The sequence below is a fragment of the Vibrio proteolyticus NBRC 13287 genome, from assembly GCF_000467125.1.
In the GTDB taxonomy this organism is placed as follows: domain Bacteria; phylum Pseudomonadota; class Gammaproteobacteria; order Enterobacterales; family Vibrionaceae; genus Vibrio; species Vibrio proteolyticus.
In genome coordinates, this window is the sequence record NZ_BATJ01000003.1 from 229,864 (window position 1) to 287,039 (window position 57,176).

The 57,176-nt window shown below is 52.0% G+C and carries 56 protein-coding genes and 2 tRNA genes (2 of these 58 only partly in view); 32 read left to right on the forward strand and 26 right to left on the reverse strand.

Annotated features, from left to right (window positions below):
* Positions 1 to 256, reverse strand: partial view of a 23S rRNA accumulation protein YceD gene (gene yceD / locus VPR01S_RS05360; protein WP_021704295.1) — the start only. It extends 269 nt beyond the left edge of the window; only the first 256 of its 525 coding nucleotides appear in the window; it begins with the start codon at positions 254 to 256; its stop codon lies beyond the left edge, outside the window.
* 148 nt (positions 257 to 404) lie between these two features.
* Between yceD and VPR01S_RS05365 the strand changes: the two genes are divergently transcribed.
* On the forward strand, positions 405 to 995 hold the full coding sequence (locus tag VPR01S_RS05365) for a Maf family protein (RefSeq protein WP_021704296.1): 591 nt from the start codon (positions 405 to 407) through the stop codon (positions 993 to 995).
* Between the two features lie 43 nt (positions 996 to 1,038).
* Here the strand turns inward: VPR01S_RS05365 and rluC are convergent, their stop codons facing one another.
* Positions 1,039 to 1,986: a 23S rRNA pseudouridine(955/2504/2580) synthase RluC gene (gene rluC, locus VPR01S_RS05370; protein ID WP_021704297.1), complete on the reverse strand. Its 948-nt coding sequence runs from the start codon at positions 1,984 to 1,986 to the stop codon at positions 1,039 to 1,041.
* 602 nt (positions 1,987 to 2,588) lie between these two features.
* Here rluC and rne point away from each other — a divergent pair.
* The 3 genes from rne (at position 2,589) to VPR01S_RS05385 (ending at position 8,412) form a co-directional block, all read left to right on the forward strand.
* Positions 2,589 to 5,639: a ribonuclease E gene (gene rne / locus VPR01S_RS05375; RefSeq protein WP_021704298.1), complete on the forward strand. Its 3,051-nt coding sequence runs from the start codon at positions 2,589 to 2,591 to the stop codon at positions 5,637 to 5,639.
* 226 nt (positions 5,640 to 5,865) lie between these two features.
* Positions 5,866 to 7,425 (forward strand): SulP family inorganic anion transporter, encoded by a 1,560-nt coding sequence (locus tag VPR01S_RS05380; protein ID WP_021704299.1) that lies wholly within the window; start codon positions 5,866 to 5,868, stop codon positions 7,423 to 7,425.
* Positions 7,426 to 7,536: 111 nt separating this feature from the next.
* A complete protein-coding gene (locus VPR01S_RS05385; protein ID WP_021704300.1) occupies positions 7,537 to 8,412 on the forward strand; it encodes an EamA family transporter in 876 nt (291 codons plus the stop codon).
* A gap of 87 nt (positions 8,413 to 8,499) precedes the next feature.
* Here VPR01S_RS05385 and adhE read toward each other — a convergent pair whose 3' ends face one another.
* Positions 8,500 to 11,202, reverse strand: a complete 2,703-nt coding sequence (gene adhE / locus VPR01S_RS05390) for a bifunctional acetaldehyde-CoA/alcohol dehydrogenase (RefSeq protein WP_021704301.1) — start codon at positions 11,200 to 11,202, stop codon at positions 8,500 to 8,502.
* A gap of 641 nt (positions 11,203 to 11,843) precedes the next feature.
* Here adhE and VPR01S_RS05395 point away from each other — a divergent pair.
* Positions 11,844 to 12,482: a YchE family NAAT transporter gene (locus VPR01S_RS05395; protein ID WP_021704302.1), complete on the forward strand. Its 639-nt coding sequence runs from the start codon at positions 11,844 to 11,846 to the stop codon at positions 12,480 to 12,482.
* A 51-nt stretch (positions 12,483 to 12,533) separates the two neighbouring features.
* On the forward strand, positions 12,534 to 13,379 hold the full coding sequence (locus VPR01S_RS05400; protein WP_021704303.1) for an ion transporter: 846 nt from the start codon (positions 12,534 to 12,536) through the stop codon (positions 13,377 to 13,379).
* A 60-nt stretch (positions 13,380 to 13,439) separates the two neighbouring features.
* On the opposite strand, the gene asd is transcribed toward VPR01S_RS05400, so the two are convergent.
* Positions 13,440 to 14,570, reverse strand: coding sequence for an aspartate-semialdehyde dehydrogenase (asd, locus tag VPR01S_RS05405; protein WP_040902280.1), 1,131 nt, complete (start codon positions 14,568 to 14,570; stop codon positions 13,440 to 13,442).
* 408 nt (positions 14,571 to 14,978) lie between these two features.
* On the opposite strand from asd, the gene nhaC reads away from it, so the two are divergent.
* Positions 14,979 to 16,412 (forward strand): Na+/H+ antiporter NhaC, encoded by a 1,434-nt coding sequence (nhaC, locus tag VPR01S_RS05410; protein ID WP_021704305.1) that lies wholly within the window; start codon positions 14,979 to 14,981, stop codon positions 16,410 to 16,412.
* 85 nt (positions 16,413 to 16,497) lie between these two features.
* On the opposite strand, the gene VPR01S_RS05415 is transcribed toward nhaC, so the two are convergent.
* The gene (locus VPR01S_RS05415; RefSeq protein WP_021704306.1) at positions 16,498 to 17,739 is read right to left on the reverse strand and encodes an Hpt domain-containing protein; all 1,242 of its coding nucleotides are present in this window, start codon (positions 17,737 to 17,739) and stop codon (positions 16,498 to 16,500) included.
* 148 nt (positions 17,740 to 17,887) lie between these two features.
* Positions 17,888 to 18,886: a nucleoid-associated protein YejK gene (gene yejK, locus VPR01S_RS05420; protein ID WP_021704307.1), complete on the reverse strand. Its 999-nt coding sequence runs from the start codon at positions 18,884 to 18,886 to the stop codon at positions 17,888 to 17,890.
* A gap of 84 nt (positions 18,887 to 18,970) precedes the next feature.
* On the opposite strand from yejK, the gene VPR01S_RS05425 reads away from it, so the two are divergent.
* The 4 genes from VPR01S_RS05425 (at position 18,971) to VPR01S_RS05440 (ending at position 21,516) form a co-directional block, all read left to right on the forward strand.
* Positions 18,971 to 19,195: a YejL family protein gene (locus VPR01S_RS05425; protein ID WP_021704308.1), complete on the forward strand. Its 225-nt coding sequence runs from the start codon at positions 18,971 to 18,973 to the stop codon at positions 19,193 to 19,195.
* A 26-nt stretch (positions 19,196 to 19,221) separates the two neighbouring features.
* Positions 19,222 to 21,018: a DUF3413 domain-containing protein gene (locus VPR01S_RS05430; protein WP_021704309.1), complete on the forward strand. Its 1,797-nt coding sequence runs from the start codon at positions 19,222 to 19,224 to the stop codon at positions 21,016 to 21,018.
* Positions 21,019 to 21,081: 63 nt separating this feature from the next.
* Positions 21,082 to 21,158 (forward strand) — tRNA-Pro (locus VPR01S_RS05435).
* 267 nt (positions 21,159 to 21,425) lie between these two features.
* A tRNA-Ser gene (locus VPR01S_RS05440) sits at positions 21,426 to 21,516 on the forward strand.
* A 102-nt stretch (positions 21,517 to 21,618) separates the two neighbouring features.
* On the opposite strand, the gene VPR01S_RS05445 is transcribed toward VPR01S_RS05440, so the two are convergent.
* From VPR01S_RS05445 to VPR01S_RS05465, 5 genes are all read right to left on the reverse strand, one after another.
* The gene (locus tag VPR01S_RS05445; RefSeq protein ID WP_021704310.1) at positions 21,619 to 22,098 is read right to left on the reverse strand and encodes an NUDIX domain-containing protein; all 480 of its coding nucleotides are present in this window, start codon (positions 22,096 to 22,098) and stop codon (positions 21,619 to 21,621) included.
* A 9-nt stretch (positions 22,099 to 22,107) separates the two neighbouring features.
* A complete protein-coding gene (locus tag VPR01S_RS05450) occupies positions 22,108 to 23,028 on the reverse strand; it encodes a histone deacetylase family protein (protein WP_021704311.1) in 921 nt (306 codons plus the stop codon).
* Between the two features lie 120 nt (positions 23,029 to 23,148).
* Positions 23,149 to 24,393 (reverse strand): NAD(P)/FAD-dependent oxidoreductase, encoded by a 1,245-nt coding sequence (locus VPR01S_RS05455; RefSeq protein ID WP_021704312.1) that lies wholly within the window; start codon positions 24,391 to 24,393, stop codon positions 23,149 to 23,151.
* 3 nt (positions 24,394 to 24,396) lie between these two features.
* Positions 24,397 to 25,470 carry a class I SAM-dependent methyltransferase gene (locus VPR01S_RS05460; RefSeq protein ID WP_021704313.1) on the reverse strand — a complete coding sequence of 358 codons (1,074 nt, stop codon included), beginning with the start codon at positions 25,468 to 25,470 and terminating at the stop codon, positions 24,397 to 24,399.
* A gap of 27 nt (positions 25,471 to 25,497) precedes the next feature.
* The gene (locus tag VPR01S_RS05465; protein ID WP_021704314.1) at positions 25,498 to 25,893 is read right to left on the reverse strand and encodes a hypothetical protein; all 396 of its coding nucleotides are present in this window, start codon (positions 25,891 to 25,893) and stop codon (positions 25,498 to 25,500) included.
* Positions 25,894 to 25,968: 75 nt separating this feature from the next.
* Between VPR01S_RS05465 and VPR01S_RS05470 the strand changes: the two genes are divergently transcribed.
* The 20 genes from VPR01S_RS05470 to VPR01S_RS05565 all read left to right on the forward strand — a co-directional run bounded on the left by VPR01S_RS05470 (position 25,969) and on the right by VPR01S_RS05565 (position 42,818).
* A complete protein-coding gene (locus tag VPR01S_RS05470; RefSeq protein ID WP_021704315.1) occupies positions 25,969 to 26,694 on the forward strand; it encodes a beta-ketoacyl synthase chain length factor in 726 nt (241 codons plus the stop codon).
* Entirely contained in the window at positions 26,691 to 27,455 is a 765-nt protein-coding gene (locus VPR01S_RS05475) for a lysophospholipid acyltransferase family protein (RefSeq protein ID WP_021704316.1), read from the forward strand. The genes VPR01S_RS05470 and VPR01S_RS05475 overlap by 4 nt, the downstream gene beginning before the upstream one ends.
* Positions 27,456 to 27,471: 16 nt before the next feature.
* Positions 27,472 to 27,732 (forward strand): phosphopantetheine-binding protein, encoded by a 261-nt coding sequence (locus VPR01S_RS05480; protein WP_021704317.1) that lies wholly within the window; start codon positions 27,472 to 27,474, stop codon positions 27,730 to 27,732.
* Between the two features lie 15 nt (positions 27,733 to 27,747).
* On the forward strand, positions 27,748 to 28,005 hold the full coding sequence (locus VPR01S_RS05485; protein ID WP_021704318.1) for an acyl carrier protein: 258 nt from the start codon (positions 27,748 to 27,750) through the stop codon (positions 28,003 to 28,005).
* A complete protein-coding gene (locus VPR01S_RS05490) occupies positions 28,005 to 28,574 on the forward strand; it encodes a COG4648 family protein (RefSeq protein WP_021704319.1) in 570 nt (189 codons plus the stop codon). The genes VPR01S_RS05485 and VPR01S_RS05490 overlap by 1 nt, the downstream gene beginning before the upstream one ends.
* Positions 28,571 to 29,944 carry an AMP-binding protein gene (locus VPR01S_RS05495; RefSeq protein ID WP_021704320.1) on the forward strand — a complete coding sequence of 458 codons (1,374 nt, stop codon included), beginning with the start codon at positions 28,571 to 28,573 and terminating at the stop codon, positions 29,942 to 29,944. Before VPR01S_RS05490 ends, VPR01S_RS05495 begins: the two co-directional genes overlap by 4 nt.
* A gap of 13 nt (positions 29,945 to 29,957) precedes the next feature.
* Positions 29,958 to 30,326, forward strand: coding sequence for an ApeI family dehydratase (locus VPR01S_RS05500; RefSeq protein WP_021704321.1), 369 nt, complete (start codon positions 29,958 to 29,960; stop codon positions 30,324 to 30,326).
* On the forward strand, positions 30,319 to 32,025 hold the full coding sequence (locus VPR01S_RS05505) for a glycosyltransferase family 2 protein (RefSeq protein ID WP_021704322.1): 1,707 nt from the start codon (positions 30,319 to 30,321) through the stop codon (positions 32,023 to 32,025). Before VPR01S_RS05500 ends, VPR01S_RS05505 begins: the two co-directional genes overlap by 8 nt.
* On the forward strand, positions 32,009 to 33,553 hold the full coding sequence (locus VPR01S_RS05510) for an HAL/PAL/TAL family ammonia-lyase (protein ID WP_021704323.1): 1,545 nt from the start codon (positions 32,009 to 32,011) through the stop codon (positions 33,551 to 33,553). Before VPR01S_RS05505 ends, VPR01S_RS05510 begins: the two co-directional genes overlap by 17 nt.
* 18 nt (positions 33,554 to 33,571) lie before the next feature.
* Positions 33,572 to 34,027: an acyl-CoA thioesterase gene (locus tag VPR01S_RS05515; protein ID WP_021704324.1), complete on the forward strand. Its 456-nt coding sequence runs from the start codon at positions 33,572 to 33,574 to the stop codon at positions 34,025 to 34,027.
* On the forward strand, positions 33,991 to 34,626 hold the full coding sequence (locus VPR01S_RS05520) for an outer membrane lipoprotein carrier protein LolA (protein ID WP_425585296.1): 636 nt from the start codon (positions 33,991 to 33,993) through the stop codon (positions 34,624 to 34,626). The genes VPR01S_RS05515 and VPR01S_RS05520 overlap by 37 nt, the downstream gene beginning before the upstream one ends.
* Positions 34,598 to 36,937, forward strand: coding sequence for an MMPL family transporter (locus VPR01S_RS05525; RefSeq protein ID WP_040902283.1), 2,340 nt, complete (start codon positions 34,598 to 34,600; stop codon positions 36,935 to 36,937). Before VPR01S_RS05520 ends, VPR01S_RS05525 begins: the two co-directional genes overlap by 29 nt.
* A complete protein-coding gene (locus VPR01S_RS05530; protein WP_021704327.1) occupies positions 36,934 to 37,557 on the forward strand; it encodes a DUF3261 domain-containing protein in 624 nt (207 codons plus the stop codon). The genes VPR01S_RS05525 and VPR01S_RS05530 overlap by 4 nt, the downstream gene beginning before the upstream one ends.
* A gap of 9 nt (positions 37,558 to 37,566) precedes the next feature.
* Positions 37,567 to 38,754 (forward strand): beta-ketoacyl-[acyl-carrier-protein] synthase family protein, encoded by a 1,188-nt coding sequence (locus VPR01S_RS05535; RefSeq protein ID WP_021704328.1) that lies wholly within the window; start codon positions 37,567 to 37,569, stop codon positions 38,752 to 38,754.
* Positions 38,747 to 39,211: a hotdog family protein gene (locus tag VPR01S_RS05540; RefSeq protein WP_021704329.1), complete on the forward strand. Its 465-nt coding sequence runs from the start codon at positions 38,747 to 38,749 to the stop codon at positions 39,209 to 39,211. The genes VPR01S_RS05535 and VPR01S_RS05540 overlap by 8 nt, the downstream gene beginning before the upstream one ends.
* Positions 39,208 to 39,933, forward strand: a complete 726-nt coding sequence (locus VPR01S_RS05545) for a 3-ketoacyl-ACP reductase FabG2 (RefSeq protein WP_021704330.1) — start codon at positions 39,208 to 39,210, stop codon at positions 39,931 to 39,933. Before VPR01S_RS05540 ends, VPR01S_RS05545 begins: the two co-directional genes overlap by 4 nt.
* Positions 39,930 to 41,159, forward strand: coding sequence for a beta-ketoacyl-ACP synthase (locus VPR01S_RS05550; protein ID WP_021704331.1), 1,230 nt, complete (start codon positions 39,930 to 39,932; stop codon positions 41,157 to 41,159). The genes VPR01S_RS05545 and VPR01S_RS05550 overlap by 4 nt, the downstream gene beginning before the upstream one ends.
* Positions 41,160 to 41,180: 21 nt before the next feature.
* Complete coding sequence (locus tag VPR01S_RS05555) at positions 41,181 to 41,648, forward strand: Sbal_3080 family lipoprotein (RefSeq protein WP_021704332.1); 468 nt, start codon at positions 41,181 to 41,183, stop codon at positions 41,646 to 41,648.
* A gap of 85 nt (positions 41,649 to 41,733) precedes the next feature.
* On the forward strand, positions 41,734 to 42,420 hold the full coding sequence (locus VPR01S_RS05560) for an SDR family oxidoreductase (RefSeq protein WP_021704333.1): 687 nt from the start codon (positions 41,734 to 41,736) through the stop codon (positions 42,418 to 42,420).
* 191 nt (positions 42,421 to 42,611) lie between these two features.
* The gene (locus VPR01S_RS05565; protein ID WP_021704334.1) at positions 42,612 to 42,818 is read left to right on the forward strand and encodes a hypothetical protein; all 207 of its coding nucleotides are present in this window, start codon (positions 42,612 to 42,614) and stop codon (positions 42,816 to 42,818) included.
* A 40-nt stretch (positions 42,819 to 42,858) separates the two neighbouring features.
* On the opposite strand, the gene VPR01S_RS05570 is transcribed toward VPR01S_RS05565, so the two are convergent.
* Both VPR01S_RS05570 and VPR01S_RS05575 read right to left on the reverse strand, forming a co-directional pair.
* On the reverse strand, positions 42,859 to 44,823 hold the full coding sequence (locus VPR01S_RS05570; RefSeq protein WP_021704335.1) for a DNA topoisomerase III: 1,965 nt from the start codon (positions 44,821 to 44,823) through the stop codon (positions 42,859 to 42,861).
* An 88-nt stretch (positions 44,824 to 44,911) separates the two neighbouring features.
* Entirely contained in the window at positions 44,912 to 45,250 is a 339-nt protein-coding gene (locus VPR01S_RS05575; protein WP_021704336.1) for a Grx4 family monothiol glutaredoxin, read from the reverse strand.
* A 268-nt stretch (positions 45,251 to 45,518) separates the two neighbouring features.
* Between VPR01S_RS05575 and sodB the strand changes: the two genes are divergently transcribed.
* On the forward strand, positions 45,519 to 46,103 hold the full coding sequence (gene sodB, locus VPR01S_RS05580) for a superoxide dismutase [Fe] (protein WP_021704337.1): 585 nt from the start codon (positions 45,519 to 45,521) through the stop codon (positions 46,101 to 46,103).
* Between the two features lie 121 nt (positions 46,104 to 46,224).
* On the opposite strand, the gene flhB is transcribed toward sodB, so the two are convergent.
* The 13 genes from flhB to fliG form a co-directional block, all read right to left on the reverse strand.
* Positions 46,225 to 47,355, reverse strand: coding sequence for a flagellar biosynthesis protein FlhB (flhB, locus tag VPR01S_RS05585; RefSeq protein WP_021704338.1), 1,131 nt, complete (start codon positions 47,353 to 47,355; stop codon positions 46,225 to 46,227).
* Between the two features lie 9 nt (positions 47,356 to 47,364).
* Positions 47,365 to 48,147, reverse strand: a complete 783-nt coding sequence (gene fliR, locus VPR01S_RS05590; protein WP_021704339.1) for a flagellar biosynthetic protein FliR — start codon at positions 48,145 to 48,147, stop codon at positions 47,365 to 47,367.
* A gap of 8 nt (positions 48,148 to 48,155) precedes the next feature.
* A complete protein-coding gene (fliQ, locus tag VPR01S_RS05595) occupies positions 48,156 to 48,425 on the reverse strand; it encodes a flagellar biosynthesis protein FliQ (protein ID WP_021704340.1) in 270 nt (89 codons plus the stop codon).
* Positions 48,426 to 48,437: 12 nt separating this feature from the next.
* Positions 48,438 to 49,310 carry a flagellar type III secretion system pore protein FliP gene (fliP, locus tag VPR01S_RS05600; RefSeq protein ID WP_021704341.1) on the reverse strand — a complete coding sequence of 291 codons (873 nt, stop codon included), beginning with the start codon at positions 49,308 to 49,310 and terminating at the stop codon, positions 48,438 to 48,440.
* Positions 49,297 to 49,695, reverse strand: a complete 399-nt coding sequence (fliO, locus tag VPR01S_RS05605) for a flagellar biosynthetic protein FliO (RefSeq protein ID WP_021704342.1) — start codon at positions 49,693 to 49,695, stop codon at positions 49,297 to 49,299. Before fliO ends, fliP begins: the two co-directional genes overlap by 14 nt.
* 3 nt (positions 49,696 to 49,698) lie before the next feature.
* Positions 49,699 to 50,109 (reverse strand): flagellar motor switch protein FliN, encoded by a 411-nt coding sequence (gene fliN / locus VPR01S_RS05610; protein ID WP_021704343.1) that lies wholly within the window; start codon positions 50,107 to 50,109, stop codon positions 49,699 to 49,701.
* Positions 50,110 to 50,124: 15 nt separating this feature from the next.
* Entirely contained in the window at positions 50,125 to 51,171 is a 1,047-nt protein-coding gene (fliM, locus tag VPR01S_RS05615) for a flagellar motor switch protein FliM (RefSeq protein WP_021704344.1), read from the reverse strand.
* A gap of 7 nt (positions 51,172 to 51,178) precedes the next feature.
* Positions 51,179 to 51,673, reverse strand: a complete 495-nt coding sequence (fliL, locus tag VPR01S_RS05620; protein ID WP_021704345.1) for a flagellar basal body-associated protein FliL — start codon at positions 51,671 to 51,673, stop codon at positions 51,179 to 51,181.
* A 30-nt stretch (positions 51,674 to 51,703) separates the two neighbouring features.
* Positions 51,704 to 53,476, reverse strand: coding sequence for a flagellar hook-length control protein FliK (locus tag VPR01S_RS05625; RefSeq protein WP_021704346.1), 1,773 nt, complete (start codon positions 53,474 to 53,476; stop codon positions 51,704 to 51,706).
* Between the two features lie 98 nt (positions 53,477 to 53,574).
* On the reverse strand, positions 53,575 to 54,018 hold the full coding sequence (gene fliJ / locus VPR01S_RS05630; RefSeq protein ID WP_021704347.1) for a flagellar export protein FliJ: 444 nt from the start codon (positions 54,016 to 54,018) through the stop codon (positions 53,575 to 53,577).
* Positions 54,019 to 54,024: 6 nt separating this feature from the next.
* Entirely contained in the window at positions 54,025 to 55,347 is a 1,323-nt protein-coding gene (fliI, locus tag VPR01S_RS05635) for a flagellar protein export ATPase FliI (RefSeq protein ID WP_021704348.1), read from the reverse strand.
* Complete coding sequence (gene fliH / locus VPR01S_RS05640; protein WP_021704349.1) at positions 55,348 to 56,148, reverse strand: flagellar assembly protein FliH; 801 nt, start codon at positions 56,146 to 56,148, stop codon at positions 55,348 to 55,350.
* Positions 56,149 to 56,179: 31 nt separating this feature from the next.
* On the reverse strand, positions 56,180 to 57,176 hold the 3' portion of the coding sequence (fliG, locus tag VPR01S_RS05645) for a flagellar motor switch protein FliG (protein ID WP_021704350.1). The gene runs 59 nt beyond the window's last position; the window shows 997 of its 1,056 coding nt (coding positions 60-1,056); its start codon lies beyond the right edge, outside the window; it ends in the stop codon at positions 56,180 to 56,182.

The following is a 57,176-nucleotide window of genomic DNA, read 5'->3' on the forward strand; positions in this document are numbered from 1 at the left end:
CTTCGCACTCATGTGCGAAAACCTCGTTACAGCGTTGACACTCTAAATCGACTTCGATGTTAGCTTTACCAGAGATAACAACGAGTCGCTGCTCATCCAACCCGAATGACAATGACACTTGAGCGTCGCGTTTAACGCCTTCGACCGATTCCTCTAAGCGCTTGAAAAGACTAGCCTGAATGATGCCATTGTAGTCCAATCTTTTCTGAGCCGCTTTCGCCGGATCAACCGTTCGCGGTATTTTTACCTTTTGCATAGGGCGCGAATATTATCTTCCAAAACGTGTTTAGTCAAAGAAAAAGGGGAAAAAGTTGTACTTTTTTTGCCTTTCAATAGAGAACTGGATTCAACACAAGTATTCTTTATCAATCAAGCATCAAACCCTGTCGGAATTGTAAAGTAAAATGCCGAAATACCAACTTGTTTTAGCCTCGACCTCCCCTTATCGTCAGCAAATTCTGACTAAACTGGATTTGCCTTTCATCACCGCGTCACCCGATTGCGATGAAACACCATTGGTAAATGAAGCACCTCAGGCACTGGTAGCTCGTCTTGCCGAAGCCAAAGCTCGTTCTTGCCGCCTATCGCGCCCCAGTTTAGTGATCGGCTCGGATCAGGTGTGTGTGATTGACGGTCAGATTGTCGGCAAACCTCACACCCGCGAGAAGGCGATCGCTCAATTAACCCGCCAGAGTGGCAAGACGATCACTTTCTATACCGGGCTGGCATTACACAACACGCATAGTGGGTACACCGAAGTCGCAGTGGAACCGTTTCATGTCCATTTCCGTTCACTGACTCAACAGCAAATTGAAGCTTATGTAGACAAAGAAATGCCACTGAACTGCGCAGGTAGCTTTAAAAGTGAAGGCTTGGGGATCGCGTTGTTTGACAGGCTCGAAGGACGCGATCCGAACACGCTGATCGGATTGCCGCTGATCACCCTGATCGACATGCTGGAACGGCAACACGTTCCGGTGTTTGGCGAAGGATAACAAGTGGCATCAAAAGCGGCAGCACACGCCTGCCGCTTGGTTGTTATTTGCTGTTACGCAGCCCAGTCAGCACTTTTTCAAGTTTTGGCTCCATTGGTGCGTTAATCTCCATCGCTTGTTCGGTTTTCGGATGAACAAAACGGATATTGGCCGCATGCAAGAACAAGCGATCCAGACCGAACTGACCGGTATACGCATCAAAACGGCGATCGCCATAGCGATCATCCCAGGCAATTGGATGTCCGGTATATTGGCTGTGCACCCGGATCTGGTGCGTTCGTCCGGTGATCGGGCTCGCCTGTACTAACGTGGCTTGCGCGAACTGCTCGAGAATCTTAAATCGCGTCTCTGAAGGCTTTCCATTCGGGTTCACCCGGACAATACTGTTAACGTCGTTTTTCAGCAGCGGGGCATTAACCACTTTGCAACTTTTCTTCCACTGCCCCATTACCAGTGCAAAATAATACTTCTGCACGGTTTTCTCACGAAACTGTGCCTGAAGATGGCGCAACGCGGAGCGCTTTTTGGCCACCAGCAAAATGCCTGAGGTGTCGCGGTCAATACGGTGGACCAGTTCCAAAAAACGCGCGTCCGGACGCAGGGCCCTCAGGGCTTCAATCGCACCGAACTTGAGTCCGCTGCCACCATGTACCGCAGTACCCGATGGTTTATTCAGGATCAGCATGTGTTCATCTTCATAAATCACGTGCTGCTCAAGCTCTGCCACCAAGTTGAGTTTGGTGCTCGGCAGATTGTCTTCCTGAGCCGCTTCTAAAGTGACAGGTGGAATTCGTACCACATCCCCGGCTTTCAGCTTATATTCAGCCTTGATGCGCTTTTTGTTCACCCGCACTTCACCCTTACGCACGATGCGATAAATCATGCTTTTCGGTAAGTTTTTTAATTGGTTGCGCAGAAAGTTATCGATGCGCTGACCCGCCATGTCGTCGTCAATATCGACCAACTGGACTTTTGTTCTGATTTCGCTCATTTCGCTATTGTATCACTCAAAGATGCTCAATTTCACATTTTCTATGAAATAAAAATTGCGGTTTAGCGGGCGCTTTTATGACGAACAACACAGTCATAGCTGGACTGTGGATAACAAAGCAGCAAACGGTTACGAAATATCGTTTTGTGGTGATAAATACCCAATTAAACAGCAAGTTAAACGTTAGCCTGAGGAGAAAACGTCGTTTTTTTTCGCCTGTTTATAACAAAGCAGATTGCTGTGTTCACCACGCGCTGCTATAGTTCACAGCTGTGAAAAGTGTTCCGGTTGTATTTTGTACATTAATCGTACACTTTTACTAAGTAATTGAGTAGATAGCTCGATGATGAGGTGCTGCATATGGCGTAAGACACCATCACGTTGAGCTCATCTTGCTGCCCTACTCATCGTCATTCATGCTGAGTATTTACCGCCACTGCGGATCACAGGCTCGCATTTTGAAGCTTGTGATGACTGACGTGCCCGAGAGCATCCCTCCAGCCGGGAGGCTGCACCGATAAAGCCATGGGATCCGGCACCATGAGAACGACTTCAGCGGCAAGAAAAAAATCAAAACGAAGAAAGACATAACGAGATTCACAATGAAAAGAATGTTAATTAACGGAACTCAGAAAGAAGAGTTGCGTGTCGCTTTGGTCGATGGCCAGCGACTGTTCGATTTAGATATCGAAAGTCCGGGTCACGAATCGAAAAAAGCGAATATCTACAAAGGACGTATCACCCGCATCGAACCAAGCCTGGAAGCAGCTTTTGTTGACTACGGTGCAGAGCGACACGGATTCCTCCCACTTAAAGAAATTGCCCGCGAATACTTCCCCGAAGGTTATACCTACCAAGGCCGTCCAAGCATAAAAGAAGTGCTGACAGAAGGTCAGGAAGTGATCGTTCAGGTAGAAAAAGAGGAACGCGGCAGCAAAGGTGCTGCGCTGACCACTTTTATTTCTCTGGCGGGCAGTTATCTGGTTCTGATGCCAAACAACCCTCGTGCTGGTGGGATTTCTCGCCGCATCGAAGGTGATGAGCGCACCGAACTGAAAGCAGCCCTCAGCACGCTTGAAGTCCCTCAGGGTATGGGCCTTATCGTCCGTACTGCCGGGGTTGGCAAAAGTGCCGAAGAGCTAGGGTGGGACTTGAATGTATTGCTTGATTACTGGCAAGCGGTCAAAGGCGTAGCCGACGGTCATCCGGCACCGGTTCTGATTCACCAGGAAACTGATGTTCTGTTCCGGGCGATTCGTGACTATTTGCGTCGCGATATCGGTGAAATCCTGATCGACAGCAATACCGTTTTTGAACGTGCGAAAGAGCACATCAAACGCGTTCGCCCTGATTTTGAAAATCGAGTTAAGAAGTACCCTGGTGAAGTACCGCTATTCAGTCATTACCAGATCGAAAGTCAAATCGAATCAGCGTTTCAACGCGAAGTACGCCTGCCATCCGGTGGTTCTATCGTTATCGACCCAACCGAAGCACTGACATCGATTGATATCAACTCCGCGCGTGCCACTAAAGGCGGTGATATCGAAGAAACAGCGCTGAATACCAACCTAGAAGCTGCGGATGAAATTGCTCGTCAATTGCGTCTGCGCGACTTGGGCGGCCTGGTGGTGATCGACTTTATCGATATGACCCCTGTCCGCCACCAGCGCGAAGTCGAAAACCGCCTGCGTGATGCCGTTCGTCTGGATCGAGCCCGAGTACAGATCGGTCGAATCTCACGCTTTGGTCTGTTAGAGATGTCACGCCAACGCCTGAGCCCTTCACTGGCAGAAGCCAGTCATCACATTTGTCCGCGTTGTAGCGGTACTGGTGTGGTGCGAGACAATGAATCTCTGGCACTGTCTGTGTTGCGTGAAATCGAAGAAGAAGCGCTGAAAGACAACACGTCTCAGGTTCTGGCTGTGGTACCAGTGCCGATCGCCTCTTACCTGCTCAACGAAAAACGCCGTTCAGTTAACCATATTGAACGTGCTCAGGAAGTAAAAATCACTGTAGTGCCGAATTCCGATATGGAAACGCCTCACTTTGAAGTGGTTCGAATTCGTGAAGGTGAAGAGCAGGATCTGCTGTCTTACCTGATTCCTAAGAGCATGGATGCCCTAAGAGAGGCGGAGTCGAAAGAAACTGGCAACACAGCAGCAAAACCAAAACGTATTGAAGAACCAGTACTGAAAGGGTTTGCTGCGCCAACGCAATCCACGCCAACACCCGCGCCGAAACCAGCACCAGTTGCCGAGAAGAAACCTCAACCAAAAGCGAAAGCGAAGCCGGAAGAGACACAGCAGCCAGGTGTGATCAGTCGTCTGTTTAAAGCACTGGGTAGTTTCCTGTTCGGTTCTTCACAACCAGAAGAAAAACCGGAAGAGAAACAAGAAGAGAAGAAAGACAACCGCAACAATCGTCAGCGTCGTAACCGCAGCGATCAGCGTCGTCGTAATAACCGCGACAACCGAGACAACCGAGACAATCGCGATAGCCGTGATGGTAACCGTGACAATCGTGACAACCGCGATAAGAACAAACGCAAGCCAAAACGTGAAGAGCAGGACAACATCGTCGAAGCGAAACCGGTTCAGGAACGCAAGAAAGACACGCGTAAACCGAAACAGGATCGCCGTAAACAACGTGATCGCGATGAAGCCAAACCAAACAAACTGGCGGAACAAGGTCAGAAGTTGGCAGCGGATGCGCAAGCCGAGAAAAAAGATCCTCGTTCTGAGCGTGCGGAAGAAAAGGCAGCCAAGGTCAAAGAGCGTCGTCAGCGTCGTAAACTGACCAAGCAGGTACGCGTTAAAGACCAGCAAGAGCAGGCGGAAACGGCTGAAGAAGTGAAACAGGTTCAAGCACAAGCAGTGGCTGAAGTGGCCGAACAAACGACCACGGAAACTGCGGCTGAAGAAGGTGAAGGTAAGCAACGTCGCAACCGTCGTTCTCCACGTCATCTGCGTGCCAGTGGCCAACGTCGTCGTCGTGGTCGTGACCGTCGCCCTAACCCATTCCGCCTGCGCAAAGGTGGGGTTGCCTCTCCAGAGATGGCTATGGGTAAAGTGATGCCACGCTACGATCTGGTGCAAAAACCAAAACGCGATGAGAAAGCGACGCCAAAAGCTGAGTCAATCACAACACCGGCATTGGGTGGCGTTGCCTGCCCAGAAATGGCGATGGGTAAAGTGATCGTCCGCCGAGTGGAAGAGTTCGCCCCAGTAGTCGAAGCGCCAGTTACAGCCAGCGTCGAAGCCGACGTGGCGCCGCAAGCTGCACCGGTCGTTGAAGCCCCGATTGTGGACACTGCGTCAGCCGTACCAAATGAAGCTCCGGCTGACGTTGTTGTAGAAACAGACGCGGCCACAGCACCGAAGGTGGCGGCTGTAGAACCAGAAGCGAGTGCTGATAAGGCTCCTGTTGTGACGGCAAAACCTATCGTCAACGAACCTGTCGCCAAGAAAGCAGCAACGGCTCTGGTTAAAGGGCACGCCGCGTCACCAATGGCTAAAGCGCCAGGTACCAGTGAATTGCGCGCCATCGACATTGTCGCTGCGCCACTGCGCAGCGAGCGTTATCAACCTCGGGGGGCCGGCAGTCAGGCGGCTCGCAACCAGGCTGGTGCCGTAATGACCAAGCCTCAGGTGTAATCACCTCCTCAAAGCCCGCTACACAGCGGGCTTTTTCATTCAATCGGGCCAAACAACGCGCCGGTTCTCCGGTTATTTATTGAACTCAATCACAGTTTTCGGTAGCATTCCCCGACTCACCGTGCCCGGCTCTGGCCAGCTGCTCTTTTAAGTGTTCACTTTTGCTCAGCGGCAGGAAGCCCTTCACGGTCAACATTCACCAATATGAGCAAAGAACTGAGCAAACATGTTCGAATTCCCACAATTTTCCAAGCACTCTGTCAAAAATGACGTTTTGTCGGGCCTGACTGTCGCGCTGGCACTGGTGCCAGAAGCTGTCGCGTTCGCCTTTGTTGCGGGCGTTGACCCGATGGTTGGTCTGTACGCAGCCTTTATTGTCGGCCTGGTTACCTCTGTTTTCGGTGGTCGTCCAGGCATGATCTCCGGCGCGACCGGAGCGATGGCCGTGGTCATGGTCAGCTTGGTGGCCACACATGGCGTCCAGTATTTGTTTGCCGCCATTCTGTTGGCTGGTGCCTTGCAGATCACCGCAGGTCTGTTCAAACTCGGCAAATTCATTCGCATGGTTCCCCATCCGGTAATGATAGGGTTCGTGAACGGGCTGGCAATCGTGATTTTCCTGGCGCAACTCGGTCAATTTAAAGCTCCGGATCTGAGCGGCGCTCTGACCTGGTTGCCAGGCGACCAAATGATGCTGATGCTCGGCTTGGTTGCACTCACTATGGCAATCATCCATTTCTTGCCAAAACTGACTACAGCGGTACCTTCATCACTGGTGGCCATCGTGTCTGTGACGTTGCTGGTGCAAGGTCTGGGACTGGAGACTCGCACCGTGGTTGACTTCCTGCGTACCATGTCTGGCGATGCGGCCGCTACACTGGCTGGCACACTACCAACGTTTGCGTTGCCGAGTGTACCGATGACACTGGAAACGCTGCAAATTATTCTGCCGTACGCCGTGATACTCGCCGCCATTGGTCTGATTGAATCGCTGCTTACTCTGACCGTACTGGACGAAATGACCAACACCCGTGGTCAGTCCAATCGCGAATGCGTTGGTCAGGGTCTGGCAAACGTCACCTGTTCAATGTTTGGTGCCATGGGTGGTTGTGCCATGATTGGCCAATCGATGATCAACGTGAACTCTGGCGGTCGTGGCCGCCTGTCAGGCATTGTTGCCGCCGTTATGTTGCTGGTGTTTATCCTGTTCGCATCGTCATTGATCGAAATGATCCCGCTGGCGGCACTGGTTGGGGTGATGTTCATGGTTGTCATCGGTACGTTTGAATGGGCAACCTTCAAGCTGGCACGCCGTGTACCAAAACAGGACTTCTTTGTTATCGTGCTGGTGACCGTCGTGACGGTCATGACTGACCTGGCCGTCGCGGTCGCGGTCGGGGTGATCGCCTCGGCGCTGATGTTTGCCTGGGAACATGCCAAACACATCTACGCCAGCAGTTGCATCAACGACGAAGGCTCTAAAGAATACCACATCAACGGCCCGATCTTTTTCGGTTCAGCCACCAACTTCCTGGAGCTGTTTGACGCGCAAAATGATCCACAGGATGTGATTGTCGACTTTGCCAACTCTCGCGTTACCGACCACTCAGCGATTGAAGCGATCGAAACCGTTGCAGAGCGTTACGCTGCTGTAGGTAAAACGCTGCACCTGCGCCATCTGAGTCAGGATTGCCGTGCGCTGCTTCACAAAGCTGGCAGCCTGGTCGAAATTAACGTCAAAGAGGACCCGAGCTATAAAGTCGCCACCGACATATTGGCCGGTTAACCCTCACCACCACGTTAAAAGCCTCCACATCGGAGGCTTTTTTATTTAACTTGCTGATTAGGCGACTCTTTCATAGCATGGTGGCTTATTGCTCACTGCGGATAGATAATCATGACATGGATTTTGTTTACGCTGCTGGCTGCTTTTATGCAGTCGTGGCGCAATGCCTTTCAAAGTCGCCTCTCTTCTGACGTTAAAACCACAGGTGTCACTCTGGCACGCTTTCTCTGGGCTGGCCCTATTGCCGCACTGTATCTGCTGGTTCTGTATCAGATCGAGCCGACAGCATGGCCGGAGTTCAATCTGCGTTTTAGCGGCTTTATTCTTGGCGCCGCGCTGATGCAAATTATTGCTACCGCGCTGATGGTCACACTATTCAAGTTCAACAACTATGCAGTCGGTGCGGGGCTGGCCAAAAGTGAAGCCCTGGTTGCTGCGATTCTCGGCATGCTGTTTTTCGGTACCCAACTGACCACGCTGGGCTGGCTTGGCGTGCTGATCGGCGGCGTTGGCGTCTTTTTGATGAGTTCTCAAGGTCACTATCGCCACATATCGCTGTCGACGGTACTGATTGGACTTGGCTGTGGCAGTGCGTTTGCATTGACGTCTCTGTGGGTTCGAGAAGCCAGCTTGGCATTAGGGCTGTCTTTTCCACACAGCGCCGCTTGGGTGCTATTGCTGGTGATTTCACTGCAAACGTTTGTGTTACTCGTATATTTATTGATGACCGACCCACCGACGCTCAAAGTATTGTGGTCAAAACCGCGTCTCACGCTACTCACCAGCGCCTGCAGTTGCATTGGTTCTATTGGCTGGTTCAGCGCGATGTCGTTACAGGCCGTGCCGTATGTAAAAACTCTGGGTCAGGTCGAGGTGTTCTTCACCATGTTGATCTCTATTTTCTGGCTGCGTCAGCGCGTACGAATTCGAGATGGGCTAGGACTGCTCCTGATCGCCTTGGCGGCGATTCTGGTCATGTGGGTATAAAAAAGCCCCGGCCAATCGGCCGGGGCTGAACTTTTCCCGATGTACTGAGATGATTCGCTCTAGCGAAAACCTATCTCAGGCAGCAAATTACGCGTTCGCTTTGGCTTTCTTCGCTTTAGGAGCGGCTTTCGCTGCTTCCTGATCCGCTTTTTTCTTGATAACTGTGGTGCCTTCGAAAGTGTCTCCTTCAACGAACGCTTTACCGTAGTAAGACGCTGTCAGTACATCTTTCAGCTCACTGATCAGTGGGTAGCGTGGGTTTGCACCGGTACATTGGTCATCAAACGCTTCAACCGCCAGCTCATCCAGTTTCGCCAGGAAGTCAGACTCCGCAACACCCGCCGCCTGAATTGACATTGGAATATCCAGATCCACTTTCAGTTCATCCAACCACGCCAGCAGACGCTCAATCTTCTGCGCAGTGCGGTCACCCGCCTGGCTCAGACCCAGATGGTCAGCCACTTCCGCGTAACGACGACGGGCTTGTGGGCGGTCATATTGCGAGAACGCAGTTTGCTTAGTTGGGTTGTCGTTGGCGTTGTAACGAACCACGTTAGAGATCAGCAACGCGTTGGCCAAACCGTGAGGCAGGTGGAACTCAGCGCCGATTTTGTGCGCCATGGAGTGGCACACACCTAGGAACGCGTTGGCAAATGCGATACCAGCAATGGTCGCAGCATTGTGCACTTTCTCACGTGCGATTGGGTCGTTAGCACCGTTCGCGTAACTTGATGGCAGGTACTCTTTAAGCATCTTCAGAGCTTGCAGTGCCTGACCATCTGAGTATTCGTTCGCCAGAACCGACACGTAAGCTTCCAGAGCGTGAGTAACCGCATCGTAACCACCGAAGGCAGTCAGAGACTTAGGCATGTTCATCACCAGGTTCGCGTCAACGATAGCCATGTTCGGAGTCAGTTCGTAGTCCGCCAGTGGGTATTTCGCACCAGTTTTGTCGTCAGTTACTACGGCAAACGGCGTTACTTCTGAACCGGTACCGGAAGTGGTTGTAATACATACCAGCTCCGCTTTCTGACCCATTTTAGGGAACTTGTAGATACGTTTACGGATGTCCATAAAGCGCATCGCCAGTTCTTCGAAGTGGGTCTCTGGGTGTTCGTACATCACCCACATGATTTTCGCTGCGTCCATTGGTGAACCACCACCCAGTGCCAGAATCACATCTGGCTGGAAGCTGCTCATCGCTTCAGCGCCTTTCTTAACCACAGACAGCGTTGGATCCGCTTCTACGTCGAAGAAAGTTTGCACTTCCATACCCTGAGCTTTCAGCAGTTGTACTACATCGTCTGCATAACCGTTGTTGAATAGGAAACGGTCAGTGACCAGGAACGCGCGTTTTTTGCCTTCCAGGTCGCTCAGTGCGATTGGCAGGCTGCCACGACGGAAGTAGATTGACTTAGGTAGTTTGTGCCACAACATGTTTTCAGCTCGTTTCGCTACAGTTTTCTTGTTGATCAGGTGCTTAGGACCTACGTTTTCAGAGATAGAGTTACCACCCCAAGAGCCACAACCCAGAGTCAGAGACGGCGCAACGTTGAAGTTGTACAGGTCACCGATACCACCGTGAGTGGTTGGGATGTTGATCAGAATACGTGCCGTTTTCAGTTTGTCACCAAAGTAACGGATACGGTCTGCGTTGACGTCCTGATTGGTGTAAAGACCAGAGGTGTGACCGATACCGCCGATTTCAACCATGGTCACCGCTTGTGCTACCGCATCTTCAAAATCGTCAGCACGGAACAGACCCAGAGTCGGAGACAGTTTTTCGTGTGCAAATTCATCATCGTACGACACTTTCCCCAGACCTTCACCGACCAGTACTTTCGTGTCTGCAGGCACGTTAACACCCGCCATATCTGCGATTTTCGCTGCTGGCTGACCTACAATTTTTGCGTTCAGAGCGCCATCAATCAGTAAAACTTTACGCACTTTTTCTGCTTCTGCTTTGCTCAGTACGTAGGCTTTGTGAGAAGCAAAACGCGCCTTCACTTCATCGTAAACCGCGTCAACTACAATAGCGGCCTGTTCAGAAGCACACACTACGCCGTTGTCGAACGTTTTAGACATCAGAATAGACGCAACCGCTCGTTTGATGTCCGCAGTTTCGTCAATCACGACAGGCACGTTACCCGCACCGACACCGATCGCTGGCTTACCTGAAGAGTATGCTGCTTTCACCATGCCAGGACCACCGGTTGCCAGGATCAGCGCGATACCTTCATGTTTCATCAGAGCGTTAGACAGCTCTACAGATGGCTGGTCGATCCAGCCGATGATGTCTTTTGGTGCACCGGCAGCCACAGCGGCGTCCAGAACCAGTTTTGCTGCATCATTGGTTGAATTCTTTGCACGAGGGTGTGGCGAGAAGATGATGCCGTTACGAGTCTTCAGAGAGATCAGAGATTTGAAGATCGCAGTTGATGTTGGGTTAGTGGTTGGTACGATACCGCAGATGATGCCAACCGGCTCTGCGATAGTCATGGTACCCAGGTTATCGTCTTCTTCCAGAACACCACAGGTCTTTTCATCTTTGTATTTGTTGTAGATAAACTCAGAGGCAAAGTGGTTCTTAATCACTTTATCTTCAACAATACCCATGCCAGATTCTTCAACCGCTTGCTGCGCTAAAGGAATACGAGCCTGGTTCGCGGCCAGAGACGCAGCACGGAAGATTTTGTCTACTTGCTCCTGAGAGTAAGTCGCAAATTCTTCTTGCGCTTTTTTCACGCGGGCAACCAGAGCATCAAGTTCAGCCAGATTAGTAACAGGCATAGTGAATCTCCTAAAATTAACAAATATTAAAAACTTTTTAGTAAGGCCGCTGTTGTAAAAGAATCTCCGCTCATCAGTGACTTATAACAACAACACTCTTAGTAAATTGCTTTCAGAACTGAGTATAATATTTCATAGTGTGAAAAAAATTGACTCAGATCAGTTCTCACTTTCTAAATACCTACAAAGTGGTGTGCAAGTAAAACAAAAACAATTAAGGCACTGATTTTAAATAAAATAAAACCAGAAAAAGAATGAACAAAAAAGCCACAAATAAATTCAAAAATCTTCAAAAGTTACAAAAGCCTGTAAAAAAATTTCATTTTTGAACAAACAGGCACCTGTGTACCTCGTTTAATGTGCTACTGACAGTATATCCAAACGCTATCATCCCCGTGAAAATCTGCTCAGTTTTTATCAGAAATGTGCGAATGTTAACGTTTGTATAAAAAACCACTTTTATTACGCCTTAATTACGTAACAGATCGCCTCAAAGTTGTTTACGTTTCTGTTAATAATTAGTTTTTCTCACGGATGAAGTGGTCTGGGCCTTAGTTTTTTTCATTCGTCGTGCCAGGCAAGTTGCAATACATTATGGCTGCCTTGTTCTGTTCCCTGAGACTTCATAAGAGATACACGCCATGCAATCGCTTGAAATCGCTATTTTCCTGCAGTTTTTCCTCGGACTGGTCGCCGCGGTGAACCCAGTGGGTATTATGCCGGTGTTTGTGTCACTGACCGGCCACATGACGCCGGAAGAAAAAAACAAAACCGCCCTGACCGCTAATATCGCAGTCGCGATTATCCTGACGGTATCACTGCTGGCTGGGCAGATGTTGTTGGATATGTTCAGTATTTCTCTGGACTCGTTCCGCGTAGCTGGCGGCCTACTGCTGTTGAGTATCGCGTTTTCAATGATGAGCGGTAAGCTAGGTGAAGATAAACAGAATAAACAGGAAAAGTCGGAATACGTCAGCCGCGAACAAATCGGGGTTGTGCCGCTTGCGATGCCGTTGATGGCCGGCCCGGGTGCCATCAGTTCGACCATCGTTTATGGTGCCCGCTACCCTAGTATGCTGGATACCGTAGGCATCAGTGCCACGATCGCGTTGTTCTCGCTCTGCTCCTGGTTTTTGTTTCGTTCCGCGCCACTGATTGTGCGTTTTCTGGGTCAGACCGGCATCAACGTCATCACGCGGATTATGGGCCTGATTCTTGGGGCTCTCGGGATCGAGTTTATCGCCAACGGATTACGTAACCTGTTTCCGGGATTAGCCTGATTTATGGTTTAACGGTATGATATTGCTACGTTGAACCCTGTTAGCAATATCATGCCAGAGCATATTCTTAAACATCGTCTCTATGTCATCATTTTCGGTACCCATACCCGGGCGGGTAAGATTTTCGATCTTGCACTGATCACCGCGATTTTCTCTTCTTTAGTCGTCCTGGTGCTCGAATCGATTCCAGAAATCAAAGCCGAATGGGCCACTACCCTGCGTCTGTTTGAATATGGCTTCACAGCCCTGTTCACCATCGAATATCTGCTGCGGCTGTACTGCTCCCCCAAACCCGCAGCCTATGCCAAAAGCTTTTACGGCGTGGTCGACTTGCTGGCCATCTTGCCAACTTACCTGTCGATTTTCTTTCCTTCCGCCTCGTTCATGGGGGTTATCCGTCTGCTGCGTGTCATGCGCATCTTCCGCATCCTTAAACTGGTGCGTTACCTGCAAGATTCAAATCTGCTGATGCGTTCGCTTTTGATGGCCCGGCGTAAAATCTTCATTTTCTTCACCACGGTCGCCATTCTGGTCACCATCTTCGGTGCGTTAATTTACGTTATTGAAGGACCGGAAAACGGCTTTACCAGTATTCCTCAGAGTATTTACTGGGCGATTGTGACGATCACCACCGTCGGATACGGTGATCTGGTACCTCAAACCGCGTGGGGGAAAGGGATTGCCTCGCTGACTATGTTGCTCGGTTATTCGATTCTGGCGGTGCCGACCGGCATTATCACCGCGGAGCTGAATCAGGAAATGAACTCGCACCGCACGCTGGTCAAATGCCCGAACTGCTCACGCGCCGGACATGAACCCGATGCCATGCACTGTAAACATTGTGGCAGTCAGTTAGCGGACCCTGACAAGCGGGTAGTCGCGACTGCTTGTGAATAGTTCAAATCAACGGCATAAAAAAGCACCTCAATCGAGGTGCTTTTTTCTTGCGTCCGGCGCTTACTGTTTTTCAGCCAGGATAATCCGCAAAGTACGACGTAGCGGTTCTGCTGCGCCCCACAACAGCTGGTCACCCACCGTGAAGGCGTTGAGGAAATCATCGCCCATCGACATTTTACGCAGACGTCCCACCGGAACCGACAGCGTACCAGTCACTTTCGCTGGCGTCAGCTCCTGAGCGGTAATATCACGATCGTTCGGGATCACTTTCACCCAGTCGTTGTGCGTGGCGATCATCTCTTCAATCTCATCCATCGGCACATTTTGTTTTAGCTTGATGGTCAGCGCCTGAGCGTGACATCGCATCGCACCGATACGCACACAAGTGCCATCAATTGGTACCGGCGCATCCTGTAAGCCCAGGATCTTGTTCGCTTCCACGCCGGCTTTCCACTCTTCCTTGCTTTGGCCATTGTCACGTTTCACATCAATCCAAGGGATCAGAGAACCGGCCAACGGCACACCAAACTGATCGGTTGGGAAGGATGACGAACGAATCGTGTCAGCGACTTTCTTATCAATGTCTAGAATAGAGCTTGCCGGGTTGGCCAGCTCTGAGCTGACGGCGTCGTTGATCACACCCATTTGCGAAATCAATTCGCGCATGTTCTTCGCGCCAGCGCCGGAAGCGGCTTGATACGTCATCGCGCTCATCCATTCCACCAGGCCTTTTTCATACAGGCCGCCCAACGCCATCAGCATCAGACTGACCGTACAGTTACCACCGACAAAGGTGTTGGTTCCGGCGTGGATTCCCTGCTGGATTTGTGTCAGGTTGACCGGATCCAGGGTAATGATGGAGTCTTCTGCCATACGAAGCGTGGATGCAGCGTCAATCCAGTAGCCTTTCCAGCCAGCCTGACGCAACATTGGGTAAACTTTTTCAGTGTATCCGCCACCCTGACAGGTGATGATGGCATCGAGTTGTTTCAGTGCGTCGATATCGAACGCATCCTGAAGTAAACCCGTTTCGCTTGTGCCATGCTTTGAAGGAACAGTTGGGGCAGGGATTCCCACCTGAGATGTACTGAAAAATACCGGCTCAATCAGATCGAAGTCTTTCTCTTCCACCATACGCTGCATCAGTACAGAACCGACCATGCCGCGCCAGCCAACTAAACCTACTCTCATCACTAAACTCTCCGTGTGTTGGGTAAAAATGAACGTCTTTCATCTTTCAATTTTCGCGCCCAGATCTCAAGCAATAATTTACATTAGTTGTAACTTTTTACTGGTTTCAGGGCGAATAACGATTTAAGTGCAGATAAACCATCGTTTGTTAAGCACAAACACAGCACCGTAACATTTTGTTAATCCAATTTTCAAACTGTCGCACACAAATTCCACATTACAAAACATTTCACATCATTAATATTAACAAAAAACAAAACTAAACACCAAAAAACAAAATATACACAGATACAAATCACAATAAATAACCAGACTATCGATATATTATCCTTTGTCATGTAAAGTGCTGCCGGTAGTTAATAAGGGCAATTACACTCCTTAGCTCCTAAATCTAATAAGAGGCTCTTCATGAAGCACATTTCCCCCCGTTTGCCGAGCTTATTGCAGGTCGTAATATCTTTGGGATTATTCTTGCTACTGGCGTTTTCGTTCACCGCCAAGCTCAATTTACCGATCCAGCTGGCACTGTATATCGGCTGGTTCATTATTATGGTGCTGGGCATCCGCCTGGGTCACAAATACAAAGATCTCGAGCAAGCCGCTCTGGGCGGTATTTCTAACGGCTTGGGCGCCGTGTTGATCCTGCTGGCTGTCGGCGCATTAGTCGGTACCTGGATCTCTGGTGGTATCGTCCCGACCATCATTTACTATGGTCTGAAAGCCATCCACCCGTCCATTTTCCTTCTGGCAACGATGATCATCTGTTCTCTGACCGCACTGGCCACGGGGACATCTTGGGGTGCCGCGGGTACCGCCGGGATCGCGATGATGGGCATCGGCCAGGGCTTGGGTGTTCCTGCTCCGATCACCGCTGGTGCGGTACTGTCGGGCTGTTACTTTGGTGACAAAATGTCACCACTGTCTGATTCAGTCATCCTGGCTTCATCCATGTCTAACGTCGAAGTCGTGGAGCACATCAAAGGCATGTTGCCAATCGCACTGATCAGCTATGTGATCACCGGCATCATGTTCACCGCGTTCGGTTTCCACTACGCGGGTAAAGTCGATATGTCTCAGGTGCAGGGCGTTATTGAAGCGATGGAAACACAGTTTTACATCACACCATATTCGTTTGTGCCGGTGATGATCGTTCTTGGCTTACTGGCCATGCGCATGCCGTCGTTCCCAGTGATCAGTTTCGGTTCCCTGTTGGGTATTGTCTGGGCGGTGATGATTCAGGATGTCGACTTCCTGCAAGCGTTCAATACCGCGTGGGCACCGTTTAACATTCAGTCCGGTGTTGACTTTATTGACGCCATTCTCAATCGCGGTGGGATGTCTTCCATGCTGGGTTCGGTCGCAGTGATTGTCTTTGGTCTGGGTTTTGGTGGTCTGCTGGACAGAGTGGGCGTGCTGGAAACCATTGCTAAGCTGTTTGAACGCCGCGTGACCAGCCCGGGATCACTGGCCACCAGCACTATCGGTACCGCCTTTATGGGCAACGTGTTCGGTTCCGCTATGTACGTATCACTGATCCTGACGCCAAAAATCTGTGCAAAAAATTACGATCGCCTGGGCTACAAACGTAAGAACCTGTCCCGAAACGCTGAGTTTGGCGGTACCCTAACCTCAGGTATGGTACCGTGGAGCGATAACGGTATTTACATGGCCAGCATTTTGGGTGTCGCCACCTTGTCTTATGCGCCATTCATGTGGTTAAGCTTCGTCTGCATTATCGTCACCATTTTCACCTCTTACATGGGTTGGTTTGTCGATAAATGTGAGCCGACGGCGGAACCTACCGAAGGGGAAGAAACGGCCTTAGAACGCCAGTCTGCCTGATCGGAATTCCCATCATGAAGAGCGCCTTTACGGCGCTTTTTTTGTTTCGTTAGATGGCGATACTCACATTGAGTAATGTGCGGACTCACTCGGAATGAAGATATCCTCCGCCTCCGGTGGCTTTGTGTGCCGCAATGTAAGATTGCGCCTCCCCAATGGCGCGGCGCAGACTTTCCGCCAGATGATCGAGTTCTTCGCGCGTGAGTCGCTCTCCCTGCTTGAGTTTCGTTTCCGCAATCAAAGCCGCATCACGCAGTATGTCAGCACCGAGATTGGAGGCCACGCCTTTGAGACTGTGCGCTTTGCGCATGGCACTATCTGGGTCCACATTAATCAGAGAACGCAGCGCCTCGACATCATCGTAATGATCCTGAACAAACACTTGCAGCAGCAGGTTCACCGACTCCTGATCCCCGCTGAGGGAATCGAGCATGTGTTCAAAACGAATTTGTTGCTGTGGTTCAGACGAAACTGCGCCGTCTTTTTTCTCCATAGGCAAGTCAGAGAGTTGTTCCGGTTCTTCACATTTGCCTGCCAGAGGAGGGCCTGCCATGGTTTCATTGTCCAATCGCGAAACCACAGCGAGAATCGCAGCGACAAACACAAAGCCGATCAGGACCAAAAACATCAGGTGTAATGACAGCAAGCGATGATGTTGATTTTCCAGGGTGAGTATTTCTGCATGAATCGGATGGTTAAGCAGTTGATCGACCACGTGGCTGCCTTTGGCGTAATCGCCGAGAATGGTGGCCGCCTGAGCGAGGGTTTGTTGCAGCTCTTTCTGTTGTGACCCCGGAAGCTGGTAAGAGAGTGCCAGCAAACGATCCAGATCCCGGTATGCTTCCGATTGGCTGTCGATACTGACAAACATGGCATCAAAAACATAGGCACTCAAACGATAATACGCACCGCTCAATTGAGGGACCTCAGCGTACTTCACTCGCAATGCTTTCAATGTATCGGCTAACGCCAGTAACTCCGTTTCGCTGCTGATAAAAGAGCGCCCCAGATCCAGAAACCGCTGCGTCAAATAGATCAACTGGCTGACGTCAGGGGCAAACATCCCACTGCTCTCCTGCGCTTCCAGATTTAACTTGAGTGAGTACAGTAACTGAACTTTGAGTTCCAGCTCACTCAGACCACGGGCGCGATAGGACGTATCGTAATACAGAGAACGGGTGATGGATTCAACACTGTGACTGAGCTCTTCAATGGAAGTCATGGTTCTGACCAGCGTACGATCGTTAAACAGCACCAGCGAGCTGAGCGCTAACCACAAGATAGCCAATAACCAAATCAGCCGGCGCTGACGTATTCTTCCTTCCATGACACCGCTCAAAATGCTCCGTACGTCATTCCAGTATAAACAGCAGGCAGCCAGTCACGCATAACCGTGACCTCAATTCTGTGAAGCGCTAGGTAATTTATTCCGGCCAAAACAAAACAGAGAGCCGCCGGGGCTCTCTGTGGAAAGATTATTTTCGTGTGAGCTGATCACGCAGGTTAGGCGGTGTGCCTTTGATGGTCAGCGTATCGGTTTCTGGATCATAAAAGACGCGCTCTCCCAGCAACAAGCTGTCAAAGCTGACATTCAGACCGCCACCTGCACCGACATATTTCGTCAGTTTCCGCACCGTAGAGCGATCGGCCGGGAAACTCTCTTCCAGCTCATAACCATGTTCTTGGGTGTAATCGAGGAAACTGGTGCCGTCCTGGCTCGGGGGCAGCTCACCGGAGAGCTCTTGCAACTGCACTTCGTCACCTGCTTTGATCTGCTCGTTGCAGTAGTCGTACACCTGTTTTTTGTAGCTGACGGCTTCATCTTTCTCCAGCTTAGAATCTGAGACAAAATCTTCCACTGCCTGCATCAGTACCAGGTTTTGCTGTTTGGTATCGAGACCAACATCGGCCTGTAAAAAATCGAGGAAGAAGTCAGCAACTTTGCGCCCTACCCGGCCTTTGATGTACGTCAGATAGCGATTGGAATCGGAGTCTGCTTCATAGGTCGACAAATCAATGCGCGCCGCAATGTCCATTTTGCTCAGATCCAGGTAATCCGTGGCGCTGATTTCCAGCCCTTCCGTCACTTTCAGGCTCTGATTGGATGGCAAAATCGCAATAAACAGGTAGTCAGTCGCCAGACTCTGATATTCCGCTAACACCAAAATGCCTTCATCGGCAAACGGGTATTTAGCCAGTTCATTTTTCAGTCGGTTGGCACTGATTTGTGAGAAGTCATAGAAATTTCTGTCACCACGACGAAGTTCTTGCAACCATGACTGGAACTCGCTGTCAGACTGGAAAGAACCGAAGCCTTTACCGCCTTTTGAGTTAAAAACCCGATGCAGTTCAGCCACTAAGTTTTCGCTGGACGCATCATTGGCAAGCGCATCTGCACGGAAGTTCACTTCCAGCTCGTCCTGATCGTTTTTTCTGAGCTGGTGTAAGATTACGTTGGAAAGGTGAAGACTCATAAGAATTTATCGTCGTTCTAGGTTTCAGTTGTACGGCATTGTAGGTTATCATAAGCCGCTTTTACTATCATCATTAGAGTCTTTATGCCGATTACATCTAAATACAGCGACGAACAAGTTGAAAAAATCCTGACCGAAGTGGCTGCAGTGCTGGACAAACACAATGCCTCAGCGGAACTTTCTCTGATGATTGTGGGAAATATCGCTACCAATGTCTTAAATCAAAGTGTTGCCCCTTCACAACGCAAGGCGATTGCTGAAAAATTTGCTCAAGCGCTGGTTTCCTCTGTCGAAACTGGCTCTCACTAAACCGAAACCGGATAAAAGAACAATTCATGGTAGATAACGGAAATTCATACGGTGAACGGGTCTCTCGATTAGTTGGCTGGGGGCATTGGTTTGCCTTTTTCAACATCATCGCGGCAATGCTGATCGGTACCCGCTACATTACTCAGTCACCATGGCCGGAAACCCTGCTGGGGCAGTTTTATCTGGCTATCTCCTGGGTGGGTCACTTTGGTTTCCTCGTTTTTGCGCTCTACCTGTTGGTTCTTTTTCCGCTGACCTTTCTGGTCCCGGCGCGCAAACTCTTCCGTTTGTTGTCGGTCTGTTTCGCCACTGTCGGCCTGACACTGCTGCTGATTGATACACAGGCGTATCAAACCATCAGCCTGCACTTAAACCCTGTTGTATGGGAAGTGTTGTTCAGTGACGACACCAGTTCAGTCAGTGCTGATTTACAGCACCTATTTGTGGTGATGCCACTGATATTTCTGCTGGAACTCGGCCTGTCCGAGTGGGTGTGGCGCAAGCAGCGTAAATTGTCACACAAACGCGTTGGCCGCCCTCTGGCGGCAGTATTCTTTGTCTCGTTTATCGGCGGTCATTTGATTTACGTTTGGGCGGATGCCTATTTCTACAATCCGGTGACTTCGCAACGCGCCAATTTCCCGCTCTCATACCCGATGACGGCGAAGTCGTTTATGGAAAAACATGGTCTGTTGGACCGTGAAGAGTACCTGAAACGTCAGGCGGAAAATGAAGGCAAGACCGCGCTGGTAAATTACCCTCTGGAGCCGATCGAATTTAACCGCCGTGCCAATCATCTCAACGTTTTGGTGGTGAGTGTCAATAATTTGCGCTCGGATGCTCTCAACGCTCAGGACATGCCGAACACTTACCAGTTTGCGCAGCAGAACCTGAACTTCAGCAACCATTTCAGTTCGAGCAATGACATGTTCGGTGTGTTTGGCCTGTTCTATGGTTTACCAAGCAGTTATGCTGGAAGCATCAAATCTCAGGCAACCCTGCCCATTCTGATCACCACCCTTAAAGAGCAGGGTTATGATTTCGGTCTGTTCAGCGGCGATAACTTCGACGATGACCTCTATGGCGAATCGGTTTTCCGCGGGCTGGACTTTACAGGCATTACCTTTAATGACAGTTCAACCCCAGACACTCAGGCCATTGAGCGCTGGGCGACCTGGGCTTCTGCGGCGAAAAAACCCTGGTTCAGTTTCCTGGAACTGACCACGGTTGACAGCTTCAAGATGAACAGTGACAGCAAAGGCGACGCGACCGCCCGTCTCAAAGCGGGCTACCAGCAATCGGTGCAAACCGCTGACACTGAGCTGGGTCAGTTGTTCGATAAAATTCAGTCGCTGACTCTGAGCGATAACACCGTGGTGATTGTGACATCCAATCACGGCACGGAGTTTAATGAAACTAAGACCAACAGTTGGGGCTCAAACACCAATTACAGTCGTTATCAGTTACAGGTACCAATGATCATTCACTGGCCGGGTAAACTGGCGGCCGAATACAGCCACCGCACCAGTCATCTGGATTTATCGGTCACGCTGTTGCAAGACCTGCTTGGTGTTTCGTCCAATCCGAACGATTTCAGCAGCGGACGCAGCTTGTTTGACGAGCGCAAACGCAAATGGATTCTGGCTGGTGACACCCGTGAGCTTGCGTTAATTACACCAGAAAGCACGACGGTGATTGATAAGTTTGGTAACTTCAAAGTCTACGATGAAAACTACAAACGTGAAAAAGACGAGAACCCTGCATTGACCGTCCTGATGCAAGGTTTAACCGAATTGCAGCGTTTTTACGCTAAAGACAATTAAATCAAACTGTTAGTTTAAGAATCGTATTGACGTTGAGCGAGAAAGCGATTAAATTAATCCCATCGGACTGTAGCGCAGCTTGGTAGCGCACCGTCATGGGGTGTCGGGGGTCGGAGGTTCAAATCCTCTCAGTCCGACCATACACCTAAAAAAAAGAGAGCTTCGGCTCTCTTTTTTATTTTGTCTAAATTAGACATACAGCGAGCCCCATTGTCTATAAAAAAACAATAGTTAATACCTTAGATTTTGACACTATACACATCGCCAACTTATTGATGTTCAGCTGTTTTGGGGCAAAAAATGGGCGTTATCTTCTAATTTCAAAACTAACCGCACATAAAACCAGCAAACAGACAACTAAGGGGTTTACAAGGCTGGGAATGCCCTTTATTATTCGCCTCAACAATGGAGAGATGGCTGAGTGGTTGAAAGCACCGGTCTTGAAAACCGGCATACGTTAATAGCGTATCTAGGGTTCAAATCCCTATCTCTCCGCCACATTTAAACCCCAGTCGCAAGACTGGGGTTTCTTTGTTTATCGCCCGCATTTTTTCTCTCGTCAGGAGATGGCTCTTAAATGTTAGGGGATGATTGAAACAGTCAGAGGTGATTGGTGGTCTCGTCATTGCCCTGGATGTAACTGCCCAGATGCACGCCAAAACGGCGCTGTTGTACCAGGTCGACCAACTGATGGATGTCTGCCGGGTAAGTCCGAATGTCACTGAGCCGTTCAATACCGACCCACTCGATCCCCTGAATAAATTCCTCATCGTTGAGCCCATTAAGATTATCGGTATGCGGCGTACCGGAATAGGCCGGGATGTGATAAAAAAACTCCGCGTTGTATCGACCTGCCGTGGTTTCGAGGAACTCTCGCACACAGATCAGTTCACCGATCTCAACCTCGATGCCCGCTTCTTCCACAAACTCTCGGCGCAGACATCCCTTGGTGCTGACGTCTCCCTCTTCAAAGCCACCACCCGGTGGAATCCAGTACTCACCACTGAAATCTTTCACTTTAACCAACAGAACCGCGTTATTTTCGACCAGAATACCCGCGGCACGAATGCGATGTTGCATGTGCTCTCCTTATTCAGCGCTTGAGAACGCCGCTTCAATTAACTGCATGTGTACCGGCACCAGATCAGCGTGGCAACTTCGATAACCTCCACCCACAACACACGCCATAGGGATCCCTTTCGTTCGCGCCAGCGCAAACATGAACGCATCACGCTGGGCAATGGCTTGCGTCGAGACCTGAAAATAGCCCAGTTCATCGTCCTGGTGAATATCAACACCGGCATCATAAATGATCAGATCCGGTTGATGCAGGTTAACGGCCATCGGCACCACAGAAGTAAAGTGACTGAGAAACGCCTCACACCCGGTTTCGCGGCTCAACGCAATGTCGATGTCCGAATCCGGCTTCCTCGCAGGAAAGTTTTTGTCGCAATGGAACGATAAGGTCACAATATCATCACGCTCAGCACACAACGTCGCGGTGCCATCGCCATGATGTACGTCACTGTCGATGATCAGGACTTTGTCAATCCCCTCCAGTTGCAGCGCCTGATGCGCAGCCAAGGCAAGATCGTTAAACAAACAAAACCCACTGCCAAAATCCCGGTGAGCATGATGATAGCCACCGCTTAAGTGAATGGCGATACCGTGCTCCACAGCCAGCCTGGCTGTCAAGCAAGTGCCTCCTGCTGATGTCAGAGTCCGGGTCATAAGCGACGGGCTCCATGGAAAACCTATTCGGCGCATTTTGGCCGCTGGCAATGTGCCCTGCGCTAAGGCGTCCACATATTCTTCGGCGTGCAGTGCTTTGATCTCCGCCAGAGTCAGCGGCTGCGGCGTGACAAATTGAAACACATCCTGCCAGGACGACTGTTGTGCACAGCGCTCAGCAATGGCCTGATACAACAAGCGGTACTTATTGATCGGATAACGGTGCTCTGGCGGTAGCGGCAGGTCGGAATAAATCGAGTGGTAGACAAGTGGGATCATATACGTGACCAGTTAACAGCGATGCTGCCGATGCTAACAGATTGTCCCGAACGCGTAAAAGCGCCTACCGTAGAGGAAGTAAAGGAGAGCAAGCGCTCTCCTTTGTCGCTGAGTGCTGACTCACTGACTGAAGCTGCGAACCAGTTCGGCCAGCGTCGTCAGACGCTGTTCGCTGTTCTGTACATACGGATTACTGGTGTCCCAGGCATAACCAGCCAGAATGGAACAAATCATCTGTTTAATGCGTGGATTAGGGTCCTGATAAAAAATGACGTCCTGTAGCGACCCTGTGTACCAGCCCTCAACATACGTACGGAACGTGTTCACGCCCACCATCAGTGGCTGCGCGTACTCGGCTTGCCAGTCGATAGCCTCCCCCCGAAGTTGACGCACAACGCATGCCGCCGCCAGTTGCGCCGACTTCATCGCAATGGTGACGCCGGAAGAAAACACCGGATCAAGAAACTCGCCAGCATTCCCCAAAAGGGCGTAATGCTCGGTCGCCAAGTGCTTAACGTTCGCCGAGTAACCTCCCAGCTCGCTGGCCGGGTTCGGATACTCCGCACGTTGCAACAGCGCCGCCAGTCCCGGCTCTTCATTGGCTAACTGTTTGATTGCTTCTAGCTTATCTTGAGGGTAGCGCTCAAAAAAGTCCGGCTCACCAACAACACCAAACGAGCAGTTCCCGTTGGAGAAAGGGATCAGCCAGTACCACACCTCGGGATGTTGCGGGTGCACCGAGATCAGAATCTTATTGCGATCGTAAACCGGGTCTTGTGGGTCAATGTTGTCTACCAAATGAGTGAACAAGGCTTTACGCGGAGGCAGACACGAAGGCTGTTCCAAATCGAGTAGCTTGGGCAGTACCCGGCCAAAACCGCTGGCATCCAGCACATAATCCGCCTCAATTTGATACGCGTTGCCGTCTGCATCCATCACTGTCAGCAGCGACTTAGCTCCGTTCGTCGCGAAGCTTGTCAGCTCATGCTGATAACGGATCGCCACACCTTGTTGTTCAGCGGTGTCCGCCAGCACTTTATCGAAACTGGCACGCTGTACCTGAAAGGTGGTACCTGGGCCGGGCGTGAACTTGTCGGTAAAATCAAACTGGGTGTAAACCCCATTACGACGAAACGCAGCACCATCTTTGTATTGGAAGCCATGTCGCTCCACCGCCTCCAACATCCCCGCCTGTTCGACGACTTCCATACACGCCGGCAGCAGGCTCTCACCAATCGAAAAGCGAGGAAACTGCGCCTTTTCTAGCACGATAACCTGAATGTTTTGTGCGTGCAGCAGAGCCGCGACGGTCGAACCGGATGGCCCTGCGCCAATCACGACCACCTGTGTTGTTTCTTGTTTCATGTTTTATTCTGTGATTGCTTTGAGTTTCAGGAGCGTGTGCCCCAGTCCGATATTGTCTTTGCGCTCGGTGACCTGCAAACCAGCTTCTGCAACCATTTCGAGGAAGTCATCACTGCGGTAGAAACGGCTGTTGCCGTTGGCTAAACAGGTAAAGTATAAAGAGGTCGCGTTGAGACTGTAAGAGGCGGCATCGTATTTCTGCGCGTCCCAGAACAGCTCCAGAACATAAATGCTCGACCCGGGGGTCAATTGTGCCCGAACCCGCTTGAGAATATTGAGAATTTCCATCGGTGAAAAGCAGTCTAGAAACTGGCTCATCCACCAGATATCCGCATGGCTTGGCAACGTCTGGTGTTTGTCCAGCATATTGGCCGAAAACGGCTGAATTCGGTCAGCAAATCCCCGCTGATCAGCATTGGCCATCGCCAACTCTAATTGTTGCGGCAGATCGACGATTGTCACCTTAACATCTGCATTGTATTCACAACACTGAATCGCCCACTTACCGGTATTGCCACCGATATCAACGATATGGCGCGGCGATGTGGCAAACACTTCCTCAAGCAGCACCGGAAACGAACGATCTGAGTAGAAGTGGTCAAACTTAAACCAGCTTTGTTTCGCCTGCTCAGGCAACCGGGACAGACCCTGATAGATGGTCTCCCAGTCTCCCAGCTCTTTCAGTCCTGCCGGCTTGCCTTGCAAAATGGCGTCACTCAAATGCATCATCGCGGCGTAACAAACGTCTGCGGTAAAATCCAAATTGGCTTCTGTCATTTTGTCGTGCAAAAGGTAGAAGCCCAGATTGGCCAGACAATAGTTAGGCTTTTCCCACAACACAATGTGAGCACTAACGGCCATATCCAGTAAAACTTTGACACCGTACTCAGACACCCCACTCCGTTCGGCGAGTTGCGGAGCGTCCAATCCTGCCGCGCCGGCTTTATCCAACTCCGCCAGAATCCCCAAATCCCGCAGAGTGCGAGCGGTATGGAACACAATCGGCGCAAAAGATAGCTTCTGCGCTTCCGTTTTCGCTTCAAGCGCGTTGTACGGATCACTATTTTGTTTTAACACGGTAAAACCTAACTAGAATCAAGAAGATCACTGCTGTTCGGCAGCGGCTTTGGCCAACTCTCGCTGGATATCAACGTTCAGATTGTTGATCCAGCGATTATAATTACGGTGAATATGACCATCCTCGGCTTTCAGGTTGACCGAGCTGACATAAAGGATGGAGTAGTATTTTTCGCTGTAAGGAATACGCACTTCCGCAGCGTGACTGCGCACCTGAATGGTGGCATTTAATTCGCCGGGATTGACTTCAGCAACTATCCAACCGCGATCTGACGCTGCTTCAATAATTGCGTTTTTCACCTGATTACTTTGAAGATTATAAGCAACTGGAGTATTCTCCACATTCATTACTGGCTGAACTCGTCCGCAACCAACCAGAATGAATGCCAGTATTAATGAACCTAGTAACTTAAATGATGACATGCCTTTTTCCTTCTGAAATCTGTCATTAGTGAGCAGCCATAGTATTTAGCCGTAAAAAAAACAATTCAATATCTTATGTCAAATCCTCAACAGAAATTGTCATTAAATATCAATGCTTGGATGGCAAATTCCTCTGGCCTGAGCACGCCTCAGGATTGGCAGGCGTGGGCAGATAAGCAAATCTGGCCGGAAAACGGCGACATTGATACCTCAGCCATTCCGGCCATGATGCGTCGCCGAATGAGCACGTTAAGCAAACTGGCGGTTCAGACCGCAGTCTCGCTGCTGCAACGTAACGATATTGATTACATCGTTTTTTCCAGTCGTCACGGCGAATTGCACCGCAGCATCAAGTTGGTCTCAGCCATTCTGGCTGGCGAGGAAGCCTCCCCGATGGCGTTTTCTCAATCGGTGCACAATACTGCCGCCGGGTTGGCGACCATCGCAACGAAACAGCCCATCCCTCTGACCTCCATTGCCGCGGGTGACAATACTTTTCAGAGCGCCTTGCTTGATGCTTGGCTGTACCTGGCCGAGAATCCGCATCACAAAGTGCTGTTGGTCGATTTTGATGAACCGCTGCCTCCGCACTACCAGACGTTTGAAACCATGGATTACCTCGGCTTCAGTCTGGGGCTCATTTTGTCTGCTGGTGAGCAGTTTTCGATGACGGCTTATCCGGCAGAAAATGACACGGCTATACTGCCCCAGGGGCTGAGCTTTCTGCGCCAGTTTCTCACCGGCCAAACGCAATGGATCATTCAGGCTCCGCGACAAAACTGGGTGTGGCAACGACAATGAATCGATTAGATCAATACTGGCGTGTATTTGCGACCGGGTTTTGTTTTACTATTTTTGGCTTGGGCGGCCTGGTACTGAGCTTTATATTAATTCCACTTATTCACCTGATAACGTTCGATAAAACTCGCCGTGAATATCGGGTGCAACGCTTAATTCAAATTACTTTTCATCTTTTCTGTAAATTAATGAAGTACAGCGGCGCAATTAATTATCAAATTACGGGTGCCGATGTATTAGCCAGTGACACCGGCTGCTTAATTGTCGCCAATCATCCCAGCCTGATTGATTATGTTTTGATCGCCTCGCAATTGAAGCAATGCGATTGCCTGGTGAAAGCGGCAATTTGGTCAAACCCATTCATGAAACATATCGTTAAGGCCGCCGGTTACATTCCAAACGAAGCGCCAGACGATCTGCTGACTTTGTGTGAACAACGCTTCGCTCAGGGTAACGTACTACTGGTGTTTCCCGAGGGTACGCGCACGACACCAGGCCAGGACTCTAAACTGCAGCGTGGTGCGGCCCAGATCGCGGTGCGGACACAACGCGATCTGCGTATAGTGCACATTAGCGTTACACCGAGTTTTCTGACCAAAGAAAAAAAATGGTATCAGGTGCCACCGACCCGGCCTTTTTTCCACATAGAAGTAAAGGAGAAAGTTGAGGTGAAACCGTTTATAGAGCAAACTACCAGCCCAACAGTGGCGGCGCGTCATTTACAGCGCCACCTGTCGGACACTTTATTTCCAGAAACCCCATAGTTATAAGCAGGTCCCAGTGGAAAAATTACATAACGAAATCAAACAATTAATTATTGACGCTCTGAACCTTGAAGATCTTACTATCGAGGATATTGAGACTGACGCCCCACTTTTTGGTGACGGCCTGGGTCTGGATTCTATTGATGCACTCGAGCTTGGTCTGGCGATCAAGAAACGCTTCAACATTGTGATTGACTCCGATGATGCCAACACGCGCGAGCATTTCGCGTCTGTGGCGAATCTGGCTAAGTACATTTCCTCTCAAACCGGTGAGTAATTCACAGGTAGCATTATGACTGACGTAAACAAAGAACAAGTATTTCAACAAGTACAAAGCGCTCTGGTAGAGCTGTTTGAAATTGACGCCGCGGACATCACCCCGGACGCTCACCTGTATCAGGATCTCGATCTGGACAGCATTGATGCCGTGGATCTAGTGGTGCACCTACAGAATGTAACCGGAAAAAAAATCAAACCGGCTGAGTTCAGCACCGTTCGCACCGTTGACGATGTCGTCAACGCCGTGACAGAGCTGCTCAAGGACAACTGATGCGTCAATTGCTGACAGCCTTGTCTGCAATTGTCCTGCTTGCGTATCCGTTTGCCGTTTATTTCGGCATTGATAAGTTTGGTCTGAGCGTCATGGCGCTGATGCTGATCACCATGTTTGTGATCCGAATCCTGGCTGCCGGTCAGGCCAAACTGAAAGCGCTCAGACAACTCGGCTGGATCAGCGGCCTCACTGGCATCATGTTGATCACGCTGGGAGTGCTGTTTAAACAGCATGGCTGGCTAACGTTTTATCCGGTGGTGGTCAATGCCTGTATGTTCGCCGTTTTTGCCTTAAGTCTGAAACAACCCCAAACTTTGATTGAACGACTGGCCCGCCTGCAGGAACCCAACCTGCCAGCCAGCGGTGTCGCCTATACCCGCAAGGTGACCAAAGTCTGGTGCGGGTTCTTTATCGTTAACGGCGGCATCGCGCTGTATACCTGTTTTCAGCCACTCGAAGTCTGGACAGTGTATAACGGCCTGATCAGTTACCTGCTGGCAGGCGGCCTGTTCGCCCTCGAATGGATCATCAGACAAGTCGTACGTAAGGATCCCAAACAACCATGAGCACCATTGATGTGACCTTTCACTCCTTAGCCGATTTGCTCAGCCGTGCGCGGCCCGCAGACTGGCCGGTGGCGTTTGCTTCCGATCGGGTATACGACTGGCAGACACTGAATCAGGATGTCGCCGCTCTTCACCGTCGATTGAGCACCCATTCTGCTCAACGGATTGCCCTGTGCTGCGATGACAGCTACCGCTTTGCGGTGGGATTCCTTGCCTGTGCGTATGCAGGGAAAACGCTGGTTCTGCCGGGGAACAGCCAACCCGCGGCCCTAGAGGAATTGTCAGCACAATTCGACTTAATGCTGCACGATGCCAGTCTGAGCATTCCGGCTCAGACTGACGCGTTCGAGATCGCGATCCAACAAAACCAAACCGCGCCAAACTGGCCCAGGCTTGCACTGGAAGAGCTCCAACTGGTGCTGTTTACTTCAGGCTCCAGTGGTACGCCGAAAGCGATTCACAAGAGCCTGGAACAACTGGATGTTGAAATTACGATTTTACAGTCGCTGTGGGGAGCCACGCTGCACGGCACTCGCATTGAGAGCACCGTTTCACACCAGCACATTTATGGCTTGCTGTTCCGTTTGCTGTGGCCATTGTGCGCCGGACGCGCTTTTGCTGCATTTAATCTGGAATTTCCTGAGCAGGTTATTACCCATGCCAACGAACAGACCACCCTGGTCAGCAGCCCGGCGCTGCTGAAACGTCTGAGTGAAGAACATCATGCCCAACCGTTGCGCCAGCTGTTTTCCTCTGGCGGGCCGTTGTCGAATGCGGCTGCCGAACATGCCAGGCGCCTGTTCGGCCATTACCCGCAGGAAGTGTATGGCAGTACCGAAACCGGAGGCATCGCCCACCGCCAGCAATTCACCGCCAGCCAGCCGTGGAGACTGTTCCCGGGCGTCCAGGCGGAACTCAACAGCGAACGCTGCCTGCGGCTGCGCTCACCGCATATTGACCCGCACCACTGGTATCAGACCGCCGACGAATGTTATTTCCATGATACAGTAACGTTTGAGCTGCGTGGTCGCACCGACCGTATCATTAAAATAGAAGAAAAACGGGTATCGCTGACGGAAGTCGAACAACGTGTCGAGCAATTGAATGGCGTTAGTGAGGCCGTGGTCATACCGATGCAAGAAGGCGAACGGCTGACACTGGTCTCGGTGATTGTGCTGTCCGAAGCCGGACAACACGACCTCAACACGCTCGGCAAAGGTAAATTCTGGCTGGCTCTGCGCGCTCAGTTGCGTCGCTGGCTGGAACCCATCGCCGTCCCGCGCCGTTTCAGAATCGTGGACAGTATTCCGCTCAACAGCCAGGGCAAAAGGCAAATTGCCGACATTGAACACCTTTTTCGAGAGAGCTAACCGCCAAACAGTTATGGTTCAAAGAAAACCCACTATCATCAGTACAGACATTCAACCGCCTGCCGCGACCCTAACGCTGCGGGCTGACGCCGACATTCTCGATTTCCGTGGTCACTTTAACCACTTTCCTCTGCTGCCCGGGGTCACTCAGATCGACTGGGCCCTGCATTACGCGATGCAATATCTGGCAACGCCGAGTGCATTTAAAGGAATGGAAGTGATCAAGTTTCAAGAACCGATTCTGCCCGATATGACGATGTGTCTGACGCTCCACTGGGATGAGGCACGGCAAAAACTGACCTTCCGCTACACATCGACCCGAGGCGGCGAAGAGATTGTGCACTCGTCGGGGAAAATGAAACTGGGAGCGCCAAGTGAGTGAGTTTCTGCCCTGCTTTGTGATTCCCTGTTACAACCACGGCAGCACAGTCGCTGCGGTCGTGACGTCGCTCGAGCCTTTTTGTTACCCCATTTTACTCGTCGACGATGGCAGCAATCTCCCAACTCAACAGGCTCTGAAACACGTAGCCGAGCGTGAGAACGTCCACCTATTACCCCTGATAACAAACCAGGGAAAAGGCGGCGCTGTTATGGCAGGGATCCGTCAGGCACAAGCGCTCGGCTTTACCCATGTGATTCAAATCGACGCCGATGGTCAGCACGATATCGAAGCCCTGCCAAAGCTGATAGATGCCGCTCAGCGTCACCCAGAGCATCTGATTTCCGGCCAGCCGGTGTATGATGACAGCGTGCCCAAAGCGCGTCTGTATGGCCGCTACGCGACCCATATTTGGGTCTGGATAGAGACGCTGTCACTGTCGATCAAAGACAGCATGTGTGGGTTTCGCTGCTATCCGGTCAATCAAACCGTTCAGGTGCTGGACCGTTACCGGATTGGCAGCCGGATGGATTTTGACATCGAAATCCTGGTGCGCATGTATTGGGAAGGCACAGAGATCGATTTCGTCGATACCCGGGTCATCTACCCTCAGGGCGGTATTTCGCACTTCGACGCGCTGTGGGACAACGTCAAAATCAGCTGGATGCATACCCGGCTGTTTTTCGGCATGCTGCCACGCATACCTCGTTTACTGGCACGCCATCGCCATGATGCAACTGATGGCAGCCCGCACTGGTCACGACGCCGAGAACGCGGCACCATAGTCGGCATTAAAGTCATGCTGGCCGTGTATGCCTTGCTGGGACGACGCTCCTTTAACCTGATCCTCCAAGGCGTCATCCGTTACTACCACCTGACAGGCAAGCAAGCCAGACAAGCCTCTGAACAATATCTGGCACAATTGCGCCACTACGGACAACAACACAACATCACGCTGCCACAGCCACTGGATAGCTATCACCATCTGCTGTCTTTCGGCCATACCATGCTGGACAAACTGGCCGCGTGGAAAGGGGACTTTTCGGCCGACAACCTGACCATCCATGGTCAGGAGCACTTCGATGCCATGGTTGAGCGTCAGGAAGGCCTGGTGATCCTCGGCTCTCATCTGGGCAATCTGGAGTTGTGCCGGGCACTAGGAAGACGCCATTCACAAGTCAAAATCAATGCTCTGGTGTTCACCGAGCACGCAGAGCGCTTCAACCAGGTGATGAAAGCCGTTAACCCCAACTCTGAGCTCAATCTGATTCAGGTCAGCTCCATGGGGCCGGACACTGCGATTCTACTCCAGCAGAAAATCGAACAAGGTGAATGGGTGGTGATTGTTGGCGATCGAACCTCCACCAGCAAAGAGAGTCGCTCGGTATGGGCAGACTTCCTTGGCAAACCGGCGCCCTTCCCACAAGGCCCTTTTATGCTCGCGGCCGTGCTTAAAGCGCCAGTCTATCTGCTGTTTGGCCTGCGTGACGATACCCGTGACACACCTCACTTTGATGTTTATTTTGAGCAATTTTGCGAAAAGCTTGTCTTACCCAGAAAAGAACGCCAAATCGCACTGCAGGCGGTGGTACAGCAGTACGCCGACCGGCTACAACATTACACCCTGAAAGCTCCGCTGCAGTGGTACAATTTTTTTAATTTTTGGACTTTAAGTAATCAGCACCATGACGACGCAAACTGACAACATTACTTTCGGCGCCGATCGCCTGACCATTGAAGACGTAGTCGCTATCGCCAATGGCGCCTCAGCCCGTCTCAACGCCTCACCGGAGTTTTTGGCTCGTATTGACCGTGGCGTCGCATTTCTTGAGCGTCTGCTGAAAGAGGAAGGCGTGATCTACGGCGTGACCACGGGCTATGGCGACTCTTGTACTGTAGCGATCCCACCAGAGCTGGTGGACGAGTTGCCTTTACATTTAACCCGTTTCCACGGCTGCGGGCTGGGCGACGTGTTGTCACACCAGCAGGCCCGAGCCGTGCTGGCGACGCGCTTGTGTTCTTTGGCCCAGGGCGTATCCGGCGTCTCGCATGATTTATTGAATCAGATTATCACCCTGATCAATCAGGACATCGCACCGCGGATTCCTCAGGAAGGGTCGGTTGGTGCCAGCGGCGACCTGACGCCTCTCTCCTATCTGGCGGCAGCCCTCATTGGGGAACGTGACGTTCTGTACAAAGGCGAAGTTCGTCCAACAGCAGAGGTATTTGCCCAGCTCGGTATTGCGCCGATCAAACTCAAACCCAAAGAAGGGTTAGCACTGATGAACGGCACCTCGGTGATGACGGCCCTCGCCTGTCTGGCCTATCAGCGCGCCGAGTATCTGGCGCAGCTGTGCACCAAAATTACCGCCATGGTTTCGGTGGCCATGCACGGCAATGACTTTCATTTTGACGCGGCACTGTTCGCGGTGAAACCACACCCGGGCCAGCAACAAATCGCCGCCTGGCTGCGTGACGATCTCAAAGCAGAACGGCCACCACGCAACAGTGATCGCCTGCAGGATCGCTACTCGCTACGCTGTGCCCCTCACGTGATCGGCGTAGTACAGGATTCTCTGCCGTGGCTGCGTCAGATGATCGAAAATGAACTCAACAGTGCCAACGACAACCCGATCATTGACGGCGACAACGAACGGGTGCTCCACGGCGGCCATTTTTACGGCGGCCACATTGCCATGGCGATGGACACCTTAAAAACCGGTATCGCGAACCTGGCCGATCTACTCGATCGTCAGATGGCCCAGTTGATGGATTACAAGTTCAATAATGGTTTGCCGTTTAACCTCACCGGCGCACAAGGGTCACGTAAACCGATCAACCACGGATTCAAAGCGGTGCAGATTGGCGTTTCCGCCTGGACCGCCGAAGCGCTGAAACACACCATGCCAGCGAGCGTGTTCTCCCGCTCCACCGAATGCCACAATCAGGACAAAGTCAGTATGGGCACCATCGCGGCTCGCGACTGCCTGCGCGTACTGGAGCTGACCGAACAAGTCGCCGCCGCCTCATTGCTGGCCGCCACGCAGGCTCTTGAGCTTCGTCGCCGGGACAACCAGTTGGATGTGCAGCATATGAGTGACAACCTGACCATGATCCGCGACGCGGTGCTGAGTGAGTTTGATTTTGTGACGGAAGATCGTCCGCTGGAAGACGATCTGCGCCACTTCATCGCTCGCATTCAGTCACAGCACTGGGCCCTGTACCCTTAACTTTTAAACGGAGCGACGATGAACCAAGCGATCGTATACCCACTGGAAGCTGAGGTGACGCTAACCACCTCGTTTCAGGACGCCGATCCGATGGGCGTGATCTACCACGGCAACTACTTCCGTTTTTTTGAAGAAGCGCGTCGGGTGATGATGGACAAAATTGGCTACGGTTATCTGGCGATGAATGCCTCGGGTTACATGTGGCCTATCATTGACACCCGGGTAAAATACGTCAAAGCGATCCCGTTTAACCACGCAATTCGTGTTAAAGCCACACTGACCGAATGGGAAAACCGTCTGCGGGTGGATTACCTGATCTCAGACGCCGACACCGGACAACGGATGTGTAAAGCCCATACCACACAAGTCGCCGTAACGATCACAGAACAGGAAATGTGTTTCGTCTCACCGAAAGTGTTCACCGATAAGGTCGAGCAATGGCACCAGAATGGCGGGGACAATCAATGCGAATGATCCTCACCTTGATGGCCTTACTGCTGTCACCACTTTGTCTGGCACAGGTCACCGATCTGATGTCTTTGCAGCACCAATTGGCACAACACAACATCGTGCGCGGTGAGTTTACTCAGCAGCGTGAGATTGCCATGTTCGACCAGCCACTGGAATCGTCCGGCCAGTTTGTGCTCGACAAAAAATATGGCCTGTTGTGGCAACAAACCACACCGTTTCCGGTCAACCTGGTGCTGACCGAAGATAAGTTGCAGCAGACGTTTGCTGACCAAAGCCCGCAAGTGGTCACGGCGCAGGACAACCCGATGGCGTTTTACTTTACGCGCGTGTTCCTCGCGGTGTTTCATGGCGATACCGCGGTGCTCAAACAGCAGTTTGAGCTGAGTTTTCACGTTGAAAATGGTCAGTGGGTGCTCATACTCACTCCGAAACAAGCGCCACTCGATAAAGTATTTCAGCGCATCACGTTGTCCGGCCAAACGGACATCGAACAGTTGACGCTGCAAGAGCTGCGCGGGGATAACACCCGTATCCAATTCCATCATCAAACCCATCAGCCCGAGACACTGAGTGATGCCGAGCAAACCCAGTTTGATTTCTGATTCCGGGCTAGGTGGCCGCCGAATCGCAGTATGGTGGTTGATTCTGGTGACTCTGTGCCTCGCTTTACTCACAAAGCAGTGGGCTTTTTCCGCTCAGGCGCCAATTGAAACCGACATCCTCAAACTGCTGCCCAAGAACCAGCAGAACCCGCTGGCTGAACAGGCTTTCGATAATGTCACCACCAGCCTGAGCGACAAAGTGGTGTTTGTCCTGACCGGGACAGAAGACGCATCAGTGTACCAAGCGGCCGACACTCTAGGCGCCCGCCTGAAACAGAGCGGCTACTTTGCCACCATCACCGCCCGTATTGATGCTGATCAGCAGGCTCAATGGGCCAGCTACTATTTTCAACACCGCTTTCAGCAACTGACCGAAGAACAGCGCCAGCGCCTGACTCAATCCCCACAAGCGCAGCTCACCAAAGTGATACAATCGCTGTATAACCCATTTTCAGGCGTCACCAGCGAGGAGCTGAAAAACGATCCGTTCCTGTTGTTTCGTGACTACCTGAACCAACTCACTGCCGGTTCATCTCAGTTCAAATTCCACGACGGCTTTCTCACCACGCGGCAGGAAGGTCAGCTCTATGTCTTAGTCAGCGCAGAACTTCGCCAGTCCCCTTACAGTATGGCCGCGCAACAAGCGGTGCCGGAGATTGAGCAGATAGAGGCCCTTCTCCGGCAGGACTACCAGGTCGACACCTTACACAGCGGCGTGTTGTTTTACGCCAGTTTCGGTACCCAGAGCGCGAAATCGGAAATCAGTACCATCGGGCTCTATTCGTTGCTCGGCATTGTACTTCTGATCGCATTGGTCTTTCGCAGCCTGACCCCGCTGTCACTCGCTCTGCTGTCGATTTCGGTCGGCTTAGTCGTCGCGATGGCAGTCACAAACTGGCTGTTTGGCAAAATCCACCTGTTCAGCCTGGTGTTTGGTGCCAGTCTGATTGGCGTCTCTATCGACTATGCTTTTCACTACCTGACCGATCGCCTGGCGGCCGGCCCAAAATGGAACAGTATCACCGGATTGAAGCACATCATGGCCGCGATCACTTTTGGCCTGCTCACCAGCCTGATCGGTTACTTAGGCCTGTTGGTCGCGCCATTTCCCGGCCTGCAACAACTGGCTCTGTTTTCTGCGATTGGCCTGAGCGCCGCGTACATGACGGTGGTCGCCTGGTATCCGTGGCTGGCGGCCAAACCCATGAGCGCCAGAGCGTTGCCGGCACAGTCAGTCTGGCAATGGTGGTTAGGTCTGTGGTCAAAACCAGCACTGAAATATGGGTTACCGCTCACTGTGCTGGGGGTCAGCGCGCTGGCGCTGACGCAGGTCCGCTACAACGACGATATCCGCCAGCTTCAAGCCATGCCAGACAACCTCAAGCAGCAGGAAACTCACATCGCCGATATCACCGGCATGAAGGCTTCGCAGCAGATGTTAGTGGTCAGTGCCGATAACGATGAGTCCCTGATGCAAGCGCTGGAGTCACTGGATCCACAACTTCAACAGTGGCAGACACAACACATTCTCGGTGGTTACCAGAGTCTCAGCCAATACCTGGGTTCGCGGTCACGTCAGCAGCAGGATCATCATCTGATTGGCCGGCTGTACACCGATTACGCCCCCCAGCTCGCCAAACAGCTCAAATGGTCGGATACGCCCAGTCTCCCTGCAGGCTTTCGTGCTGTATCGTTGCAACAATATCTGTCTCAGCCGGTTGCGGATCCGCTGCGTTTTCTTTATCTGGGGCAGATTGATGGTCAGGCCGCTGCGGTTGTGATGCTGCGCGATGTGCGCGATGCGTCAGTGATCAGAATCTACGCAGAAAACAGCGCGGGCCTCACTTACCTGGATAAAGCCGAAGACATCTCAGCATTGTTTGCCCAGTACCGGGTTAAAGTCATGGAACTGCTCATTGCCGCCGTTGCGGTGATCGCCCTGCTACTCCTGAAGCGTTACGGCTGGACACATACGATTCAGATTCTGTTGCCTTGTTTGATCGCTTGTCTGGCGAGTTTAGCGGTCACCGCTCTAAGCGGCTCTGCTCTGAATCTGTTTAACCTGCTGGCCTTGATTCTGATCGTTGGTATCGGCATCGACTACACCTTATTTTTCGCCGAACAATCGCGCAGCCACGCGACGCTGCTGGCGATTACCCTGTCGGCGGTAACCACACTGCTGTCTTTTGGCCTGCTGGCACTGAGTCAAACGCACGCCATTCACAGTTTTGGCATCACGGTGCTAAGTGGCATTTTCGTTGCCTGGTTACTGTCACCACTGGCCATTCGTGCTAACAAGGAGAATTCATGATCGGTTTGCGCTCTATCCAACGCACGGCTTTGATCGCCTTCGCGTGGATGCTGAGTGGCTGCGCTCTGGTGGCCGACTCCAGCGGCCCTCAGGTCGACATCGCGCCGCACACACGCGTGACTTTGCCAACACCAGCCCAACTGGGGTATCAGGTCACGGCCAGTCAATTGATTTCTGCCCAGTGGCAGGACGACACCGGCAAACATAGCCAGCAACTCCCAGTCCAACTTCAGGTCAAGCCTCAGCAGGTTTTGCTGGCGGGATTTTCCTCCTGGGGGACCCGAATTCTGTCGCTTAACTACCAGAACAATACGATCGACACACAGGTGATGAACGGTCTGGAAAATACGCTGCCTAAACCCGAACAGGTATTATTTAACCTGATGATCACGCTCTGGCCGCGTAGTGCTTGGGAAGAACCACTAAATCAAGTAAAGTGGCGAATGATTGATGCCAATAATACACGCACCATTTTAGATAATTCCGGTGATACCGTCATAGAAATCGAGTACCAAAGCCACGATCCGTTCAGCGGAGAGATTCAGTTCCACAACCGTAAGTTGAAGTACACTATTACTATCCAGACACTCAATCACCGGATCCAGGACGTTACACAGTAGAAAATCATCATGGTCACGCACGTTTCTCAGCCGATTTTTATCCAGGGCTGCGGATTCCACTCCGCGATGGGTAACACAGACACAGGGATAAAGCAGTGTCTGAGTAGTGGTATGTGTAACCACATGGAAGCGGATACTCAGATCCTCAATACCGATACCCCCACCGTCATTGGCCGGGTACACGAGGCCTTGCCCGCCATACCTTCGTCACTACGCCAGTTTGATACCCGCAACAACCGCTTGGCGCTCTCTGCATTGCAGCAGATAGAGAGCACGGTGTATGCCGCGATTGAACAGTACGGCGCCGAACGTGTCGCCGTGGTGGTCGGCACCAGTACATCCGGGATTGCCGATGGCGAAGTGGCTTATGGCCAGATGCTGGCCACGGGCGAGTTTCCGCCTGACTACCATTACCGCAAACAGGAACTGGGTAATTTAAGCGATTTCATCGCGACATACTTTGGTCTTCAAGGCCCTTGTTACGCCATATCCACCGCTTGCTCCTCCAGCGGTCGGGTCTACCTGACGGCCAAACGCATGCTGCAAGCCGGGCTGGCTGATGCCGTGATCGTCGGCGGCGCTGATACCGTATGCCGCCTGACCTTAAATGGCTTCAACGGATTGGAAGCTCTGTCACCGACATTATGCCAACCGTTCAGTGTCAATCGCAGTGGCATCAATATTGGCGAAGCGGCAGCCTTTATGTTGCTCAGCCATGCGCCCGCAAAAGTGGCACTGCTGGGCGTGGGCGACAGTTCGGATGCACACCATATCTCTGCTCCTCATCCCGATGGCGCTGGTGCCGAACAAGCCATGCGTAAAGCATTGCAGGATGCCAAGCTAACTGCTCAGGACATCGGTTACATCAATGCCCACGGCACGGCCACGCCACTCAATGACAGCATGGAAAGCAAGGCGGTTTTCCGGGTGTTTGGCGATCGCGTGCCCGTCAGTTCAACCAAACATTTAACCGGCCATACTCTCGGTGCCGCCAGTGCGACCGAAGCAGCGATCGCCTGGCATATCCTCTCCCGCGATCTCAATCTGCCGAAGCAGCGCTGCCAACACAAAGCACCGGACATTGAGATTTCGTTGGTGGAACAAGAGATCAAACTTGGTCGCAAAGCCATTCTGAGCAATTCTTTTGCCTTTGGTGGCAACAACATCAGTCTTATTTTGGGTTATCTCAATGACTAGTATTCCTTCAATTGAGCACCTGCTCCCTCACGATAAACCAATGATACTGATAGATCGCGCCCTCAGCGTGGCGACGGACAGTATCCACTGTCAGGTCGACATCGGTGAACACAACCCGTTTTATCACGCCGATACTCGAACAATACCGGCCTACGTCGGCATTGAATTTATGGCGCAATCAATCGCGGCTTGGTCCGGTTTCCATGCGTTACAACAGTCCCAGTCGCCGCCAATCGGTTTCCTGCTCGGAAGTCGCCGTTACCACAGTGACGTTGATCATTTTCAGGCCGGGCAAACTCTGGACATTTACGCTGAAAAAGTCATGGAAGATAACGGCATGGCCGTGTTTACCGCCCGACTGGATCTGGCAGGCACAACGCTCGCCTCCTGCCAGCTCAATGTTTATGTCCCGTCCGAACAAAAATTACAAGAAATGAAAATCAGGAGTCACGCATGACCCGACATGTACTCGTCACCGGTGCCAGTAAAGGCATTGGCCGCGCAATCGCTATTCAGTTGGCTCAAGATGGCTTTACCGTCGCCGTGCACTATATGGGCGACCAACACGGTGCACAACAAACCCTTGAGACCATCCTCAGCCGTGGCGGCCAGGGCCGTTTGATTCAGTTTGACATCAGTCATCGTGAAGAGTGTCGCAGCCGTCTTGAGGCCGACATCGCCGAGCACGGTGCTTATTACGGCGTTGTCAATAACGCCGGCATTACCCGCGATACTGCGTTTCCGGCCATGACAGAAGAAGAATGGGACGGAGTGATCCACACCAACCTCGACAGTTTTTACAACGTGCTGCATCCATGTGTGATGCCTATGGTACAAAAACGCAAAGGCGGACGCATTGTGACGCTGGCGTCGGTGTCCGGCATCATGGGCAACCGCGGTCAGACCAACTACAGTGCTGCGAAAGCCGGCGTGATCGGTGCCACCAAATCGCTGGCGCTGGAACTGGCAAAACGCAAGATCACCGTCAACTGTGTCGCACCGGGTCTGATCGATACCGGTATGGTCGACGACCACGTCAAAGAGCACGCGTTACCACAGGTGCCGTTGCGTCGAATGGGCGAACCGGAAGAAGTCGCAGGACTGGTCAGTTACCTGATGTCCGACATCGCAGGCTACGTCACTCGCCAGGTCATTTCGGTCAATGGAGGTCTGATATGAGTCGTCGGGTTGTTGTCACCGGCATGTCCGGTGTGACCGCATTTGGTAACGACTGGCAGAGCATCGAGCCCAGATTGCGCGATTGCCAGAATGCCACTCAGTACATGCCTTCCTACGAACAGTACGAAGGCCTCAACACCAAACTGGCGGCACCGGTTGACGGGTTCGAGTTACCCCCACATTACAAGCGCAAGCAGGTGCGCGGAATGGGTCGTGTCTCCAAACTGGCGACGGTGGCGACCGAGAATGCGCTGGCGCAGGCCGGCCTTCTGGGTCACGAAGTACTGACCAACGGTGAAACCGGCATCGCTTACGGCTCTTCAACCGGCAGTACCGATGCCATCGGCGCCTTCGGGGTGATGTTGAATGAGAAATCAACCCGGGCGATCACGGCCACCACGTACGTGCAGATGATGCCCCACACCACCGCCGTGAACGTGGGACTGTTTTTCGGCCTGCGCGGCCGCGTGATCCCCACCAGCAGCGCCTGCACATCGGGCAGCCAGGCGATCGGCTACGCCTACGAAGCGATTAAGCACGGCTATCAGACCGTGATGGTCGCCGGCGGCGGTGAAGAATTGTGCCCAACCGAATCTGCGGTGTTCGATACCCTGTTTGCAACCAGTTTAAAAAACGACACGCCGAAAAGTACCCCCCGCCCTTATGACAGTGATCGCGACGGCCTGGTGATCGGTGAGGGGGCCGGCACACTGGTTCTGGAAGAATACGAACACGCCAAAGCGCGTGGCGCGACCATCTATGCGGAAATCGTCGGCTTTGCCAGCAACTGTGACGCGGCCCACGTAACCCAACCGCAAATGGAAACCATGCAGATCTGTATGGAGATGGCGCTGAAAGACGCCAGACTGTCAGCCGATAAGATTGGTTATGTGTCTGCACACGGCACCGCCACGGATCGCGGTGACATTGCGGAAAGTAACGCCACCGCCAATGCGCTGGGGAAAGTGCCGATCAGTTCATTAAAAAGCTACTTCGGCCATACGCTTGGCGCCTGCGGCGCGATTGAAGCCTGGCTCAGCCTGGAAATGATGCACACAGGCTGGTTCTCCCCAACGCTCAATCTGGATCAACTGGACGCGCAGTGCGGCGACCTGGATTACATCACGGGCAGCGGTCGCGAGCTTGAAGTGGAATACCTGATGAGCAACAACTTCGCTTTCGGTGGCATCAACACCTCTATTATTTTTAAAAAACTCTCATTCTAACTACTATAAGGCACACAAAAGATGCTTAAACGTCTATTCGTTATCGGTGCAGTTCTGGTCATGGCCGGCTGTACCTCTCCCAAATTTGAAGGTGAAGCAATCGCTGAGACCAACCAGACAAAGTCGATGACCATTATTGAAGATGATGCCACACGCGATGTCTTCCTCGCCTCTATGCTGGCGTGGTGCAACGACAACGGTTATACCTGCAAAGTGGCTCTGGATGGCAGCCAGCCAAAGCAGGATGAGCTGACTTTGGATTACGTCTCGCGCTGGAGCTGGGATTTCCGCACCTTCATTGCTGATGCCAAAATCAGTGCTTACAAAGACGGCGCCCGAGTCGGCACAGTAACGTTCAAAGCGCCAAATGGCCTGGATACGGAAAAATTTGGCGACGACACCAAACGCATTAAAGCCATGATGGATATCCTGTTTGATAAGACATCACCGGCGCAGGCCACCCTCGACGCCAAAAACGGCGTGATTTGATCGCAATGGCTCCGTGAACGGAGCCATTTTTCTTTCCCGCTCCGCTCACCTACAATACATTCAAGCAAAGATAACGGAGTCTATTATGAGTCTGGTTTTTATTACCGGCGCCAACCGGGGCATCGGGCTAAGTCTGGTCAAACACTACCTGTCTCATGGCTGGCAAGTACACGCCACCTACCGCAAGGCCGCGTCAGCGACCGAGTTACTGTCCCTGTCCGCAACGCATGCCCCCCTGCACTGTCATTCACTCGATGTGACCGATTACCCATCAGTCGCCGCGCTTGCAACGCAACTGCCGCCTATCGACCTGCTGATCAACAATGCCGGTTATTACGGGCCGAAAGGTGGTCGGTTTGGCCATACCGATGAAATGGAATGGCGTCGGGTACTGGAAATCAACACCATCGCACCGTTAAAACTGGTGGAATACCTCTATCCTCGCCTCCAAGCAGGCTCATTGCGCAAGATAGCCTGCCTCTCCTCTAAAGTCGGCAGCATGACCGAAAATACCGCCGGTGGCGGGTATCTCTATCGCTCGTCCAAAGCCGCACTGAACTCTGTGGTCAAAAGCCTTAGCAACGATTTGAGTGAAGAAGGGTTTACCGTTCTGGCGCTGCATCCAGGCTGGGTACAAACAGACATGGGCGGACCCAATGCGCTGATTGACACAACCACCTCAGCGCAAGGCTTGGCAGACGTGATTGCTCAGGCAGACAACACGCAAAACGGCCAGTTTCTCAACTATCTGGGGGAGCGCCTGCCTTGGTAACGCAGCGGCGCATGGTCTGATACAGAAGGAGTCAGGCTAATACGCCTGACTCTACGTTTTTCAATAAGATAACAGGACAAAACATAGACGCAGGCTATCTGAGCGGAATTATCGCCTGGCGTAACTTGCAAAATAGCGGTATCCAACCAGACTTAGAGAGGATCTCAACCCCCAGTATAAGGAGAGTAAAGATGGCCACCGACAGAGAACTGGTCAATTTCAGTGAAGACCACGAACTGAACCACTGCTTGCGCAGTGCAGGCAAACGTCAGACCAAAGCCAACCGCGAAGCCTTGGTGGGCCTAGGCAGACAAGTCAAAGACCAGTTGGGCAAACGCGTGCTGACCCACGATGAAGTCAGCGATGCGATTAAAGGTAATGACACGTTATTTGAGTAATTCCCTGCCCCGTCAGCGGCCGAAAGGCGTTGTCGCTGACTTATTTTCCCGCCCTTTTTTTACCGCCGGATTTGGCTTTGCCTTTGGTGGCGTAGCTGCGCTTTTTACGTTTGAACGCCGGACGCTCCACTCTGGGTAACTGTTGAAGCGATGGAGGAACCGGACCCGCTTTTACGCGCTGCATCAGTTCGTCAATGCGCTGCAGCAACGCCTGCATAAACGGTTGATAGGCCTGATTACGCTCTGCCATGCCTTGCAGTTGATGCTCCCAGTGGGCGGTCATATCCGGATACGTTGACTCCCCCGGCAAAGCATGGATAAGCCCCCGCCCAGCCTCACTAGACAAGATCATTTTCCCCTCCCGCTTCAGCAACTGACGCTTAAACAAGGTATCCAGAATACCAGCACGAGTGGCTTCGGTTCCCAGCCCATCGGTATCCCGCAGGATTTTTTTCAGCTCTTTGTCTTCAACAAACCGGGCGATACCGGTCATGGCCTGGAGCAGCGTTGCTTCGGTGAAATGGCGAGGCGGTTCGGTCTTACGATCTTTGATTTCCCCTTCCCGGCACGTCAGCACGGTGCCTTCGGCCAAAGGCGGCACGCAATCGACACCATTGTCGTCGTCATCCACTTTACCGAGTAGCGTTTTCCAGCCAGGTGACACCAACTGGCGACCTTTAGCAACAAAGGTGCCTCCGGCAATATCGAACACCAATTTCGCCTCTGCGTACACCGCCGCCGGATAAAACTGCATCAGATACTGACGAGCAATCAGTGCGTAGACTTTCATTTCATCGCCAGAAAGTGCATTGACGCTGGCTTGTTTCGGCGTGGGGATGATCGCGTGGTGCGCGTCGACTTTTTTGTCGTTCCAGGCTTTGGATTTCAGGCTTAAGTCGGCGCCGTTCACCGCTGGTTGTAACTCTTTGGCATTGGTACGGATAGCCTCACACACAATACTCGCTTGCGCATAGTGTTCCATCGGCAAATAGCGACAGTCAGAACGCGGATAAGTGATCAGCTTGTGTTTTTCGTACAGTGCCTGACAGGTATCCAGCACACGCTGGGCGCTCATCGCGTAGCGCTTAGCCGCATCGATCTGCAAGGCCGAGAGTGAATAAGGTAATGGTGGAGCTTGTCGGGTTTGTTTTTGCTCGGATTCGGTCACCGTCGCAGGTTGATTGGCTATTCGCCTGGCAACATTTTCCACCAGCTTGCGGTTAAGAATGCGCCCCTCTTCATCTTGCCATGGCTGACAGGCTTCGCTCGGCTTCCAACGAGCGCGAATATCGAACTGCTGTGTGTCATCTTGATACGGAATCAACGCGTGCAACGTGAAATAATCTTTAGGGACAAAGTGTTCAATCTCTTCATCGCGGCGAACCACTAATCCTAGCACCGGTGTCTGCACCCGCCCCACCGACAACACCCCCTGATAGCCTGCTCGCTGGCCAAGCAAGGTGTAAGCTCGTGACATATTCATGCCATACAACCAATCGGCGCGCGAGCGGGCAAGCGCCGACACCGACAGCGGAATAAAATCCCGATTGCTGCGCATCTGAACCAGTGCTCGTTTGACTGCCGGTAAGTTTAAATCGCTGATCAAAAGGCGCTGAGCCGCGTCTTTTTTACTCTGACTGACTTTGCAATAATCCAGCACTTCATCAACCAGCAACTGCCCTTCGCGATCCGGATCCCCGGCGTGAATGATCTGCTGCGCTTCCTTAAGCAGTTTTCTGACCACTGTCAGTTGTTTACTGGCTGACTTTCGTGGGCGCAGCTGCCACTGTTGCGGCACGATCGGCAAATCAGCCATGTTCCATTTTTTATACCGCTCGTCGTACGCATCCGGTTCAACCTGCTCCAGAAGGTGACCAATACACCAGGTCACAACGTCTCCGTTGCCACAGCGGATAAACCCCTGATCATTTTTTTTCGGACCAGGAAGTGCCGCCGCAATAGCTCGGCCAAGACTGGGTTTTTCGGCGATAAACAAGCGAGACATAAAACAATTTCAGCAGATACAATAAGGGCCACATTATCCAATGTGGCCCTTATAATGCAAGATTAAACTGTATATTTAACCAGTTTAATTACGCGTCTTCTTTGCCTTCTGCACGTGCTGCAGCTTCTTTGATCAATGGCTGAAGCTCACCTTTCTGGAACATTTCGATGATGATGTCACAACCACCGATCAGCTCTCCTTCGACCCACAGTTGCGGGAACGTTGGCCACTGTGCATACACTGGCAGCTCCGCACGAATGTCTGGATTTTGCAGAATGTCCACGTACGCGAACTTTTCACCACACGCCATCAACGCTTGTGCCGCCTGAGAAGAGAAACCACAGCTAGGGAGTTTTGGCGATCCTTTCATGTACAGAAGGATCGTGTTTTCTGCGATTTGCTGTTTAATTTTGTCGATCGTTTCCATTGCTTCCTCATTAATGGATTTACTACGTTTGATCTGATCATTCTAAACCATTAGCTGAGAATAAAAAGCATAGAATAAGTAGGGGTATCCGCAATAAATAAATTTCATATAGAAATTGGCCCCCGCCTCTTTTAATAAAGTAAAAACTTGCTAAAATGTTTTGCAAGTCAGTCGTATTGACACAGAGTGGCTTCGCTAGCACTCAAGAATAAAAACACTGGAAGCAATCGAAAGAGATCCCTCTTTCATACAAATGGAGAATCGAGCAATGGCATTTGAACTACCAGCTCTTCCTTACGCGAAAGACGCACTAGAACCACACATCTCTGCAGAAACTCTGGACTACCACCACGGTAAACACCACAACACTTACGTGGTAAAACTGAACGGTCTGATCCCAGGCACTGAGTTTGAAGGTAAAACTCTGGAAGAGATCATCAAGACTTCAACTGGCGGTGTATTCAACAACGCAGCGCAAATCTGGAACCACACGTTCTACTGGCACTGTCTGTCTCCAAACGGCGGCGGTGAACCAACTGGCGCAGTAGCAGATGCCATCAACGCGGCATTCGGCTCTTTCGAAGAGTTCAAAGCAAAATTCACTGATTCAGCGATCAACAACTTCGGTTCATCTTGGACTTGGCTTGTGAAGAACGCCGATGGCTCTCTGGCTATCACGAACACGTCTAACGCTGGCACTCCACTGACTGAAGAAGGCGTAACGCCACTGCTGACGGTTGACCTGTGGGAACACGCATACTACATCGATTACCGTAACGTACGTCCAGATTACATGAACGGTTTCTGGGCTCTGGTTAACTGGGACTTCGTTGCAGAGAACCTGGCAAAATAATCCTCTCCTAACGGAGTGAATTTCTGTCTTAATCAAAAACCCGCCATCGCGGGTTTTTTTGTATGTCTTCTGTTGAGCGCCGTACCGCCGACTAAAATCGCTAATCATCCTATACGCTCGCTCAATGGCGCAAATCCGGTGGTATCGGCATGTTGTCCTCACGCAGCGTCGGGCGTTGCCCGCCGCGTTTGCGGTATTGCTTTAACTGGAACACGTAGGCCAGCACCTGAGCAACCGCAGTAAACAGGCCATCAGGAATTTCCTGTTCCAGCTCCGTGGTATGGTACAACGCCCGGGCCAGAGGTGGGGCTGGTATCACGTAAATATCGTGCTCACGCGCCACTTCGCGAATTTTCAACGCCATATGATCGATCCCTTTGGCCACCACCACAGGAGCGCGATCCGAGTTCTGTTTATAACGCAGCGCGACGGAGAAATGCTCCGGGTTGGTGATGATCACATCGGCCTGTGGGACTTCCGCCATCATCCTGCGCTGTGCGGCCTCACGTTGCAACATCCGGATACGGCCTTTGACTTCAGGCTTCCCTTCGGTCTCTTTGTATTCGTCTTTCACTTCCTGTTTGGTCATTTTAAGCTGATTGGCATGTTGCCAGAGCTGAAACGGAATATCGATCGCCACCACAATCAATAGTGAACAACTGATCAGCAAGACAAAGTTCAGCAGGATATCGAGCGCGTGAAAAATGTTCTGTGGGTACACATCCAGGCTGAGCTGAAACAAATCGGCCTTAGCGGCATTGATCAGATAAAACGCCATGCCGGACACCAGCAGCACTTTAAGAATCGATTTCAGCAGCTCCACCCAGCTTTGGATACCAACCATGCGCTTAAGACCACTGAGCGGGTTCATCTTGGACAGCTTCGGCCGAGCAGCTTCAGCCGAAAAACTGATCCCGCCGATGCCCGCCGCGCCAATCAGAGCCGCAATAAACAAAGTCAACAAGATTAATAGTAAAGGCAGGATCAGGCTGACCAGTGCGCCGCTGACGATATCAAACAGCTTTGGCAAATCGAAGATTTCTTCGCGGCTGAGCGAAAACAAGCGCCCCATCGACGTAAACAAAGCTCGCGCCAACGTTTCACCAAACCACATCAGCGATACAGCACCGATCACCAATACCGAGACCGACGCCAGCTCCTTCGACCTTGCAACCTGCCCTTTTTCACGAGCCTGTTGCAAGCGCCTGGGCGTGGCGTCTTCGGTACGTTCCTGACCGTCAGATTCCGCCATTCAGCCCCCCTAACAATTCAGTCGTATAAAGCGGCATACCTGCTGCTCTCCCTGACTCCAGAATAGCTCATAGTGCGTATACAAACCGCCGAGGATATACCAGCACAGCAACAGCCCCACCAACAGAGCGAACGCAAAACCGAGAGAAAAGATGTTCAACTGAGGGGCTGCCCGGGTCATCACCCCAAAAGACAGGTTGATGGTCAGCAACGCAATAATGCCCGACAACGACATACTCAGCGCCACTTTAAACATCACACCCAGCCAGGTCGCCAGTTCGCGAAAATTCGCACTGGTGAGTGATCCCGAGCCAATTGGCAACGATTTAAAACTCATCACCACCAGCTGAATCATTTTGAGGTGGCCGTCAGTGGCAAGAAAAAACATGGTTGCTAAGAACATAAACAGTTGGCCCAGCAACGGAGTATTCTGGCCGTTGGCCGGATCAACCATGGACGCAAAACCCAGACTCGACTGCATACCGAGGATCTGGCCGAGGATAACGAAGGTCTGAACGATAAACTGGGTGATGGTGCCCATTGCCACCCCGATCACCAGTTGTTCCAACAGCACCATAAAGCCGCGAAACGACACCAGATCAATGTCCTGCGGCACGGCGGGAATGGCCGGCATCACCGCGAAGGTTAACGCCAGTCCCAGATAGAGACGAATTCGCGGCGACACAAAACGTGCACCGGTAACCGACATGACCATTAACATGGCGGAAATGCGGGTAAACGGCCAGAAATAATTGGCAATCCAGTCCAGGACAACGCTCGCCGGGTACTCCATGGCCGCTCCTAGTAGAGTACCTGAGGTAAACGCTCGATCAGGGCGTAGAAATATTCCATCATCATCTGCGTCATCCAATGGGCAAACAACATCAGCGCCAACAGCGTCACTATCAGACGCGGTAAGAAACTCAGCGTCTGTTCGTTGATTGAGGTTGCCGCCTGAAAAATAGCCACAACCAGGCCCACCAGCAGGCTGGGTATAATGATGGCGCACACCATCAATAACACCATCCACAGGGCATCACGAAACAGTTCGACGAACATTTCAGGCGTCATTATGCTCCTCCGTTAAGTGACAAAGCTACCAGCCAGAGTCGACAGGATCAGGTTCCAGCCATCGACCAATACAAACAGCATCAGCTTGAATGGCAACGACACAATCATCGGTGACAACATCATCATACCCATCGCCATCAGAACTGAAGCCACCACTAAATCGATGATCAAAAATGGCAAAAACAACATGAAGCCAATCTGGAACGCGGTTTTCAGCTCAGAAGTGATAAACGCCGGGATCAACACCGCCATCGAAACCTCTTCGGGGTTACGTGCCTCTGAGCCAGAAATTTCGACGAAGGTTTCCAGATCTTTAACCCGGGTCTGTTTCAGCATAAACGTTTTCATCGGTGCCTGAGCCAAATCAAATGCTTCGCGCGCCGAGATCTGTTCGTTGATGTACGGCTGAATCGCCTGTTCATTCACCTGGTTAAGCACCGGCGACATGATAAAGAAAGTCAGGAAAATGGCGATGCCGACAATCACTTGGTTGGATGGCGTTTGCTGCAAGCCCAGAGCCTGACGCAGAATCGACATCACCACGACAATCCGGGTGAACGAGGTCATCAGAATCACCATGGCCGGCAAGAAACCAAGCAGGGTCATCAAGGCCAGTATCTGCAAGTTGACCGAGTAGTCTTCGCTGCCATCCGGATTGGTGGTCATGGTAAAGGCGGGAATACCTCCGCCACCGGAGGCACTGCCTGCCGCCACAGTACGAGAGGCCCCGGCCTCTTTCTCCATGGCCGATACCGTGACGTTTTCTGCACTTGCCGCGCTGGCTGGGATGTCGCTGGCCAGCTCTTGTTGTGCAAGTGCCAAAGGCGTCAGGAGCATCAGCACCAACATCAGCAGCGCGCTCAGGATCGAGTTAGTTCTTATCATGCTTTTTCAACAGCTGGGACAATTGATTCGCAAACGGTGCGGGGGCCAGCTCCTCCTGAGTCAGTGGCGTTTCCAGTTTTGAAATCAGCTGAATATTCTGGGAAGTGATACCAACCAAGAACTGCTCTTCACCCGCCTGAACGATCACCATGCGCTCTTTGGTGCCCACCGGCAACTGACGGATAATACTCAGCCCCTTCTGGTTCCCGAGGGTTGGGACCCGCATGCGTTTGAGCATCCAGGCCAGAAAAACGATCAGCGCTATTACGAACAAAAGCGACCCGAGAGTGGTCGCTATATCGAACTGACTGCCGGGCAAATTGTTCTCCGCCGCAGCCATGCTCATTGTCGGCAACAAAGCCAGCGCCAAGACGCTCTGTCTCATACGCTACCTCAGTTTCTTAATACGTTCAGTTTGACTAATCACATCGGTAAGACGAATACCGAACTTATCGTTGACCACCACCACTTCGCCATGCGCAATCAAAGTGCCATTGACCATCACGTCCAACGATTCACCGGCAATACGATCCAGTTCAACGACGGATCCCTGGTTCAGTTGCAACAGGTTGCGAATACTGATCTGCGAACGGCCCACTTCCATGGAAATGGTGACCGGAATATCCATGATCGTATCGAGTTTACGGCGCTCATCGTCAGTAATCGGCGATGCGGTATCCTGTAACTCATCCAATGGCGCAGCGAACACATCATCCGCATCGACACTGGATGCGGCCGGATCTTCGCCTAGTGCAGCGGCCCACTCTTCGGCCAGCTTGTCATCATCTGTTGATCCCATTTTGACACCTACTTGTTATTCATCATCACCGTGATCATCCTCGAACTCAGACATGATGTCTTTGCCAAGGAAAGCCAGATCGGTTTTTACCACATCTGGTCGTTTAATTTTCTCTGAGACCTGCACAGCGATTTTGTCGCCAGAGCGGCCCATCTTGACCCGAAACGTCGGCAACTCCTCGACAAACATGGTCGCGTTCTCCGGCATCTGGATCGGAATAATGTCACCTGGTTGCAGCTCCATCAGGTCGCGCAGCGAGATATCCTGCTCCAGCAGGTTAACCCGAAAATTCACCGGAACATCCATGATTTCTTCGCGCAGTGCTGAACTCCAGCGAACATCGGTTTCCATTTTGTCCGACTGGACACCGGCATCAAGCAGTTCACGGATTGGTTCGACCATCGAATACGGCATCACCACGTGAAAGTCACCACCACCGCCATCCACTTCAATGTGGAACGAGCTGACCACAATCACTTCCGTCGGACTGACGATGTTGGCCATGCTCGGGTTCACTTCCGAATCGAGATACTCAAACTCAACCCCCATGACCGGGGACCAGGCTTCTTTGTAGTCTTCAAACACAATTTTCAACAGCAACTGAATAATGCGACGCTCGGTGGGAGTGAACTCACGCCCTTCAATTTTGGCGTGGAAACGACCATCACCGCCAAAGAAGTTTTCCACTAGGATAAACACCAGACGCGCTTCCATCGTCACCAAAGCGGTGCCTTTTAGTGGTCTGAAACGCACCATGTTAAGACTGGTTGGCACATACAATGTGTTCTGGTATTCACCGAACTTCATCATCTGCACACCGTTGATCGACACTTCGGCAGTTTTACGCAGCATGTTGAACAGGCTGATGCGCATATGACGGGCAAAACGCTCGTTGATCAGCTCGAGCGTTGGCATGCGACCACGAACGATGCGGTCTTGTGAGGAGAAATCGAAACTGACGGCGTCTTCACCGCCGCTGTCCAGATCCTCTTCCACGTCATCTACATCGTCAACACCATGTAATAACGCATCAATTTCGTCTTGGCTTAATAGATCGGTCACATCTCACCTACTGAATTACGAAGTCGGTAAACAGCACTCGCTCAATGACAGGCTGCCCTACCGCACGAGTCAGACTGGCTTTAATGTCTTCGGTCGCTTTATCGCGCAGTTCCACCCGGCCATTGGCGGTACGCAGTTGCTCCACCGTGGCCGACGCAAACGTCGCCAGCAAGGTGCTTTCCACCAGTGGCGAATGGTAACGAGCCAGATTTTCATTTTCACTGCCACGCACCATTAACTGCACCTTGATCTGCACCAGGCGATCACGTTTGTCGCCAGTCACGTTAAACAGAAACGGTTGTGGAATATTGACGTACGCGACAGGAGCCACCGTCGCCGCCGCTTGTTGCTGAGCTTCTTGCGCCTGTTTGTCTTCATCCGATCCCAACAGGAAAAACGCGGCGGCTCCACCGCCCAGCAGCAATACCACAACAATCGCGATGATCATCAGCAGCTTTTTTTTGCCGCCGGACGCTTCTGGTGTGATTTCTTCGATAGCCATAATATTCTCTATCTTGTTGTTTTATACAGTCTAAGCGTAATAGCTGATTCCATCACGCTTCAGCGCGACATTCAAATCAAGTTTGGTGTCCGGTTCAAGGTTTTCTTCACCGCCAAAGTCCTGACTGCTGTTACCTTGACCAGATCCTCCGTTTTCACCCGCAGCATAACGGCTCTGTTGCTGGCCGCTGTTTTGTTGCTGTACTGACGTATCCGACAGTTGAACACCCTGCTGAGCAAGCATTTCACGTAACCTTGGCATGGATTGTTCAATCACATCACGCGCCTGATGGTTGTTCACCGTAAAATGGACCGTAGCCTGATCACCGTTCATATTCATGCGGATCTGCATTCGGCCCAGTTCGGGCGGATCGAGGCGGATGTCTACATTTTTGAGGTTCTTTGACATCATCATCTGAACCCGCTCTGCAACTTGGTCACTGGCCATCTCTCGGGACAACTGCAGCGGAGGCTGAGCCTGCTGAGCACCTTCCGTCCGGGTCTGAGCCAAAGTATTGCTATTTTGACCGCCAGCCGCTGAGGCGATTTGTTGAGCCAGATTCGCCTCTTTTCCGCTGTCTGACTTATCATTCAACCCACTGAGGGCCTTGGCTCCGAGAGCCGCTTGCAACACTGCTTGCCGGGTGGGGACCGAGTGCGAATTCAGTTGCTGCGCCGCCAACAATTGCTGCGCCTGACTCAAATCGGCCGGTATCGACGCAGTGACGGCAGCTTTTTCCGCAGCCTGAGACGCGAATGGCAAGGCTTGGGTAGACGCCGAAGCCGATTGCTGTGCCGGCGATGGCACCGGTTTGTCAGCCTGCGGCGCTGATTCACCATGAGCTTTTACCGTGAGGTTTTTCCCCCAGGCGATGGCCGGCGCTGCCTTTGGTTCCTGGCTGTCAGCCTTATCACTCTCTTGAGTGCTCGCCGAGAGTCCCTGAGCCGTTGCTGTCACGGCCTGTGACGATGCTATTACGGCTTGTTCCGACTCTTCTTTGCTGTCAGAGTCTGGCGCTTGCGCGGTTTGGTTAAGCACTGCGACGTCTGACGAATCTGCCTTCGCTCCACTCATCATCGCGGCTTCAGTGGCGGCCTCATTCGAGCTGCCTTTGCTTGCCTGCGGAGTGTCTGGTTGCGATTCATTCGGTTTTGCGTCTGACGGATGTTCGATAAAGCGCTGCGCTGAAGCTGGCAGAGAGGCCAACACTTCTTCGCTCTCGACACTTGAATCATTGGTCGCCACGTTGTTACCTGAGGCGCCCGATGGCATGTTTTCTGTTGCCGGCATGGACTCCGCTTTCACTGCGCCCTTCTCAGGGGGCAACTCTTTGCCGTCTGCGGAGGTAACTTTGAGCGCCTGATTCGACTGATTGAGGCGAGTCAGTAACTCATCGCCTTGCTGCATAGTGGCATTGACGTCTGGCTCGCTATCACCGCTATTGTGCGCCGTATCCGACAACGACTTGGTGTCTGTCGACTCCGCTTTCGCAGCCGCCTCTGTGTTTGGCTCCAACGCTGGCTCCGAGTCACTTGCTGTACTGACGTCTTGCTCCAGCAGACTATCTGCGCTGTTGGCAGCCACAGCCTGACCATCAGAGGCCGCTTTCAGTTCCCTGTTGGTTACCTGAGGTTCCGTCTCGGATTTGGCGCGGCCTTTTGATTCGCTATCACCGAGCAGCATCGCGGCCAGCTTACTGAAAAAACCACCTTCGGATGCGCCGCTTTCGGTCGCATCGACTGAATCCGTCGTCGCTTTGGGACTTTTCGCTGATTCCGGCACTGGCGTTAAATTCACGTTCATAATCGGGCACTCATTCCATCAGAGTGTTACTCACTCGGGCTATCGACAGCCAAACTGTCGGTTATGATCGGAATGTTTTGCAATTATTACGCCAACAATCAAAATTGTACGCGTTTGCGACTGTAGAGTAAGGTCGAAAACTCATCCATCTGTTTCTGCTCCCTGGCGTCTTGTGCTCGCTGCGCTTCTCGTTGTTTTTTTTCCATCAGCCATTCATAGGAGCGACGCTGTTTACGCGACTCCAACCAGTGCAGCTCGCAACCTTCAACCTGGCCTTTAAAGTGGGTTTCGGCTTGCTTCTGTTTGGACAAGGTTTCATCTAACTGCGTCAGAAAACGATTGAGGTGACTGTACTGGCTGGCGGTGAGCCCTTGCATACCCCGGTCAACCAACTGCTGACAATAATCCAGTCGGTACTGCTCAATTTGCGACAGTTGCTGGTAATATTGGTCAAGTTCACTGCGAGCTTTTGCCAGCGCCAGAGATGCCTGATTTTCACGTTCTTTTGCCTGCTCCAGCAGGAATTCCATCGCGTTATCCATCGACGATTAGCCTCCCTGTAAGATATTTTTCAACATGCTGACACACATCTCGTAAGGCACACTGTCTTTCATTCCCTGTTGCAGATAATCGTCCAAACGCGGTTTGAGGGTAAACGCGCTATCAATGGCCGGATCCGTACCTGGCTTATACGCGCCGATCGAAACCAGATCCTGATTCTTACGGCAAACAGACAACACCTGACGCACGGCTTTGGACATCAGCACATGTTCATCGGTGGTAATTTGTGGCATTACCCGACTGACCGACTTCTCTACATCTATCGCCGGATAGTGCCCGGCGTCGGCCATTTCGCGCGACAACACAATGTGACCGTCAAGAATGGCACGAGAGGCGTCGGCGATCGGGTCCTGCAAATCATCACCTTCCGTCAGCACGGTGAAAAAGGCCGTAATCGAGCCCTGGTTGTCGCTGCCATTCCCGGCCCGCTCAACCAGGGCTGGCAATTTGGCAAATACGGAGGGGGGATAGCCTTTCGTCGCAGGCGGCTCACCGACCGACAGCGCGATTTCACGCTGTGCCTGAGCAAAGCGGGTCAATGAATCCATCAGCAACAGTACATCCAATCCCTGATCTCGAAAATATTCGGCGATCGTTAGCGCAGTCTGACAGCCTTTAAGGCGCATCAACGGCGATGCATCCGCCGGAGCGGCCACGACCACTGAACGCTGACGGCCGTCACTGCCAAGGATTTCTTCAATAAATTCTTTTACTTCTCGGCCACGCTCACCAATCAACCCGACCACCACAACCTGCGCCGTGGTACCTCGCGTCATCATCCCAAGCGTCACTGACTTACCGACCCCGGAACCGGCAAACAGGCCAATCCGCTGCCCTTTCCCCACGGTCAGTAGACCGTTGATGGCCTTAAGGCCGACATCCAGAGGTTCGGTGATGGGTTTACGTGCCAATGGATTGATAGGTTCGGCGTTAAATGCCGCGCGCTGAGCCGTATAAATTGGCCCCTGGCCATCCAGTGGGTTACCCACACCATCGATCACCCGCCCAAGCAGTTCCATGCCCACCGGGAGCCCGGCCTCACTGGTTACCGGGGTGACTTTTGCCCCCGGCAGGACACCGGAGATCTGCTCACTTGGCATCAGATAAAGATTATCGCCGGCAAAACCAACCACTTCTGCGTCCATTTCACCGGACATGGTTTCGACCCGGCATAAACTGCCGATCGGGGCACGGCAACCCGTGGCTTCGAGCGTCAGTCCGACGACACGCACCAGTTTACCGGATGCCACCGGACGCGACGTCAGCCCGTGTGTTTTGTAGTGACTGAGACGTTCGGCAAGTGCCAGCACTTATTCGCCTCCCTGATGGCGGTTGGTGCCGCAGAAACTCTGAATCACACTACGAATGCGATCTTCCATACGGTAATTGACACTCGACTCGCCCGCTTCAATCTGCACATCGGCACGATTTAAAGCCGGCTCGGCCACCAGCGTCCAGTTTCTAAATGCCAGTTCTTCTTCGCCGTAAGCGGAACGAATGATCGCCACGTCTTCCGGATGGAGTTTCAGTGTAATCGCATGGCCGGAAATCGGCAGTGCCTCAACCGACTGTTTGATGGTATCGAGGATCACCTGAGGGTTGGTCTGCACTTCAACGTGCACCACTTCTTTCACCAGCGTCAACACCATATCGACCAGTTGCTTTTCCACCTGAGCGTTCATCAGCTCCAGTGGTTGGGCAAACTGATTAGCCAAGCTGACAAACGTCGCCACCTGCTGCTGAATAAATTCTTCGCCCGCGGTCACGCCTTCCGTTTTGCCCAGCTCAAAACCTTCCTGATGGCCCGCTTCAATCCCCTGCTCTTTACCCTTTTCATAGCCTTGTTTGAAACCGGCTTCCTGACCTTGCAGTAAACCTTCCTGATACGCAGATTGACGGATCTGTTCGATCTCTTCTTCGCTGAGCTCGACAGGTTGGGCAATTTCGGGCTCGTCAAAATCCGGCATCCAGCCCGGATCATAATTGAAGGCTGTCTCTTTGGCCTGTTTATTGGCTTCGGCACCGTAGTCAGGCATCCCCCATTTCTGGGCTTGCTCAACTGCTTCGTCTTCATTTAAACGCAGAAAACCGCGCTTTCGTTCAGTCGACATTGTTGCTCCCGTGCATTACCAAGGCGTGAGATTAGAGGAATTCGTCGGCACCGCCAGACAACATCAGTTCGCCGTTGTCGGCCATGCGACGCGCAATCGCCAGCACTTCTTTCTGTGCCGCTTCCACATCCGATACCTTAACCGGCGGCATCGCTTCGAGATCGTCTTTCATCATCTCAGCCGCACGTTTCGACATGTTCTTGAAGATCTTATCGCGCAGTGCATCGTCAGCGCCTTTGAGCGCTTTTTGCAGTACGTCCTGAGGCACATCACGCAGCAGCTTCTGAATACCCTGATCGTCGACTTCTATGAGGTTTTCGAACACAAACATCAAATCCTGAATCTGTGTCGCCATGTCTTCGTCCTGATCGCGGATTTGCTCCATCAGGATGCCTTCGATGTTGTTGTCCAGGTAGTTCATGATCTCGGCTGCGGCTTTCAGGCCGCCAATTTTGGCCGCTTGTGCCCCAGCCTGACCCGCAAACTGTTTCTCCATGATTTCGTTCAGCTCCGCCAGTGCCGATGGCTGTACCTCCTCCAAATTGGCGATACGCATCATCAGATCAAGGCGGACACGTTCAGGGAACTGAGACAGTATTTCGGCAGACTGATCCGCTTCCAGATAGGACAGAACAATGGTTTGGATCTGTGGGTGCTCGTTGAGAATGATGCTGGCAACCTGACGGGGATCCATCCATTTCAATGAATCCAGGCCTTTGGAACCGGTACCGAGCAGGATCTGATCCACCAGATTATTGGCTTTATCTTCACCCAGCGCGGCCACCAGTGCATTGCGCATGAAGTCTTCGCTGCCCATGCCGATGTTGGTGTATTTCTGAATGTCTTCCAGAAATGCCCGATGTACCGCACTGACTTTTCCCTGACTGAGATCATTGGCACGCGCCATCGCGCTACCGACCCGCTGTACCTGCTTCGGTTCAAGGTGGCGAATGATCCCGGCTGCGTCGTCTTCGTTGAGACTCAGCAATAGGATCGCTGCACGTTCTTCGCCTGGAATGGAAGAAATA

What these genes read in the sequence shown, in the direction of transcription:
- VPR01S_RS05365 (WP_021704296.1), top strand. Translation starts at nt 405, where the DNA reads ATGCCGAAATACCAACTTGTTTTAGCCTCGACCTCCCCTTATCGTCAG.
- rluC (WP_021704297.1), bottom strand. Translation starts at nt 1,986, where the DNA reads ATGAGCGAAATCAGAACAAAAGTCCAGTTGGTCGATATTGACGACGAC.
- rne (WP_021704298.1), top strand. Translation starts at nt 2,589, where the DNA reads ATGAAAAGAATGTTAATTAACGGAACTCAGAAAGAAGAGTTGCGTGTC.
- VPR01S_RS05380 (WP_021704299.1), top strand. Translation starts at nt 5,866, where the DNA reads ATGTTCGAATTCCCACAATTTTCCAAGCACTCTGTCAAAAATGACGTT.
- VPR01S_RS05385 (WP_021704300.1), top strand. Translation starts at nt 7,537, where the DNA reads ATGACATGGATTTTGTTTACGCTGCTGGCTGCTTTTATGCAGTCGTGG.
- adhE (WP_021704301.1), bottom strand. Translation starts at nt 11,202, where the DNA reads ATGCCTGTTACTAATCTGGCTGAACTTGATGCTCTGGTTGCCCGCGTG.
- VPR01S_RS05395 (WP_021704302.1), top strand. Translation starts at nt 11,844, where the DNA reads ATGCAATCGCTTGAAATCGCTATTTTCCTGCAGTTTTTCCTCGGACTG.
- VPR01S_RS05400 (WP_021704303.1), top strand. Translation starts at nt 12,534, where the DNA reads ATGCCAGAGCATATTCTTAAACATCGTCTCTATGTCATCATTTTCGGT.
- asd (WP_040902280.1), bottom strand. Translation starts at nt 14,570, where the DNA reads ATGAGAGTAGGTTTAGTTGGCTGGCGCGGCATGGTCGGTTCTGTACTG.
- nhaC (WP_021704305.1), top strand. Translation starts at nt 14,979, where the DNA reads ATGAAGCACATTTCCCCCCGTTTGCCGAGCTTATTGCAGGTCGTAATA.
- VPR01S_RS05415 (WP_021704306.1), bottom strand. Translation starts at nt 17,739, where the DNA reads ATGGAAGGAAGAATACGTCAGCGCCGGCTGATTTGGTTATTGGCTATC.
- yejK (WP_021704307.1), bottom strand. Translation starts at nt 18,886, where the DNA reads ATGAGTCTTCACCTTTCCAACGTAATCTTACACCAGCTCAGAAAAAAC.
- VPR01S_RS05425 (WP_021704308.1), top strand. Translation starts at nt 18,971, where the DNA reads ATGCCGATTACATCTAAATACAGCGACGAACAAGTTGAAAAAATCCTG.
- VPR01S_RS05430 (WP_021704309.1), top strand. Translation starts at nt 19,222, where the DNA reads ATGGTAGATAACGGAAATTCATACGGTGAACGGGTCTCTCGATTAGTT.
- VPR01S_RS05445 (WP_021704310.1), bottom strand. Translation starts at nt 22,098, where the DNA reads ATGCAACATCGCATTCGTGCCGCGGGTATTCTGGTCGAAAATAACGCG.
- VPR01S_RS05450 (WP_021704311.1), bottom strand. Translation starts at nt 23,028, where the DNA reads ATGATCCCACTTGTCTACCACTCGATTTATTCCGACCTGCCGCTACCG.
- VPR01S_RS05455 (WP_021704312.1), bottom strand. Translation starts at nt 24,393, where the DNA reads ATGAAACAAGAAACAACACAGGTGGTCGTGATTGGCGCAGGGCCATCC.
- VPR01S_RS05465 (WP_021704314.1), bottom strand. Translation starts at nt 25,893, where the DNA reads ATGTCATCATTTAAGTTACTAGGTTCATTAATACTGGCATTCATTCTG.
- VPR01S_RS05470 (WP_021704315.1), top strand. Translation starts at nt 25,969, where the DNA reads ATGTCAAATCCTCAACAGAAATTGTCATTAAATATCAATGCTTGGATG.
- VPR01S_RS05475 (WP_021704316.1), top strand. Translation starts at nt 26,691, where the DNA reads ATGAATCGATTAGATCAATACTGGCGTGTATTTGCGACCGGGTTTTGT.
- VPR01S_RS05485 (WP_021704318.1), top strand. Translation starts at nt 27,748, where the DNA reads ATGACTGACGTAAACAAAGAACAAGTATTTCAACAAGTACAAAGCGCT.
- VPR01S_RS05490 (WP_021704319.1), top strand. Translation starts at nt 28,005, where the DNA reads ATGCGTCAATTGCTGACAGCCTTGTCTGCAATTGTCCTGCTTGCGTAT.
- VPR01S_RS05495 (WP_021704320.1), top strand. Translation starts at nt 28,571, where the DNA reads ATGAGCACCATTGATGTGACCTTTCACTCCTTAGCCGATTTGCTCAGC.
- VPR01S_RS05500 (WP_021704321.1), top strand. Translation starts at nt 29,958, where the DNA reads ATGGTTCAAAGAAAACCCACTATCATCAGTACAGACATTCAACCGCCT.
- VPR01S_RS05510 (WP_021704323.1), top strand. Translation starts at nt 32,009, where the DNA reads ATGACGACGCAAACTGACAACATTACTTTCGGCGCCGATCGCCTGACC.
- VPR01S_RS05515 (WP_021704324.1), top strand. Translation starts at nt 33,572, where the DNA reads ATGAACCAAGCGATCGTATACCCACTGGAAGCTGAGGTGACGCTAACC.
- VPR01S_RS05520 (WP_425585296.1), top strand. Translation starts at nt 33,991, where the DNA reads ATGGCACCAGAATGGCGGGGACAATCAATGCGAATGATCCTCACCTTG.
- VPR01S_RS05525 (WP_040902283.1), top strand. Translation starts at nt 34,598, where the DNA reads ATGCCGAGCAAACCCAGTTTGATTTCTGATTCCGGGCTAGGTGGCCGC.
- VPR01S_RS05530 (WP_021704327.1), top strand. Translation starts at nt 36,934, where the DNA reads ATGATCGGTTTGCGCTCTATCCAACGCACGGCTTTGATCGCCTTCGCG.
- VPR01S_RS05535 (WP_021704328.1), top strand. Translation starts at nt 37,567, where the DNA reads ATGGTCACGCACGTTTCTCAGCCGATTTTTATCCAGGGCTGCGGATTC.
- VPR01S_RS05540 (WP_021704329.1), top strand. Translation starts at nt 38,747, where the DNA reads ATGACTAGTATTCCTTCAATTGAGCACCTGCTCCCTCACGATAAACCA.
- VPR01S_RS05545 (WP_021704330.1), top strand. Translation starts at nt 39,208, where the DNA reads ATGACCCGACATGTACTCGTCACCGGTGCCAGTAAAGGCATTGGCCGC.
- VPR01S_RS05550 (WP_021704331.1), top strand. Translation starts at nt 39,930, where the DNA reads ATGAGTCGTCGGGTTGTTGTCACCGGCATGTCCGGTGTGACCGCATTT.
- VPR01S_RS05555 (WP_021704332.1), top strand. Translation starts at nt 41,181, where the DNA reads ATGCTTAAACGTCTATTCGTTATCGGTGCAGTTCTGGTCATGGCCGGC.
- VPR01S_RS05560 (WP_021704333.1), top strand. Translation starts at nt 41,734, where the DNA reads ATGAGTCTGGTTTTTATTACCGGCGCCAACCGGGGCATCGGGCTAAGT.
- VPR01S_RS05565 (WP_021704334.1), top strand. Translation starts at nt 42,612, where the DNA reads ATGGCCACCGACAGAGAACTGGTCAATTTCAGTGAAGACCACGAACTG.
- VPR01S_RS05570 (WP_021704335.1), bottom strand. Translation starts at nt 44,823, where the DNA reads ATGTCTCGCTTGTTTATCGCCGAAAAACCCAGTCTTGGCCGAGCTATT.
- VPR01S_RS05575 (WP_021704336.1), bottom strand. Translation starts at nt 45,250, where the DNA reads ATGGAAACGATCGACAAAATTAAACAGCAAATCGCAGAAAACACGATC.
- sodB (WP_021704337.1), top strand. Translation starts at nt 45,519, where the DNA reads ATGGCATTTGAACTACCAGCTCTTCCTTACGCGAAAGACGCACTAGAA.
- flhB (WP_021704338.1), bottom strand. Translation starts at nt 47,355, where the DNA reads ATGGCGGAATCTGACGGTCAGGAACGTACCGAAGACGCCACGCCCAGG.
- fliR (WP_021704339.1), bottom strand. Translation starts at nt 48,147, where the DNA reads ATGGAGTACCCGGCGAGCGTTGTCCTGGACTGGATTGCCAATTATTTC.
- fliQ (WP_021704340.1), bottom strand. Translation starts at nt 48,425, where the DNA reads ATGACGCCTGAAATGTTCGTCGAACTGTTTCGTGATGCCCTGTGGATG.
- fliP (WP_021704341.1), bottom strand. Translation starts at nt 49,310, where the DNA reads ATGATAAGAACTAACTCGATCCTGAGCGCGCTGCTGATGTTGGTGCTG.
- fliO (WP_021704342.1), bottom strand. Translation starts at nt 49,695, where the DNA reads ATGAGACAGAGCGTCTTGGCGCTGGCTTTGTTGCCGACAATGAGCATG.
- fliN (WP_021704343.1), bottom strand. Translation starts at nt 50,109, where the DNA reads ATGGGATCAACAGATGATGACAAGCTGGCCGAAGAGTGGGCCGCTGCA.
- fliL (WP_021704345.1), bottom strand. Translation starts at nt 51,673, where the DNA reads ATGGCTATCGAAGAAATCACACCAGAAGCGTCCGGCGGCAAAAAAAAG.
- VPR01S_RS05625 (WP_021704346.1), bottom strand. Translation starts at nt 53,476, where the DNA reads ATGAACGTGAATTTAACGCCAGTGCCGGAATCAGCGAAAAGTCCCAAA.
- fliJ (WP_021704347.1), bottom strand. Translation starts at nt 54,018, where the DNA reads ATGGATAACGCGATGGAATTCCTGCTGGAGCAGGCAAAAGAACGTGAA.
- fliH (WP_021704349.1), bottom strand. Translation starts at nt 56,148, where the DNA reads ATGTCGACTGAACGAAAGCGCGGTTTTCTGCGTTTAAATGAAGACGAA.